Annotated in this window: 61 protein-coding genes, 2 tRNA genes and 1 other RNA gene (1 of these 64 cut by a window edge); 41 read left to right on the top strand and 23 right to left on the bottom strand. The window is 61.8% G+C overall.

The window, feature by feature from the left end; all coding sequences use genetic code 11:
- Positions 1-726: 726 nt before the first annotated feature.
- The 8 genes from ACFEMD_RS20140 (at position 727) to ACFEMD_RS20105 (ending at position 9,506) form a co-directional block, all read left to right on the top strand.
- On the top strand, positions 727-1,410 hold the full coding sequence (locus ACFEMD_RS20140) for a hypothetical protein (protein WP_394743070.1): 684 nt from the start codon (positions 727-729) through the stop codon (positions 1,408-1,410).
- A 114-nt stretch (positions 1,411-1,524) separates the two neighbouring features.
- Positions 1,525-1,773, top strand: coding sequence for a hypothetical protein (locus ACFEMD_RS20135; RefSeq protein WP_394743069.1), 249 nt, complete (start codon positions 1,525-1,527; stop codon positions 1,771-1,773).
- Positions 1,773-2,255: a hypothetical protein gene (locus tag ACFEMD_RS20130; RefSeq protein WP_394743068.1), complete on the top strand. Its 483-nt coding sequence runs from the start codon at positions 1,773-1,775 to the stop codon at positions 2,253-2,255. The genes ACFEMD_RS20135 and ACFEMD_RS20130 overlap by 1 nt, the downstream gene beginning before the upstream one ends.
- A 300-nt stretch (positions 2,256-2,555) precedes the next feature.
- Positions 2,556-3,491 (top strand): HamA C-terminal domain-containing protein, encoded by a 936-nt coding sequence (locus tag ACFEMD_RS20125; protein ID WP_394743067.1) that lies wholly within the window; start codon positions 2,556-2,558, stop codon positions 3,489-3,491.
- Position 3,492: 1 nt separating this feature from the next.
- Positions 3,493-6,021 (top strand): DEAD/DEAH box helicase, encoded by a 2,529-nt coding sequence (locus ACFEMD_RS20120; RefSeq protein ID WP_394743066.1) that lies wholly within the window; start codon positions 3,493-3,495, stop codon positions 6,019-6,021.
- 514 nt (positions 6,022-6,535) lie between these two features.
- A complete protein-coding gene (locus tag ACFEMD_RS20115; protein ID WP_394743065.1) occupies positions 6,536-7,303 on the top strand; it encodes a recombinase family protein in 768 nt (255 codons plus the stop codon).
- Positions 7,304-7,353: 50 nt separating this feature from the next.
- A complete protein-coding gene (locus ACFEMD_RS20110; RefSeq protein WP_394743064.1) occupies positions 7,354-7,653 on the top strand; it encodes a hypothetical protein in 300 nt (99 codons plus the stop codon).
- 881 nt (positions 7,654-8,534) lie between these two features.
- Positions 8,535-9,506, top strand: coding sequence for a DUF6735 family protein (locus tag ACFEMD_RS20105; RefSeq protein WP_394743063.1), 972 nt, complete (start codon positions 8,535-8,537; stop codon positions 9,504-9,506).
- A gap of 34 nt (positions 9,507-9,540) precedes the next feature.
- On the opposite strand, the gene ACFEMD_RS20100 is transcribed toward ACFEMD_RS20105, so the two are convergent.
- Complete coding sequence (locus tag ACFEMD_RS20100) at positions 9,541-9,774, bottom strand: winged helix-turn-helix domain-containing protein (protein WP_394743062.1); 234 nt, start codon at positions 9,772-9,774, stop codon at positions 9,541-9,543.
- Positions 9,775-10,300: 526 nt separating this feature from the next.
- Between ACFEMD_RS20100 and ACFEMD_RS20095 the strand changes: the two genes are divergently transcribed.
- Positions 10,301-10,648 (top strand): hypothetical protein, encoded by a 348-nt coding sequence (locus tag ACFEMD_RS20095; RefSeq protein WP_394743061.1) that lies wholly within the window; start codon positions 10,301-10,303, stop codon positions 10,646-10,648.
- The gene (locus tag ACFEMD_RS20090; protein ID WP_394743060.1) at positions 10,630-10,899 is read left to right on the top strand and encodes a hypothetical protein; all 270 of its coding nucleotides are present in this window, start codon (positions 10,630-10,632) and stop codon (positions 10,897-10,899) included. The genes ACFEMD_RS20095 and ACFEMD_RS20090 overlap by 19 nt, the downstream gene beginning before the upstream one ends.
- A 12-nt stretch (positions 10,900-10,911) precedes the next feature.
- Here ACFEMD_RS20090 and ACFEMD_RS20085 read toward each other — a convergent pair whose 3' ends face one another.
- The 4 genes from ACFEMD_RS20085 to ACFEMD_RS20070 form a co-directional block, all read right to left on the bottom strand.
- On the bottom strand, positions 10,912-12,135 hold the full coding sequence (locus tag ACFEMD_RS20085; RefSeq protein ID WP_394743059.1) for a PGF-CTERM sorting domain-containing protein: 1,224 nt from the start codon (positions 12,133-12,135) through the stop codon (positions 10,912-10,914).
- 131 nt (positions 12,136-12,266) lie between these two features.
- The gene (locus ACFEMD_RS20080) at positions 12,267-12,575 is read right to left on the bottom strand and encodes a hypothetical protein (RefSeq protein WP_394743058.1); all 309 of its coding nucleotides are present in this window, start codon (positions 12,573-12,575) and stop codon (positions 12,267-12,269) included.
- Positions 12,576-12,691: 116 nt separating this feature from the next.
- Positions 12,692-13,744 (bottom strand): tyrosine-type recombinase/integrase, encoded by a 1,053-nt coding sequence (locus ACFEMD_RS20075; RefSeq protein WP_394743057.1) that lies wholly within the window; start codon positions 13,742-13,744, stop codon positions 12,692-12,694.
- Positions 13,745-14,222: 478 nt separating this feature from the next.
- Positions 14,223-14,297, bottom strand: a tRNA-Arg gene (locus ACFEMD_RS20070).
- A 140-nt stretch (positions 14,298-14,437) separates the two neighbouring features.
- Between ACFEMD_RS20070 and ACFEMD_RS20065 the strand changes: the two genes are divergently transcribed.
- The 5 genes from ACFEMD_RS20065 (at position 14,438) to ACFEMD_RS20045 (ending at position 16,987) form a co-directional block, all read left to right on the top strand.
- Positions 14,438-14,629 (top strand): hypothetical protein, encoded by a 192-nt coding sequence (locus tag ACFEMD_RS20065; RefSeq protein WP_394743056.1) that lies wholly within the window; start codon positions 14,438-14,440, stop codon positions 14,627-14,629.
- Positions 14,630-14,670: 41 nt separating this feature from the next.
- Complete coding sequence (locus ACFEMD_RS20060) at positions 14,671-15,522, top strand: geranylgeranylglycerol-phosphate geranylgeranyltransferase (protein ID WP_394743055.1); 852 nt, start codon at positions 14,671-14,673, stop codon at positions 15,520-15,522.
- 120 nt (positions 15,523-15,642) lie between these two features.
- On the top strand, positions 15,643-16,254 hold the full coding sequence (locus ACFEMD_RS20055; RefSeq protein ID WP_394743096.1) for an RAD55 family ATPase: 612 nt from the start codon (positions 15,643-15,645) through the stop codon (positions 16,252-16,254).
- A gap of 42 nt (positions 16,255-16,296) precedes the next feature.
- Positions 16,297-16,707: a CoA-binding protein gene (locus ACFEMD_RS20050; protein WP_394743054.1), complete on the top strand. Its 411-nt coding sequence runs from the start codon at positions 16,297-16,299 to the stop codon at positions 16,705-16,707.
- A 100-nt stretch (positions 16,708-16,807) separates the two neighbouring features.
- Complete coding sequence (locus ACFEMD_RS20045; protein ID WP_008426423.1) at positions 16,808-16,987, top strand: hypothetical protein; 180 nt, start codon at positions 16,808-16,810, stop codon at positions 16,985-16,987.
- Between the two features lie 33 nt (positions 16,988-17,020).
- Here ACFEMD_RS20045 and ACFEMD_RS20040 read toward each other — a convergent pair whose 3' ends face one another.
- Positions 17,021-18,001, bottom strand: a complete 981-nt coding sequence (locus ACFEMD_RS20040) for a PLP-dependent cysteine synthase family protein (RefSeq protein ID WP_394743053.1) — start codon at positions 17,999-18,001, stop codon at positions 17,021-17,023.
- A gap of 103 nt (positions 18,002-18,104) precedes the next feature.
- Positions 18,105-18,425: a DUF5798 family protein gene (locus ACFEMD_RS20035; RefSeq protein ID WP_394743052.1), complete on the bottom strand. Its 321-nt coding sequence runs from the start codon at positions 18,423-18,425 to the stop codon at positions 18,105-18,107.
- Between the two features lie 113 nt (positions 18,426-18,538).
- Here ACFEMD_RS20035 and ACFEMD_RS20030 point away from each other — a divergent pair, with 113 nt between their 5' ends.
- From ACFEMD_RS20030 to ffs, 6 genes are all read left to right on the top strand, one after another.
- Positions 18,539-18,910, top strand: coding sequence for an Hsp20/alpha crystallin family protein (locus tag ACFEMD_RS20030; RefSeq protein WP_394743051.1), 372 nt, complete (start codon positions 18,539-18,541; stop codon positions 18,908-18,910).
- A gap of 146 nt (positions 18,911-19,056) precedes the next feature.
- Positions 19,057-21,309: a CDC48 family AAA ATPase gene (locus ACFEMD_RS20025; RefSeq protein ID WP_394743050.1), complete on the top strand. Its 2,253-nt coding sequence runs from the start codon at positions 19,057-19,059 to the stop codon at positions 21,307-21,309.
- A gap of 121 nt (positions 21,310-21,430) precedes the next feature.
- Positions 21,431-21,943 (top strand): hydrolase, encoded by a 513-nt coding sequence (locus ACFEMD_RS20020; RefSeq protein ID WP_394743049.1) that lies wholly within the window; start codon positions 21,431-21,433, stop codon positions 21,941-21,943.
- Positions 21,944-22,068: 125 nt separating this feature from the next.
- Positions 22,069-23,706 (top strand): potassium channel family protein, encoded by a 1,638-nt coding sequence (locus tag ACFEMD_RS20015; RefSeq protein WP_394743048.1) that lies wholly within the window; start codon positions 22,069-22,071, stop codon positions 23,704-23,706.
- A gap of 98 nt (positions 23,707-23,804) precedes the next feature.
- Positions 23,805-24,497: a DUF2270 domain-containing protein gene (locus ACFEMD_RS20010; RefSeq protein WP_394743047.1), complete on the top strand. Its 693-nt coding sequence runs from the start codon at positions 23,805-23,807 to the stop codon at positions 24,495-24,497.
- Between the two features lie 89 nt (positions 24,498-24,586).
- Positions 24,587-24,899, top strand: an RNA gene (ffs, locus tag ACFEMD_RS20005) — signal recognition particle sRNA.
- Positions 24,900-25,080: 181 nt separating this feature from the next.
- Here the strand turns inward: ffs and ACFEMD_RS20000 are convergent.
- From ACFEMD_RS20000 to ACFEMD_RS19990, 3 genes are read right to left on the bottom strand one after another with little or no spacing between them, the layout of a single operon-like run.
- A complete protein-coding gene (locus ACFEMD_RS20000) occupies positions 25,081-25,974 on the bottom strand; it encodes a mechanosensitive ion channel family protein (protein WP_394743046.1) in 894 nt (297 codons plus the stop codon).
- Entirely contained in the window at positions 25,971-26,219 is a 249-nt protein-coding gene (locus ACFEMD_RS19995) for a YhbY family RNA-binding protein (protein ID WP_394743045.1), read from the bottom strand. The genes ACFEMD_RS20000 and ACFEMD_RS19995 overlap by 4 nt, the downstream gene beginning before the upstream one ends.
- A 53-nt stretch (positions 26,220-26,272) precedes the next feature.
- Positions 26,273-26,551: a ribonuclease P protein component 4 gene (locus ACFEMD_RS19990; RefSeq protein ID WP_394743044.1), complete on the bottom strand. Its 279-nt coding sequence runs from the start codon at positions 26,549-26,551 to the stop codon at positions 26,273-26,275.
- A gap of 159 nt (positions 26,552-26,710) precedes the next feature.
- On the opposite strand from ACFEMD_RS19990, the gene ACFEMD_RS19985 reads away from it, so the two are divergent.
- The 4 genes from ACFEMD_RS19985 to ACFEMD_RS19970 are packed head-to-tail and all read left to right on the top strand — an operon-like array spanning position 26,711 to position 31,996.
- On the top strand, positions 26,711-28,489 hold the full coding sequence (locus ACFEMD_RS19985) for an ABC transporter substrate-binding protein (protein WP_394743043.1): 1,779 nt from the start codon (positions 26,711-26,713) through the stop codon (positions 28,487-28,489).
- Positions 28,490-28,493: 4 nt separating this feature from the next.
- The gene (locus ACFEMD_RS19980) at positions 28,494-29,357 is read left to right on the top strand and encodes a phosphatase PAP2 family protein (protein ID WP_394743042.1); all 864 of its coding nucleotides are present in this window, start codon (positions 28,494-28,496) and stop codon (positions 29,355-29,357) included.
- Positions 29,358-29,411: 54 nt separating this feature from the next.
- Positions 29,412-31,160 (top strand): ABC transporter substrate-binding protein, encoded by a 1,749-nt coding sequence (locus ACFEMD_RS19975; RefSeq protein ID WP_394743041.1) that lies wholly within the window; start codon positions 29,412-29,414, stop codon positions 31,158-31,160.
- Positions 31,160-31,996 (top strand): phosphatase PAP2 family protein, encoded by an 837-nt coding sequence (locus ACFEMD_RS19970; RefSeq protein WP_394743040.1) that lies wholly within the window; start codon positions 31,160-31,162, stop codon positions 31,994-31,996. The genes ACFEMD_RS19975 and ACFEMD_RS19970 overlap by 1 nt, the downstream gene beginning before the upstream one ends.
- An 82-nt stretch (positions 31,997-32,078) precedes the next feature.
- Here ACFEMD_RS19970 and ACFEMD_RS19965 read toward each other — a convergent pair whose 3' ends face one another.
- On the bottom strand, positions 32,079-32,441 hold the full coding sequence (locus ACFEMD_RS19965) for a hypothetical protein (protein WP_394743039.1): 363 nt from the start codon (positions 32,439-32,441) through the stop codon (positions 32,079-32,081).
- A gap of 139 nt (positions 32,442-32,580) precedes the next feature.
- On the opposite strand from ACFEMD_RS19965, the gene ACFEMD_RS19960 reads away from it, so the two are divergent.
- Together ACFEMD_RS19960 and ACFEMD_RS19955 are read left to right on the top strand one after the other, a co-directional pair.
- The gene (locus tag ACFEMD_RS19960) at positions 32,581-32,919 is read left to right on the top strand and encodes a hypothetical protein (protein WP_394743038.1); all 339 of its coding nucleotides are present in this window, start codon (positions 32,581-32,583) and stop codon (positions 32,917-32,919) included.
- A gap of 140 nt (positions 32,920-33,059) precedes the next feature.
- The gene (locus tag ACFEMD_RS19955; RefSeq protein WP_394743037.1) at positions 33,060-33,692 is read left to right on the top strand and encodes a hypothetical protein; all 633 of its coding nucleotides are present in this window, start codon (positions 33,060-33,062) and stop codon (positions 33,690-33,692) included.
- A 54-nt stretch (positions 33,693-33,746) separates the two neighbouring features.
- Here ACFEMD_RS19955 and ACFEMD_RS19950 read toward each other — a convergent pair whose 3' ends face one another.
- Positions 33,747-34,499 carry a DUF2797 domain-containing protein gene (locus tag ACFEMD_RS19950; protein ID WP_394743036.1) on the bottom strand — a complete coding sequence of 251 codons (753 nt, stop codon included), beginning with the start codon at positions 34,497-34,499 and terminating at the stop codon, positions 33,747-33,749.
- A 50-nt stretch (positions 34,500-34,549) separates the two neighbouring features.
- Positions 34,550-35,149 carry a class I SAM-dependent methyltransferase gene (locus ACFEMD_RS19945; protein ID WP_394743035.1) on the bottom strand — a complete coding sequence of 200 codons (600 nt, stop codon included), beginning with the start codon at positions 35,147-35,149 and terminating at the stop codon, positions 34,550-34,552.
- Positions 35,150-35,249: 100 nt separating this feature from the next.
- On the opposite strand from ACFEMD_RS19945, the gene ACFEMD_RS19940 reads away from it, so the two are divergent.
- The 3 genes from ACFEMD_RS19940 (at position 35,250) to ACFEMD_RS19930 (ending at position 37,752) form a co-directional block, all read left to right on the top strand.
- Complete coding sequence (locus ACFEMD_RS19940) at positions 35,250-35,597, top strand: BsuPI-related putative proteinase inhibitor (protein ID WP_394743034.1); 348 nt, start codon at positions 35,250-35,252, stop codon at positions 35,595-35,597.
- Positions 35,598-35,707: 110 nt separating this feature from the next.
- Entirely contained in the window at positions 35,708-36,610 is a 903-nt protein-coding gene (locus ACFEMD_RS19935) for a CbiX/SirB N-terminal domain-containing protein (protein ID WP_394743033.1), read from the top strand.
- A 2-nt stretch (positions 36,611-36,612) separates the two neighbouring features.
- Complete coding sequence (locus tag ACFEMD_RS19930) at positions 36,613-37,752, top strand: DR2241 family protein (protein ID WP_394743032.1); 1,140 nt, start codon at positions 36,613-36,615, stop codon at positions 37,750-37,752.
- 28 nt (positions 37,753-37,780) lie between these two features.
- On the opposite strand, the gene ACFEMD_RS19925 is transcribed toward ACFEMD_RS19930, so the two are convergent.
- The 3 genes from ACFEMD_RS19925 to ACFEMD_RS19915 all read right to left on the bottom strand — a co-directional run bounded on the left by ACFEMD_RS19925 (position 37,781) and on the right by ACFEMD_RS19915 (position 40,091).
- Entirely contained in the window at positions 37,781-38,398 is a 618-nt protein-coding gene (locus ACFEMD_RS19925; protein ID WP_394743031.1) for a DUF7524 family protein, read from the bottom strand.
- 15 nt (positions 38,399-38,413) lie between these two features.
- Positions 38,414-38,608: a methytransferase partner Trm112 gene (locus ACFEMD_RS19920; RefSeq protein WP_005556217.1), complete on the bottom strand. Its 195-nt coding sequence runs from the start codon at positions 38,606-38,608 to the stop codon at positions 38,414-38,416.
- A 103-nt stretch (positions 38,609-38,711) separates the two neighbouring features.
- Positions 38,712-40,091 (bottom strand): adenylosuccinate synthase, encoded by a 1,380-nt coding sequence (locus tag ACFEMD_RS19915; RefSeq protein ID WP_394743030.1) that lies wholly within the window; start codon positions 40,089-40,091, stop codon positions 38,712-38,714.
- 329 nt (positions 40,092-40,420) lie between these two features.
- On the opposite strand from ACFEMD_RS19915, the gene ACFEMD_RS19910 reads away from it, so the two are divergent.
- Positions 40,421-40,726, top strand: coding sequence for a hypothetical protein (locus ACFEMD_RS19910; protein ID WP_005556221.1), 306 nt, complete (start codon positions 40,421-40,423; stop codon positions 40,724-40,726).
- Positions 40,727-40,804: 78 nt separating this feature from the next.
- Here the strand turns inward: ACFEMD_RS19910 and ACFEMD_RS19905 are convergent, their stop codons facing one another.
- From ACFEMD_RS19905 to ACFEMD_RS19890, 4 genes are all read right to left on the bottom strand, one after another.
- On the bottom strand, positions 40,805-42,640 hold the full coding sequence (locus ACFEMD_RS19905) for a DUF7527 domain-containing protein (RefSeq protein WP_394743029.1): 1,836 nt from the start codon (positions 42,638-42,640) through the stop codon (positions 40,805-40,807).
- Between the two features lie 37 nt (positions 42,641-42,677).
- Entirely contained in the window at positions 42,678-42,956 is a 279-nt protein-coding gene (locus ACFEMD_RS19900) for a UPF0058 family protein (RefSeq protein ID WP_394743028.1), read from the bottom strand.
- A 101-nt stretch (positions 42,957-43,057) separates the two neighbouring features.
- Positions 43,058-44,230: an ABC transporter ATP-binding protein gene (locus ACFEMD_RS19895; protein WP_394743027.1), complete on the bottom strand. Its 1,173-nt coding sequence runs from the start codon at positions 44,228-44,230 to the stop codon at positions 43,058-43,060.
- 86 nt (positions 44,231-44,316) lie between these two features.
- Positions 44,317-44,784 carry a DUF5793 family protein gene (locus ACFEMD_RS19890; protein WP_394743026.1) on the bottom strand — a complete coding sequence of 156 codons (468 nt, stop codon included), beginning with the start codon at positions 44,782-44,784 and terminating at the stop codon, positions 44,317-44,319.
- Between the two features lie 167 nt (positions 44,785-44,951).
- On the opposite strand from ACFEMD_RS19890, the gene ACFEMD_RS19885 reads away from it, so the two are divergent.
- The 4 genes from ACFEMD_RS19885 (at position 44,952) to ACFEMD_RS19870 (ending at position 47,502) form a co-directional block, all read left to right on the top strand.
- A complete protein-coding gene (locus ACFEMD_RS19885; protein ID WP_394743025.1) occupies positions 44,952-45,611 on the top strand; it encodes a class I SAM-dependent methyltransferase in 660 nt (219 codons plus the stop codon).
- Positions 45,612-45,704: 93 nt separating this feature from the next.
- Entirely contained in the window at positions 45,705-46,646 is a 942-nt protein-coding gene (locus ACFEMD_RS19880) for a WD40/YVTN/BNR-like repeat-containing protein (protein WP_394743024.1), read from the top strand.
- 87 nt (positions 46,647-46,733) lie between these two features.
- Positions 46,734-46,804 (top strand) — tRNA-Gly (locus tag ACFEMD_RS19875).
- A 227-nt stretch (positions 46,805-47,031) separates the two neighbouring features.
- Complete coding sequence (locus ACFEMD_RS19870) at positions 47,032-47,502, top strand: hypothetical protein (protein ID WP_394743023.1); 471 nt, start codon at positions 47,032-47,034, stop codon at positions 47,500-47,502.
- A gap of 270 nt (positions 47,503-47,772) precedes the next feature.
- On the opposite strand, the gene ACFEMD_RS19865 is transcribed toward ACFEMD_RS19870, so the two are convergent.
- The gene (locus ACFEMD_RS19865; RefSeq protein WP_394743022.1) at positions 47,773-48,057 is read right to left on the bottom strand and encodes an amphi-Trp domain-containing protein; all 285 of its coding nucleotides are present in this window, start codon (positions 48,055-48,057) and stop codon (positions 47,773-47,775) included.
- 121 nt (positions 48,058-48,178) lie between these two features.
- On the opposite strand from ACFEMD_RS19865, the gene ACFEMD_RS19860 reads away from it, so the two are divergent.
- From ACFEMD_RS19860 to ACFEMD_RS19850, 3 genes are all read left to right on the top strand, one after another.
- Positions 48,179-48,745, top strand: coding sequence for a GNAT family N-acetyltransferase (locus tag ACFEMD_RS19860; RefSeq protein ID WP_394743021.1), 567 nt, complete (start codon positions 48,179-48,181; stop codon positions 48,743-48,745).
- 314 nt (positions 48,746-49,059) lie between these two features.
- Positions 49,060-50,037: a flap endonuclease-1 gene (gene fen, locus ACFEMD_RS19855; protein ID WP_394743020.1), complete on the top strand. Its 978-nt coding sequence runs from the start codon at positions 49,060-49,062 to the stop codon at positions 50,035-50,037.
- 250 nt (positions 50,038-50,287) lie between these two features.
- Complete coding sequence (locus tag ACFEMD_RS19850) at positions 50,288-50,590, top strand: hypothetical protein (RefSeq protein WP_394743019.1); 303 nt, start codon at positions 50,288-50,290, stop codon at positions 50,588-50,590.
- Positions 50,591-50,747: 157 nt separating this feature from the next.
- Here ACFEMD_RS19850 and mvaD read toward each other — a convergent pair whose 3' ends face one another.
- A complete protein-coding gene (mvaD, locus tag ACFEMD_RS19845; protein WP_394743018.1) occupies positions 50,748-51,725 on the bottom strand; it encodes a phosphomevalonate decarboxylase MvaD in 978 nt (325 codons plus the stop codon).
- A gap of 118 nt (positions 51,726-51,843) precedes the next feature.
- On the opposite strand from mvaD, the gene nth reads away from it, so the two are divergent.
- From nth to ACFEMD_RS19830, 3 genes are all read left to right on the top strand, one after another.
- Complete coding sequence (gene nth / locus ACFEMD_RS19840) at positions 51,844-52,527, top strand: endonuclease III (protein ID WP_394743017.1); 684 nt, start codon at positions 51,844-51,846, stop codon at positions 52,525-52,527.
- A gap of 88 nt (positions 52,528-52,615) precedes the next feature.
- Complete coding sequence (locus ACFEMD_RS19835) at positions 52,616-52,867, top strand: hypothetical protein (protein WP_394743016.1); 252 nt, start codon at positions 52,616-52,618, stop codon at positions 52,865-52,867.
- A 105-nt stretch (positions 52,868-52,972) separates the two neighbouring features.
- Complete coding sequence (locus ACFEMD_RS19830; RefSeq protein ID WP_394743015.1) at positions 52,973-53,131, top strand: hypothetical protein; 159 nt, start codon at positions 52,973-52,975, stop codon at positions 53,129-53,131.
- 83 nt (positions 53,132-53,214) lie between these two features.
- On the opposite strand, the gene ACFEMD_RS19825 is transcribed toward ACFEMD_RS19830, so the two are convergent.
- Positions 53,215-53,904, bottom strand: the 3' portion of a protein-coding gene (locus ACFEMD_RS19825; RefSeq protein ID WP_394743014.1) for an RNA-guided endonuclease TnpB family protein. The gene runs 546 nt beyond the window's last position; only the last 690 of its 1,236 coding nucleotides appear in the window; its start codon lies off the right edge, out of view — the gene reads right to left on this strand; the stop codon is at positions 53,215-53,217.

Genomic DNA, 53,904 nt, shown 5'->3' with positions numbered 1-53,904 from the left:
TATGTAACGGGGAGTATCGGTCACGAGTCTCGGTGGTGGCACGATTCGAAGCCGCAGCAGAAGCGAGTGCGTGTGTATGCTGATGAGGAACGGGGATGTGTGGTTGTTGAGCGTTGCTGGAGGGGCCCTCCGGAAGCAGATTATGAGCTGGTGGAGGATCTATCTTGGCGGTGGGCTGCACAGTGGCAGGTGGACGAAGTGGGTGTGGAATGACTTCTGGTGGATTGAATAATGGCGGGCGGTACAGTGTGGATGAGTACACGCTGTATGATTGTTTACCGACTGGTGGGTTATTGTTGTGTGATTAGGGAGCCATTCTTATTTCTCACTCACTCTTCCATTAATTTCTCAAATAATAGGGGCGAATCAATAGCCCACTTAGAACGCGTGCGTGGAAGATAGTGAATCAGAACCAGTTGAGTTGAGTCTTCACGGTGAGCGAGCTGAGTTGCCGAGTGATGTGGATCCTGTTGCTGCTGTATTGATTGCTGCTGATGAGTGCGAATAGCGGTCTGATGAAGATGGTGTTGATCGGGATGACAATGAACGTGGTGGTGTGGGTTAGAGTGCAGGCTGCCTGTAGAGCAGTCATATCGATAATAAGATGAGAATTTCATTTTAGCGCGCGGTGTGTGCTTTTCTGCAGTCTGTCTGGAGAGAGACTTAAGTGGAGTTAGTGTCTTGCAGATGACAATGATTGTATCTTTATCCAGTTTGCAGGAACTGGTGACTCATCTGGGTGTTCTTCTTTCGAACAACCTGGTACCGGTTGCAATCGTTACTACGGGGGCTGTTACGTTCTACTCTTTTATTTATAAACGGCCAGAGTTAATTATTGAAGCTAAACCATCCTTTGCTTTTCAGAGATTGAAGGACGATGATGGTGATGTTCAGGCAGGAATTATGCTTCTATTGGCGAACGTCGGTAACAGTTCCGCAGAGGAAGTTCATCTATCCCTCACTTCGGATGTCTTCTACTTTGATAATGAGATCGAGGTTAATGACACTGTCAATAGTTCTTATGAACCACCACAAGCAGGTATGGAGATACGAGCAGGGAGGAAAACAGTGTTCGTCGGAGGTGGAAGTCGTCACGATATCTATCTTGATAACGTGGTGTATGAGGGGGATGTCCAAGAACTCTGGTTGGGGGTTTCGGTATTCACAGAGGGACGGCACGATTTGAAGTATCAAGTTGCTTGTAAAGAGCACGGCCCCCGAAATGGGAAGATCTCTTTTGACGTCACTGTTGATGGTGATGGTGATGTTGATGTTGAGATTATAGAGAGAGACTATCCAACACGCCGGCGTCAGTTGAAGACGCGGTGGTTTGGAACGGTTGAGCGGACGAGAACGCAACGGTTAGAGAATCTTGATGATGACGTGGAATTCGAATCGGATGTTCACTAGCCGTTCTCTCATTTGCAGGGTGGGATACGGAAACCGGCCAGTTGGGTGGCGTGTCCGTTTAGCAGGTTTCTGTCTAGGGAAAAGTCTTTCTTAGATCAGTGAGATAGGGTTTCTATGGCTAAGATAACGAAAAGTATTGACATAGCAGACGTGCCACAAGACAGAGTTGAGTATGCTGACTTCTCTAAGCAGGGGAGTTTGTACGTGAGTCTGTCTGAGGAATCAGAACTGTATCTAGTGAAAGTGAACGGGGAGAAAGTGAAGGAGGAGATCGATGTAGATCAGAAGGCGTTGGATTCTTCGGGAGCGAATGACAAGTTGGATCAGCTCTTGTCAGATGCTTCGGGTGGTTCTGAGGATTGATGATAGTTGATTCGTTGGTATCGCTCGCTCAGTATTGGGAGGCGATTATTGCTGCGTCAGCATTACTCGTTTCAGTGATTTCGTTATTGAGGGATAAGCGATCACGTCAAATGGATATGCTGCACGATGTTTTTCGTAATATTGGTGATTTGAATTCGCAGATTGCGAACTATAATCCTAATGATAGGGAAGGGGAGCAAGTGAGGCAAGATGCGAAGATTTGGCAGCAGGAGAAGTTCAAGGAGTATGATTACCTGTGTTTCTTGATTAATCGTAAGAAGGTGAAGGAACGCGATGTGTATGAGTTAGGTGGTGAGGATATGATTGAGTTTTTTGATCGGTATGGAGATGAGATGGATGAGAATCAGTATGATGATATCGAGGTGGTTGTTGAGCGGTGGAAGAGTCGTCCACCGACTTCGGTAGTTAATCGGTTGGTGTTGTGGTTTGCGAAGACGCGTAGGGGTTATTTTGGTAGTTGAGTCATAGATGGAGGGTTGATGTTTATGAATGATGGCGCAGCCAACGCGCTGTGTGATGGTTGGAATTCACGCTCAAGACGACTTACTCGTCGTGGTTGGACTGTGCTTGTACGCTCGAGATTTCGAGGAAGCTGAACCGAGGAACGCTGAAAGGGCGTGGCAACTTGCTGAACAACTCGCAGGTCAACACGGGTTGTCGCCTGCGGAGGCTGTGCTTCAGTTAGAGTAGATGGAAATATCTTGTGGGCAAAAGCTATAATCCTATGATATCAATTTCAGGGATACTTAACATCCAGTAATATGTCGGAGTCAATCCTGAAGCACGATTGGAGTTCGTCTACCGTTATAGACGAAGATGAACTGCTGGATTACGTATTTCCCACCCACCAAGATTCGGACGCCAAAATCGAAGTTAGGAATTACTGCATAGAGATAGGAGGAGATACGATCGACACAGAGGCTTTCATCCAGTTTCTGAAAAAGAAGTTCTTGTACTTCGTGTTTCCCGAAGACGAACTCGAAGAGCACGGGATAATGGCATACAATGAGGCTCTTCAACGGGTTGGTTACGATGAGGACTATGACTCTGACGGCCTCTATGGCGAGTTGTTACTCTTCGTATTTATTGATGCAGTGTTGGATATGCCGATGATAACGCACAAATTGCTAATGAAATCAAACCCGAACGACGAAGAAAAAGGGTCTGATGGGGTGTTCTTTGGGGAGTACGATGGGGAAGTCAGTTTGGCGTTGGGAGAAGCGAAATTCTACACTGATAAGAAAGGCGGCATCAGGAGTTCGTTGGAAAGTACGTCGCGGTTCCACGGGGCTGGCGGTGATGAGAGACGAAGGCACTCACTCAGTGTTGCTTCACGGGGTTTGTTCGGCGGGACTAATTTGGACGGTGAACTGGATCAAGCCGAAATTGCGGAATTGGCAGAGCAGTTAACAACACCGTCGAGAGACTATCGATTAATTCATCCTATTTTCATTGGATACGAGAACACGGATCTAGTCGATGTGCAGACAGAGTCGGTGGACGAAGATCAACTCAGGGATCGAATTGTAGAGGTTGTGAAGGAGGATGATGTACTGGACTATATTGATGGTAGGATTTCAGAAGAACACGCCAACCTGAAAAAGCACTATATTGTACTCATATTCTTGCCTGTTGAGGATACCAGCGAATTCAAGAAACGTGTGAAGAACGCAATTTACCCTCATAATCAAGACTAAGATGTCTACATACGAAGAAGCCGCCAAAATAGAGTTTTTCAACGATTGTATAGATGAATTAGCAAAGGACTTGTTCTACGAAGATAACGAGATTTCGAAAGGACTCGCTACGTTTATCGACGAAGATCAGATTCGTAAAAGCGCGTGGGTGGCTTCGGGTTTAGCTTCAAGTCCTAATGATGATCATCGTAGGAAGGCGCTCTCGTTCGCTATTTTGGCGTACTTGAAATATAGCGGTGAGGAAGAAGCGGAAATTTATGAAAGGTACCTGTACATCATCCTATCTCGAATAGGTGATCTTCCGGCCGTTGGTAGCTTTGTTGACGATAATAATCGGACTGAGTTCGAAGAGTCGTTAATTTCAACGTTTGATTCGGTGTTGTCTCTCGAGATCGAGTCATACCGTGAGAAGTATGGATTCGGTGATGGGGATTACCTCTCCAAGTTCCAAAATGATATTCTTGAAGCTCTTACTGATGGAGAAGACGTAGCGATTTCAGGGCCAACTTCGTCAGGGAAGTCGTTCATCCTCCAAGAATACATCGAAGAGAAAGTTCAGAAAGAAGAAGACTTCGAAGTGGTTTATGTCGTACCGACTCGGGCATTAATTTCGGAGGTGAGTACAAAACTCAAGGAACGGCACGAGGAAGTGACCGTGAAGACTGGAGCCTATTTCAACGAGGATGATGAGGATCACGTTTTTCTCGTGGTTACCCCGGAGCGGTGTCTGAAACTGCTTCGAGAAGAAATGAAGGATGAAATCGATCCTTCGCTATTGTTCTTCGATGAGTTTCAAAACGTGGAAGATGGGGAGAGAGGTGTTCTGTACGAGAACATCATTCAGTCATTGAAAGAGATGTGGCCAGAGACACAGATCGTTGTTGCTGGCCCTTACCTTGATAGACCGGGTGAGAAGTTGGAGACGATTACTGGAGGGTACGTTGAGGAGATCACGACGGTATTCACGCCTATACTACAACTCAAAGTTGTTCTGCGTTTCCGGAACCTTGGAAATACATCTCACAGAAGAATTGATGCTACGATATTGAGCCCGACAGGGAGGGAAGTCTCGTTCCAAATTGACGAACCGGATGGAATGATGTATTCCGACTTTGGAAGTAGTAAGAAGGCTTTCTTGAGAAGAGCCGTCAATGAATTCGGGAAAGGGGATTTGAACCTAATTTATGCGAGTCAAAAGGGGTGGGCCGAAGATTGTGCTGAAGAAATTAGAGATGGTTCAGATCGTATCGTTACGTCAGAACAGGCACGTGATTTGATTGACTTCTTAGGCCGTACTATTCACGAAGACTATTCGTTGATATCTTGTCTCAGGCACGGTGTGGCGTTCCATCACGGAATGGTTCCGAAAATAGCCAGAACGGAAATCGAGGATCTCTATGGGAAAGACCTTCATACGATTATTAGCACTCCAACTCTTCTTCAGGGAGTTAATCTTCCAGCCGAGAACATATTCATCCATAACCCGTATAAAGGCCAGGAGCAGTTGACAGAGTTTGATTTCAGTAATCTCATTGGGCGTGTGGGGAGATTGAATAAGAAGCTCTACGGTACGGTCTACTGTATTGAACGTGAGGATGAAGAGTGGTCAAAGGATAAGTTGGAGGAAACCAGTAACAAGGAGATTGAGCCAGCTACCGAGAAGGCATTGCAAAGGGATGTTGACGACTTCGTTGATGTTGTTGATGAGGAAAATATCTATGAAGTGGAAGAGGATCATCTTCGGTACACAGGGATTTTACTCCGAAACAAGTTTCTGAAAGATCAGGATTCTGGGTTCGAGGAGTACTTGCTTAACAAAGAGGTCTCTGATGAGGATATTAGCGAGATCAGTTCGAAGCTTTCTGATAGGTTGGATGAAGTAACTGTGCCTGAGGAGATTCTAAGGAGGAATCCTACTGTTGATCCGCTTCAGCAGGATAAATTGTACAAATCAGTGAAGCAGAACCCGGGGAAGTGGATTATCAGTAGTCATAGAAGAGACTACTCTTATGATCAGCTCGAAAGGATTACAGAACAATTAGACGATATTTTCCTGATCTTTGATGATGATGGTGAGCAAGGGTACTCGCCGTCAGAAGGAGAGATTATCTACACTGCGCATCGGTGGCTGAGCGGGGATTCTTACAAGGATATGATTGATGGTAGGCAGGAGAGTGATAAGATTCCAGAAGGCGAAGATGATGTGGATATTTCAATTCGACGGGTTATGGAGATTATTAACAAGTATGTTCGGTTCACGCTTGTGAAGTATTATCGTATTTTGACAGATATTCTCGAGGAGATTGATTTTGAGACAAATGAGTGGATGGTAGGGTTTGATCAGATGTTGGAGATGGGTTCGGTTGACTTTCGGAAATTAGAATTGATGTCTATGGGTGCTGATAGAACTGTCGTGGTGGAGTTGCCGATTCCGGATCAGGTGGATGATGTGATTTCTTATTTGGAGCAGGAACAAGGGCGTCTTCGGTCTTTCCATCGTAATCATCTGCAAGAGCAAGATATCCTCTAACTTGATTGGTGATAATGAGAGGGTTGAGTTGGAGCTTGAAGTGAGGAACTGATTTCACTCGTTGAAGTTGGTTAGCGTGGATTGATCTTCGTGCTCTGAAGCTGGCTGGTTCGATTTCGATTCCGTGCGCATTAGACCGGGGTTCTCACGGAAGAATTTTCGGACATCTTCATAGGCGTCGTATTTGCCTTGATATCTCCTGTAGGTGTTCTTGTGCTTCTTTGCGTGTTGTTGCATCGCGATCGAATTGCCAGTTCCGAAGTCGCAGACTGAGCAATTGTATTTCGACATATTTGTGTGTGTTCGTTGATAAGTTTTAATTGACTTGCTCAGTGCCCTCGATGCTCCTTCGAGACAGATGTTTGCCGGCGTTTAAGTTGGGTGGGCGAGTAATTCGTAATGAGTGGTAAAACGGACGGGTGATTGTTTGCAGGTATGTAAGCGAGAGCAGCTCTTTAAGTATGATTTCGGTGGTAAAATGGTAACCCACTCAAACGAGATTCGGAACAAAATTATGACAACCGATAACACATCAGTAGAAGTTTACGAGAAGTACATCAGAGGGAGCACAGACACACAGGAAACCAGTCACCAGAAAGACGACTTGGACGAGTGGTTCATCGAGAACACAGACATTGATCCATCAACTGTCACTGAACACGTTGACTTGGACGTGAGTGGCTCTGAGCGAGATCGTGAAGGATATCTCAATCTGTTAGAAGGGATCAAAAGCGGTGAGGTAGATCACGTGGTTGTCTGGGAGATTAGCCGAATAGGACGTCGTGGAAGCATCATCCAAGAGTTCTTTGACGCGTGCGAAGATAACGACACAACCGTTCACATTACGAATGGGAAAGTTGAACGGATCAAGCCAGACGGTACCAACCGATTTGTCGCGGATATTGTTGGAATGGTGTACACTGAAGAACGTCGTCAGTTGATACGGAGGACTGAGTCTGGACTGAGGAGAGCTCGAAAGGATGGGAAGTGGCTTGGTCAAGTTCCTAAGGGTTTCACTAGGAGTGATGAGGGGTATCTTCACCCTCTCGTTTCTCCTGATTACGAGTCTGGCGAGACAGGTTTCTTCGATGTTGCTGAGGCTTTGGAGAAGTTAGAAGCAGGAGAGTCTTATCGTGCTGTTGCTCGAGAGTTGCCAAATTGTACTCGTCAGACGCTGATGAATATTGATAAGGACGAGGAGCGCCGGGAGTGGTATTTGAACGGTGAGGCTGATGATGAGAAGGTTCAGGAAGCGTTGGAAGATATCGAACCTTCGAGTTGACTGTCTGGTTTTTGACCGGGTTTAAAAAGTCAGAACGAATATATTAATTTGTGAGCGAAGAAACAGAAAGTGAACTAACTCACACAACGATATTGATCAGTGAAGAGCAGCAGGAATGGCTTCGGGAATCAGAGATCAATCTTTCAGCGTTGGTTCGTGATATCATTGATGATGCGCGTGTACGCGAGGAAGTCGATTCGGCGTCGATCTTGGAGGGCGTGTTTGTGGATCGTGAGCGGTACCGTGAGCGTGCTGAGAAGATTGAGGAAGTGAACAAGGAACTTCGGGAAGATCTCGTTGAAGCACTTCGAGATTCCTCAGAGAACAGGGGTGATGGGGATGCCGATTAATGGTGAACGGTGTCCTGAATGCGGGGAATTCTCACTGTCTCATCCAATGCCGCGTGAGGAACCACGTCCGTACGATTTCAGTCCAGGTGAGTATGAGGGTTTGATTGTCGAGTACCGTCGTTGCCTTGGCTGCGGAAACGAGTACAGGAAGGTTGAACGCATCCTTGAGCAGCTCGAGCAACTCGAGGGTGATGAACGGTGAGTTACGTTGTTCGTTGCAACGAGTGCCAGGGGAAGGTGTATCCCGTTCCAGTTGACTTCCAAGGTGACGAACGACTTTTCGCGTATCGTTACGCTCTCGAGCACGCTCGGGAAACTGGGCATAGTGACGTGGAAGTGTTTAGTGGTCATCATTGGGTTGGTGATGGAGACCCACCGCGAGACTTCGAAGAAATCTTCTAACGCTGGATCTCTTCTTCAGCGGCGTCCAAAGTGTGGTATTCGCCCTCAATCATATCGTGTATCGATACTACCCAATCTGATTCTGCGCCGTGTGTCATACGTGGTGTTGCGTTCTCCGACGAGAAAACACTGTTTAGACCACATAACGGGACTAAACGCTTAACCTGGTGTGGATAGCAGCGCGCCCGTGCCGGCATTCAAGTAACATCTCGCGCTATCATACAAGTACGAGGTGACAAGGCACGCACTGGAAACACCATATCACGACTGGTTCATCTGGTTCACGCGGTGCAGTGCAGTTGCGGTTGCGGCCCCAACTTCCCTTACAATACGCGACTGACGGTTGCGAAGAACGAAGTCAATTTCCTAGCTGAGCTAGTGTTTATAAGTCACCCATGTAAACGAATAAATGCAAAAATGACAGCAAAACGGCGAATAATCTCGACAAAATCAGGAAGTGTAGGACGAGGTGGTGTAGAATGAGTCACGGAGCGAACGTAGCCTTTCAGGTTGACGATGGGGAATATGACATCTACTATAGTCATAATGGCGCGCAAGACCTTCAGCTCCGTGATGTTTTGATAGAAGAAGTCGACGATAGCAATGGCTACGTAGACCCACACAGCCTCGGTTCGATCGAGCCACTACCGCAGCTCAGCAAATGCCCATCTGAATATACAAAAGCAGACGGGAGTGCAATCGACTCTAATCCATTAGCACAGCGTGTGCCACTACAAGCCCTTGGATACAGTGTTGATTTTGCGGATGCGGAAGCAGTGTACGTAGTTAGATCTGGCCGCGTTGAGACGTACTATCCTGTTTGGCTGTTCCCGAACGTGGTTCGTCCGTGGCGGGATCACCTCACTGTTGAGGTGTATAAGTCTGGGAATATTGTGGATGGGCCTATGGATTTGTTTGATAAAATCGAGTCAATGGAGCCGCTGCGAACAATTGATGGAGAGACACTATCTGGTGATATCTTCGATGACACGATCGTTGAGAGAGTGGTACGCGATGAGCACGCGAATGTCTACGCATTGTGGTCTAAAATGGTGTCTGAGTCAGACGATGACGAACCAGATCTTAGAGCAGTGCTGCAAACTTCTGCGTACACTGTGCATATTACTGTTGACGGAGACGTCAACTCCTTCCCTGAGAAAAATGGGGGGATGTTCGTTGAGATAGGGCAGATGAGTCAACGTGAGATTGAGTTGGAGGCAGCTGCCCTTCGATTTAATATTGGTATGCGTCTGAACGCGCTTCGCCACGAGCCCACTGATGAAGAACTCGCAGAGGCAGCCGCAGAAGCATCCATCGAAGCGTATCAGTCGTTCGGTGATGATATCGCGTCGTTTTCTCCGGCGCCGTATGGGCAGATGTATCGTGCAGTTGAGAAGGTAGGTGGTGTGTCAACTGATTCTGCGCCGGAGCTGTCGAAGTTCTTTCAGTAGTTCTTTGATGATAATGGCGTGTGGTTTGAAATTCCTATTCGGGAAGGTACGTTTCTGCTTGCTGCGGTGTGTCGTACAGCCCGCTGGCAACTTCTACGAGGACTTTGTGTTCGCAGAGGCGTGTGACGCGCTTGGAAATGTAGGGATGGGATTTCCCGATGATATCTGCGAGGAGTCCTGTTGTTGCTCGGCCGTTCGTTTGGATTTCTTGCAGGATTGCTTCGTCTGCGTCGTTGATGTAGATGTTGTGTTGTTCTCGTGCTTCCATTGTGTGTTTGTATACGCTTTAGAGGTATTTAAAACAATATACTCTTTATCAAAAGAATATGTACTAAGAGGATTAGTTAATTCTGTTACTCTAAGGGTATTAACACTTATTAACCACTACCACCAATGAAATAATAAGAAGAAAAGAAGAAGACTGACGAACCAAAATAATTACCGGCAAACGCCAACGAGCAGGGTAGTACCCTACCGCTGAAGGGCAACGCGGACGAATTCGCACTTGAGCCCGGATGTATGGAGGCGAAAAGCCCTCGTCTCTCCCGTTTTGGGGTGTTTCGAGGGTTCTAATGGGACTACAAGGCCCCTGAAACCTTGATGGATGGCGGATGTCGCCCTACGCCTCACAATCTGTGTGAGGAAGCGAGTCCCTTCAAATTTGAGAGAATTTAGCATACCACGCAAGTAGATGGATCCTCACCCACGATGGGTGGGACGGGGTTCGACTCCCCGTTGCGACTTCAGATGCCTAAGTGTTGACCATTGTTGCCATACAAGTTTTAATTAGACTTATGACACGAAATACAGGATCTGACGAAGACAGTTACGACAACAAAGACATTCCGTTCGACAAGGCGGCAGGAGTTGCAGAACAAACCATCAGCGAGATGGATGACGAGTTCGAAGAAGGGAGTGGATGGGCACGGGTTACAGACGTAACACGCGTCTGGACGGCCATCGAGGACGGCTTTGATGCCTACCACGCTGAGAAACATGAAGTGAAGAGTAGTCGAGCAGAGGCGAGTCTTGACTGGAGCAGGTCAGCTGATATCACCTTACCGAACAAGCGACTGGCAGTGATTTGGTACGCGGAAATATGTGGGCAGATCAGCGATGGTGCGTGGGAGAACCACTCCTGAAAGTGAAACGCGAGAAGTTCGAGAAACACCGAAGTCAGATTGATATGTACTTCCTTACGGAAGTCACCACTTCCGGGCGCGTACGCATTATCGGTTACATCACACCAGAATACCTCGCAGAAGCAGGAACCGAAGTCAATGAAGGAGAAACCTACAAACCCGATGACGAACGACGACGATTCCGCAGCCACGCAGACAACATCGTCGCAGAACCAGACGACTTACGCATCGTCTGGCGCCGAGAAGAATAACTACTACAATTCCTATTCTGTCTTACCCCCTCGAAGACGAGCCACCGCGAATGTTGTCAGCAACGCAATGACCGCAACAGCAGCACCGAACCCAGGCATTCCTTCCTCCTGCTCTTCGGATCCATCATCCTCACCACCATCATCACTTGAAATAGAATCATCACCATTACCACCAACATCATCACCCTCACCTCCTTCACCACCAACGTCCGCGCTCTCAACCTCTATCGTCGTTACTTCTTCCGCAGAATTCGACTGCAACGCCAAATCATACGTACCAGGCTCATCCGGCAAACCCAGTTCCTGAGTCCCCGTCTCGTCAAACGACACTGATTCACGAGTCTCCGGGAAACCAGCAAACAAAGTATTACTCTCCGAAAGCGTTCCCTCAACTGAAATTGTCGCCGTCTCACCAGCCTCAAACGACGCAGATCCATCAGCCGGAGTCACTTCAACATCAAGCTCATCAGCCGGACTATCCGATTCCTCAATCTCCTCTTGCAAATTCTCGTTCCGCTCCTCCAGCGTCTCGATCTGTTCCTCTAACGCCGCGATTTCCTCATCAGCCCCATCTAACTCCTCCTCGAGACCGTCGATTTCGTCCTCCAACTCCTCGATTTCACTTTCTAATTCCTCGTTCTCTTCCTCTAAGCTCTCCGCCAACTCTGACTCCTGATTGCCTTCCCGCAGGTCAGCAATCTCTTCCTCCAGCTGCTCAACCTCGTAATGCGTCACATCTGGATACGCTCGATCAATACTCATCGTGAACGAATACTGTGTTTCCCAGTCAGGATCATTCACCTCAATACAAAATGGACTCTCGTCTTGCTTTGCCCAGATATCAACTGTCGCTGTTTCTCCTGGTTCTGGATGAATGAGAGTATCCATACCATATTGGCCGGTTTCTTCAACACCCGCGTTGTCAATACCACGCACCCCAATTTCCTCGTCTTGCTCCGCCGAAATTGTCACTTCCGGGCTTTGCGCCTCATTCGGAGTTGTGAATTCTAATGTGACATAATTTCCCCGTTGGAGTTGGAGATTGGCATATTGCCGATCATATGATTGAGTCATTGACCCTTCACGTAAATCTGAGTCTCCTGTTATTAGTGGAGCCCCATCACATTGGTCTCCCCAGTCATCGTCTACTGCCGAGGCGGTTGTCGAAACAGGTTGAGCCATCGCAACGAGGCTCAAAACCATAATCGACACGAGTACGAAGTGTTTCACACCCATAGAGTGTGGTGTGTTCACACATAACTTATAGTTTTAGAAGGGTTTCATCCATCAGTTTGAAAAATTTGCCACGGAAACGAAGAAACAGACCCACACACCGTTCGGCAGAAAGACCAACAACAAACAACCAGCTAACGGCTGACTCTCACGTCTTCTAATTCTTCAATCTCATCTACCTTCCTGAGATCAACCCAAATATCCCGATACTCGTAATATAACTTGGCCAAAACATCGTCATCACCCCACTCCTTCACCTTGATCCGACTACCATAATTCTCAGTCCAGAAGCCAGGCAAATCACTCCCCGCAAACTCAACTACCAACACGTCACCGTCAACGTCTTCGACTTTCCCAGTCAGCTCAAGATCGCCCGCGCCAGTTTTACCGTTGAATTCCAAAACGACGTTATCCCCTTCCTCTGCAGTGCCAATGCCTGTCATACAAGTCACAAACTCTCAACTAACCAATTTCACATTTATGGTTAATTGCTAACACTATCTGAGTGAGTCACAAACACCCACACAATCAAACGCCAGACGACTACAGGCTAAACCAGTTACGCAGAACCCCTATCATACTCCTCATCAAACCAATCACGACGGAGCTCCATCTGCTCCTCCTCACTCAACTCCGCATAGTGATCATCCAGCACATCCTCACTCACGTCTGCCCTGTCGCTGATGAGCGACTTCGGCACCTCGTTCTTAATCTGACGCGTCAACGCACCCGAACGAAGAGCGTGAGGCGCCTTACTACTCGGACACTTGCACGCATCGTTGTTGTTCCGAGCCGCTTGACACGACTCCGCATCATAATCCTCGTGCGGACACCCGTCCTCTGTCACACACGGCCGCGTAACCGCATAAACGAAGTTACGAAGAGTGTTTTTATGATAACGTCCACCATTCGGAGACGCGAAGAGCGGCTTACGGCCGTACTCATCCACAGGATCATCCGGCCGTTCTGGGTTTTCAAGGTAGTCACTAATAGCGTCACACACCACGTCAGCGATGCCCACAGTGCGCTCACCAGGCTCCCCGTTCTTCAACGTGGTGCCGCTTTCGGGACGGTGACGCAGACGCATCGCCTTCTCCTCCTCACAGAAATCATCCTCATCAAGACTGTGCGCAGTGCCAATACGCATTCCTGTGTTCCACAGGAGTTCGAATAGGACGTGTTCGACGCTTGCCCAGTGGTACTTCCGCAGGTTCTCCTGAATCTGTTCGCCGCGCTCGAAGGGAAGGTGATCACTACGCTGCCCCTCATCACCCTCCAAAGACGGGCTACGTACGTACTCGTGCAACCCAGGATGAATGGCCTCGTAGTCCTCCATATTACGCACGAAAACACGGATGGTGTCCATATCAGACTTGAGCGTGACCTTGTTCACCGACTTTTTCCGGTGGATGCGGTAGTCCTGCAAGTGACGGCGGTTAAGATCAGCCGTTTCTGCCACACTTGTGTTTTCATCGAGCCAGCCAAGGAACATTCCCAACCGGGAACGGTGGGCGTAGATAGTCTCCTCAGCATAATCCTCGGATTCGCAGATTTCGATGTGTTTGTCGAACGCTTCGTCCATCGTCAACGGGATAGGTTCATTGTCTCGCATTGATCCGCTTCGATTTGTGTCATGTGTGTCTGATAAACGTTCATAGAGGCCGCTGCAAATTGGTTTTACGGAACCCTCACCTGCCTGAACCCTCGAATTCCGGAATAGGAATGCCCGTACTCCTTTGCCGGTAAACTAGCTTTGTTACCACATTTGGAGTGATATCTTCTCTATGTCGTTCTGGGTGGAACTCGAAGTTCGGTGCCGTCCGAGTGGGTGTAGTGCGCCGGAGCGTATTGTCTGTTGATTGATGTCTGCTCAACGGGGTTAGATAGTGTGTCGGGAGAGTGATGGTTCGGGTGTTTCGAAGCCGTCGAACGAGACGGTTTGTGTTGCTCCGGTTATGGATTTGTATCCCAAAAACCGCAGGACGGCAGGGTGGTCACATACCTCGGGTTGAAATCACCCCTCAGAGACCTGATACCATTTATAAACACCCCTACACCGTCCGCTGGTTTCTAAGTGAACCGCAAAAGGATGGGCGCTGCAGGATTTGAACCCGCGGCAGCTTGGTCCGAAGCCAAGTACTCTGTCCAGACTGAGCTAAGCGCCCTCACCACTTGGTTTCCGTCGGCTCCGTATAAGTCACTCGATTTCACCCAACCTCGAGACCCCCCGCCACACCTGCGGTCGTTCTCACTGTGTGGCAATCGCCTCGAGCCCTCTTTATGCCTCGAGACCTAACCCTCGCGTATGACGGTACGCGAGCGGCCCGAATCCAGTGCCGACGAGGAATCGTCCGAGAGGCGTCCCCTCGAGCTGTGCGGCGACGACGAGGCGGACGTCTGGATGGCGGTCCCGCTCGACACCGACGAGGGCGAGCGGGCCGGAGCCTGGCTCTCGGTCGCCGACGCCGACCTCTGTGATCTCGAGCAGTGGCGGTAGAGATCGGACCGTTTAACCCCGCCGCCTGAGCAGAGTCGGGCATGACTGCGGGGGAGACCGTTCGCGGGTTGCTCGAGCTAACGCGGCCGGTGAACGTGATCGCCGCCAGCGTGCTGACGTTCATCGGCGCGTTCGTCGCCGGCGGGGTGACGAGCCACCCGCTCGAGGTGACGGCCGCCGTCGCGGCGACGGGGCTGGCGGTCGGTGCGGGGAACGCGATCAACGACTACTTCGATCGGGAGATCGACCGGATCAATCAGCCCGAGCGGGCAATCCCGCGGGGCGCGGTGAGTCCCCGCGGAGCGCTCGCGTTCAGCGTCGTGCTGTTCGCGGGTGCGATCGGGTTGGCGCTGGTGCTCCCCTGGTTGGCGATCGCGATCGCCGTAATCAACCTCCTCGCGCTGGTGGCGTACACGGAGCTGTTCAAGGGCCTCCCGGGACTGGGCAACGCCCTGGTAGCGTACCTCGTCGGGAGCACGTTTCTGTTCGGGGCCGCGGCCGTCGGCGAGGTCGGCCCCGCCGCCGTGTTGTTCGTCCTCGCGGGCGTCGCCACGCTGACCCGCGAGATCATCAAGGACGTCGAGGACCTCGAGGGCGACCGCGAGGAGGGGCTGAACACGCTGCCGATCGCGATCGGCGAACGGCCTGCGCTGGCGGTCGCAACAGCGCTGCTGATCGTGGCCGTGCTCGCGAGCCCAGTGCCGTACGCCCTCGGCGAGTTCGGAGTCGCCTACCTGGCGGTCGTGCTGCCGGCGAACGCGATCATGCTGTACGCGGCCTACGAGAGCTTCGACGATCCGACGGCCGGCCAGTCCCGTCTCAAGTACGGGATGTTCCTCGCGGCCGTCGCCTTCATCGTCGGCCGCGCGCTCGAGAGCGGCGCGATCGCTTGAGTCGGCCGGACCGAACACACCGAACACAAGACCTATACGCACGTTAGCGCATCGTTCTATTAGATGCTTCAGTCCCGGAGTGCCGTCGGGACGGAGCGCTTCGACGAGGAAACGTCAGGTATGTACGATCTCCCTGCCGTCGGTCCGGACGTCCAGGTCGCTCCCGGAACGAACGTGCTCGTGTCGGGACCGCCGCTGACCGGAAAGCGCGGGCTCGCGCTCGGGCTGCTCGAGGACGGCGCGGCCCGCGGCGAGGGGTCGATCGTGGTGACAACGAAGGATAGCGCCGAGGCGATCCTCCCGAACTTTCCCGACGACGCCGACGTCGGCGTCGTCGACTGCGTGACCGAACAGCGCGGCGTCGGGGCCGTCGAGGACGACCCCCGCATCAAGTACGCCGCCTCCCCGGTGGACATGACCGGGATCGGAATCAAGCTCTCCGAGTTCCTCCAGGAGTTCTACGGCGAGCGCGGGCTCGAGCGGAACCGCGTGCTCATCTCCTCGGTCTCGACGCTGTTGATGTACGCGGATCTCCAGACCGTGTTCCGGTTTCTCCACGTCTTCACCGGTCGCATCCAGAGCGCCGACGCCCTGGGTATCACCGTCATCGACTCGACGGCCCACGACGAACAGACGATGAACACGCTCAAACAGCTGTTCGACGGCCTCATCAAAGTCCGAGAGGGGGACGACGGCGAGCCGGAGGTCAGCACGACCGGGCTCGGAACCTGAACGCGCCACGCAACGTTTAGGGCCGGCGACGCTAGGTCGGGTATGCCAGTATCCGAATCCGACCGAATCCGCGAGGCCCTTGAGAGCGAGACGGTCGCCATCGTCGGCTGTTCGAGCACGCCCGGCAAGGCCGCCCACGACGTTCCTCGATACCTCCTCGAGCAAGGGTACGACGTGATACCGGTCAACCCGAACGCCGAGGAGATCTTCGATCGGTCTGCAGCCGACGCGCTGTCGGACGTCGACCAGGAGATCGAGGTCGTCTGTGTCTTCCGGCCCAGCGAGGAGGTCACCGGCATCGTCGACGAGGTCCTCGAGCGCGAGGACGTCGAGACGGTCTGGACCCAGCTGGGGATCCGCGACGACGAGGCGGCCGATCGCCTCGAGGAAAGCGGTCGATCCGTCGTCCAGGATCAGTGTATGAAGGTACAACACCAGCGGCTCCTCGCCTGACCGGGACCGGTTTCGTCGGATCGCAGGCGACGGTATCGCTGCCTGCAGAAACCCCCAATCACCGACAAAGACTTACCGACCAGAGGAATACGGGAACACAATGTGTGACCGGTCAGGGGACTGTTCGAACGAAGGGACCTGCCAGCTCGTACTCAGAAACGAGCGGACGGGGATGGAGATGGTGGAGTACCACTGCAAGGCGCACCTCGTCGTTCGGGTGTGGGAGGCCGAACAGGACGAGACCTTAGACGTCGTCGACGCGAAGAAGCTCTACCAGTGAGCCAGTCACGTGGCGACTGGACGGTCGGTCCCGTCAGGACGTCCACTCCTCGAACGAGCGGTAGATCCCCTTCGAGAGGTAGCGCTCGCTCGAGTCCGGAAACACCGTGACGACGGTGTCGTGGGGGGTCTCGAGGTCGCCGTCGGCGATCGCCCGGGCGACTCGTTTCGCCGCGACGCTGGCCGCGCCGGCGCTCGAGGCCACCAGGTGGCCCTCCTCGCGGGCGAGGCGGGCGAGCTCCTCGTGGGACGCCCGGTCGGGGATCGCGTGGACCGCGTCGACCAGCTCCGGATCGAACAGCTCGTTGGTCGAGGGGTCGTGAGTACCGATCCCCTCGGTCTTGTACTCGCCTTCTTCGCGGTTGTCCTCGAGGAGTTCGCCGTACACCGACCCCTCGGGTTCGACGGCGGCGACGTGGGTCGACTCGTCGCGCTCGAGGGCGTAGCGGGCCAGTCCCATCAGCGTCCCGGCCGTGCCACAGCCCGCGACGACGGCGCCGACCTCGTCGTCGAGGGCCTCGTAGATCTCGGGGGCGGTCGTCTCGTAGTGGGCCTCGGTGTTCAGCGGGTTCGAGAACTGCTGGGGGACGACGGCGTCGTCTAACTCCGCGGCGAGTTCGTGAGCCCGGTCGATCGCCCCGCCCATCCCGTCGTCGGACGGCGTGTTGATCACTTCCGCCCCCAGGGCGGCCATCAGCTGCTGTTTCTCGACGCTGAAGCGCTCGGGGACGACGAACATCGCGTCGAGGCCGAGCTGCTGGGCGGCGATCGCCAGGCCGATCCCCGTGTTGCCGGCGGTGGGCTCGATCACCGTCCCGCCGGCGGGAACGTCACCCCGCTCGAGCATCCGTTCGAGCATGTAGCGGCCGATTCGGTCCTTGACGCTCGCGCCGGGGTTGAACGACTCGAGTTTGGCGTAGATTCGAACGTCGTCCGGACTCTCCTGGAGGCGAACGAGCGGCGTCCGACCGATCGTCTCGAGCACCGAGTCCACCGGTCGCTCGTGGGTCGTCATCGTGCTGGCAAATGTTGCCCCTGTTGTTAGGTTTTGCTATCGCGAGGGCGCCCGCCGCGGCGCTGTAGAGGAGAATTCACCCCGACAGAAGAGTGGTTCGGCGCTACTCCGCGGTCCGTTCCTCTCGTCGGCGCTTTCGGTCGGCTTCCTGCTCGGCGCCGTCCTCGGCCTCGAGTTCGGCCTGATCGATCGCCGCGTTGGCCAGGATCTCCTCGCCGTCGATCCCCTGCTTTTCGGCCATCGCGAGCAGAAGCTCGCGCTGCTCGGTCAGCTGGTGGTCCATCCGGTTGACGGTGTCGTGGGTGTCGTCGACTTCTTCCTCCAGGTTCGTGATCCGCTGCTGAAGTTCCTGTACCTGCTTGTACATCGCTTCCGCATGCTCGGACAGACCCTGGATCTTCTTTGCGGTGCTTCCAAGTCCCATAGCTGACCCTTGGGGGCGCTCCCAGTTGGTCCTTTTCACTAGCCGGTCCGACAGTGCCGAAAGAGTTATTACGAACCGCGAACAATCAACTAATGCACACGAGGTGACCACCCATGGTGCGTCGACCGACGACGAGCACCTGGACGCAGAACCTCGAGATGCCGTCTCGGCTGTTCGGACAGCAGGGAGGCAGCGACTACGAACTGTACGAGGAGGAGGGCGAGTTCGTCCTCACAATCGACCTTCCGGGGTTCGAAACCGACGAGATCGATCTGGCGTGGGACGACGGCGTGCTGAACGTCGCCGCCGAACGCGTCGACGACGATCGCGGACGGAAGAAGACCTACCACCGTCGGTTCCGCTTCCCCAAGAGCGTCGCCGACGACGAGATCACGGCCGCGTACACGAACGGCGTCCTCGAGGTGACGCTCCCGACCGCGGGTCCCGAGACCCGTGGCAGGGAGATCCCCCTCGAGGGTGAGTAACCCGAACGGCCTCGGATCGTTCGCAGCCGATTCGGCATCCCGAACGAACCCGTATCGACACCCGGCTCCGCGCCGGCGAACCGACCACTCCGGCCTACGCGGATCGCGCTCGCGTCGGCCGACAGCGGCAGCTATCACTGATACGTATGCAACTTCGAGTAAAACCACTCAAACGGAAAGACGCGGGCAGCGGTCTAGCATCGATCGACAGAGAAGCGATGGACGAACTCGGCGTCTCCAGCGGCGAGTTCGTCGCCATCGAGGGCGGCGAGGGCCGCGTCATCGCGCGGGTCTGGCCCGGCAGTTCCCAGGATACGGGGAGGGGTATCGTTCGTATCGACGGCCAGCTTCGACAGGCCGCGGGCGCCCGAATCGACGACGCCGTCTCCGTCGAGGCAGCCGACGTCAACCCTGCCGAGCGCGTGCGAGTCGCCCTCCCCGAGAACGTTCGCATCCAGGGCGATCTCGGCTCCTACCTGCGGGGGAAGCTCTCGGATCGGGCCGTTAGCCCCGGCGACACCCTCACGGTATCGCTCGGCTTCGGCCTGCTGACGAGCCGATCGGGCCGTCAGCTCCCGATCACGGTCGTCGACACCGAGCCCGGCGGAACGGTCGTCGTCGGCAACCGAACCGACGTCGAACTTGTCGACCGGACCCCGGACCAGCTCGAGATCGAGGCCCGAGGCCCGATCGACGGCGGCGACGGCGAGGACGGTGAGACGCCGACGGTCACCTACGAGGACGTCGGCGGCCTGGACGACGAGCTCGAGCAGGTCCGCGAGATGATCGAGCTGCCGATGCGCCACCCCGAGCTGTTCCGGACGCTGGGCATCGAGCCGCCCAAGGGCGTCCTGCTACACGGCCCGCCGGGCACCGGGAAGACCCTCATCGCGCGAGCGGTCGCCAACGAGGTCGACGCCCACTTCCTGACGATCTCCGGTCCGGAGATCATGTCGAAGTACTACGGCGAGAGCGAGGAGAAGCTCCGGGAGGTGTTCGAGGAGGCCGCCGAGAACGAGCCCGCGATCGTCTTCATCGACGAACTGGACTCGATCGCACCCAAGCGCGAGGACGTCCAGGGCGACGTCGAGCGCCGCGTCGTCGCCCAGCTCCTCAGCCTGATGGACGGGCTCGAGGACCGCGGCGAGATCACCGTTATCGGCACGACGAACCGCGTCGACGCGATCGACCCCGCCTTGCGCCGCGGCGGCCGATTCGACCGCGAGATCGAGATCGGCGCGCCGGACGCGGGCGGCCGCGAGGAGATCCTCCAGATCCACACGCGCGGCATGCCCCTCGGCGAGGACGTCGACTTAGCGCGCTTCGCCGAGAACACTCACGGCTTCGTCGGCGCCGACCTCGAGAACCTCACCAAGGAGGCGGCGATGACAGCCATGCGGCGACTCCGGCCCGAACTCGACCTCGAGGCCGACGAGATCGACGCCGAGGTCCTCGAGAAGATCGAGGTCACCGGGAAAGACTTCCGGAGCGCGCTCCGGGGTGTCGAGCCCTCGGCGATGCGGGAGGTGTTCGTCGAGGTCCCCGACGTCACCTGGGAGGACGTCGGCGGACTCGAGGAGGCGAAGGGACGGCTCCGCGAGGCGATCCAGTGGCCGATGGAACACGCCGACGCCTACGAGCAGGTCGACCTCAGCCCCGCGAAGGGGGTCCTGTTGCACGGGCCGCCGGGCACCGGGAAGACGCTGCTCGCGAAGGCCGTCGCGAACGAGTCCCAGTCGAACTTCATCTCGGTCAAGGGGCCGGAGCTGTTCGACAAGTACGTCGGCGAGTCGGAGAAGGGGGTCCGCGAGGTCTTCGAGAAGGCCCGCGCGAACGCCCCGACGATCATCTTCTTCGATGAGATCGACGCCATCGCGTCCAAACGGGGCAGCGGGGGCGGCGACTCGAACGTCGGCGAACGCGTCGTCTCCCAGCTGCTGACCGAACTCGACGGGCTCGAGGAGCTCGAGGACGTCGTCGTGGTCGCGGCCTCGAACCGACCGGAGCTGATCGACGACGCCCTGTTGCGACCCGGCCGGCTGGATCGCCATGTCGAGGTCGCCGAGCCCGACCGGGACGCTCGCCGGGAGATCTTCCGGATCCACACCCAGAACCGGCCGCTGGCCGCGGACGTCGATCTCGACACGCTGGCCGAAGAGACCGAGGGCTACACCGGCGCCGACGTCGAGGCCGTCTGCCGGGAGGCCGCGACGATCGCCGTCCGGGAGCACGTCGAACGCGAGGCCGCCGGCGAGGAGTCCGACGTCGAGGCGATCGAACTCACCGCCGACCACTTCGAGCGCGCGCTCGAGGAGATTTCGCCCGACGCGGTCGCCGACCTCGAGTCCGGGCTCGAGACGGGCGGGTTCGACGAGTTCGATTCGGCCGACGTGGCCTGATCGACGCGACCGAGGCGGTCTGATCGACGCGGTCCGAACCGGTTCGATTTCTCTCGCAATCCGTTCGTGTACCGACGGTTGAAGTCTCGCGAGCGCCTGCCATCTCGTAGCCGTCATCCCGATGCTCCACCTCACCTTTCCGACCCACCTGGCGATGGGGTATCTGCTCGGCGTCTACAGCCGGTTTCCGGTCGCGTATCTCGTCGTCGGCTCGGCGCTACCCGACCTCGTGGATCGGCCGCTGTATTGGCTCGGCCTGACGCCGTTTACCCACACCGTCGCACACTCGGTCGCGGTCGCCGTTCCCGCGAGTCTCGTGCTCACGCGGCTGTTCGGCCGGCGAGGTGCGGCGCTGTCGTTGGGGTGGCTGCTCCACATCGCGACTGACGTCCTGAACGTGGCGACGACACAGGGGCTCTCCGCGACGCCGTACTACGTGCTCTTTCTCGGACCGCCGCCGGACGAGCGGGAGGCGTTCGAGGCGGTGACGATCGTCCTCCCCGTGACCGACGTTACGCACACGCTCCACCCGGTCGTGCTGGCCCTCGAGGTCGCGGTTCTCGGCTGGGCCGCCGTCACGATACTCCGGGAGCGAAATATCCTGAGCAGGGTTCGCGGCGTCAAGGCCGACTGATCGACGTCGCCGCGAGTTCGTCCCGGCGGGCAAGAGCGATACTCCCGGGGGTTGATCGATCTCGGTATGCTTCGCGCGTGCCGCTTAGATCGCACCCCCTCGAGACGCGTCGCTGGTGAACGGCCGTGGTGAAACTCACCCGTCGGCTGGCGGTGTACGTCGGCTCCCTCCTCGTCCTGATCTCGCTGTACACGCTCACCTACCGGTGGGGGATGGCCGTCTACGAGGGCGAGTCCAGGACCTGGTACCAGTCGCTCGAGCTCGTCGTTCAGTCGATGACGACGACCGGGTACGGCCAGGACGCCCCCTGGGAAACGCTCGAGATGACGGCGCTGGTGCTGTTGGTCCAGGTGACGGGGATCGTCTACGTCGCCGTTGCGATCCCCCAGTTCGTCGTCCCCTGGCTCGAGACCCTGGTGCAGCCGACACCCCCCGAGGAGATCGACCGCATCGAAGACCACATCGTCGTCGTCGGCTACACCGCGCTCTGTGACACCCTCGTCGAAGAACTCGAGGCCGAGGAGACGCTGTACGTCATCCTCGAGGACGACGAGGACCGCGCACGGCAGCTGTACGAGGACGACCGCGTCGTCCTCTACGGCGACCCGACGAGCGACGACACGCTCGAGGCGGCGAGTCTGGAGGCGGCCACCGCCGTCGTCGTCGACGCCACCGAACGCGAGTTCGTCAGTACGGTGCTCGCGATCGAGGGGCGGGACCCCGCCGCCCAGGTCTTCGTTCTCGTCACCGATCCCGAGCGCGCGCGGTACTTCAGGTACGCCGGCGTCGACGAGGTGCTCTCGCCCAAACACCGCCTCGGCAAGGCCCTCGGCGATCGGGTTCGAACGATCATCGCGCCGGCACCCGAGGGAGAGGTCACGCTCGGCGAGGAGGTCGACCTCACCGAGTTCTACGTCGATCCCGACGCCGAGCTGTTCGGCGAGGCGATGGCGGCGACGCGGGAGCTCGAAGAAACCGGCGCGACCGTCGTCGGTGCGTGGCTCCGGGGTGACTTCGTCACCGAGCTGTCGGAGCACGCCCACGTCGACGAGAACACGTCGCTGCTCGTCGCCGGCACCGAATCGGTGCTCGAGGCGGTCGCCGATCGGGCCGGCTCGTCCGGGAGTCCGTATCGTCCGACCGAAGAACCCGTCGTCGTCGTCGGCGCCGGACTCGTCGGTCGGACGGCCGCCGGCACGCTCGAGCGAGCCGGGCTCGAGACCACTGTCGTCGACCGCGAGAGCGACGAGATCGTCGACGTCGTCGGCGACGCGACCGAGGAGGAGACGCTGCTCGACGCCGAAATCGAGGACGCCGGAACGATCGTCCTCGCCCTCGAGGACGACGACGAGGCGATTCTGGTCGCCCTGACGGCGAGCGCGCTCAACCCCGCCCTCGAGGTCCTCGTGGGCGCCACCACCGCCGGCAGCGTGCGAACGCTGCGGGCGGCGGGCGCCGACCACGTGCTCGCCCTCCCCAACGTCGCGGGACGGATGATCGCGCTTCGGGCGTTCGACCGCGAGACGATGCCCCTCAGCGAGCAGCTCCAGCTCCGGCAGGTCGCGGCGGCGGGCCTCGCCGGTTCGGAAGTCGAACCCGCGACGATCCGCGAGGAGACGGACTGTATCGTCATCGGGCTCGTACGTGGCGAGGAGTATCGGTCCGACGTTCACCGAACACGTCTCGACGAGGGTGACTCGCTCGTGATCGCCGGAACCGACGACCAGATCGACCGGTTCCGGGAAACGTACGCCGACGAGTAGTCGGGCTCGCCCGGCCATCGGAAGCGGCGATCGAGGGTCGACACTCACGGTTTGCGAGCAGTGCAAACAGCGATTCTACTCGGCAGCGAACGGACGGTATGGGCGATTCGGAGTTCGATCCCGAGGATCCGGAACAGGCGGAGATCGGCCGCGAGATGGTCGACGAAAGCACCGGGCTCGGCTCCGTCGCGGCCCACCTCTATCGGGGGGAGATGGAGCGCATGGTCGAGTGGCGCAACCGTCTCGATACGACCACCAACTGGGCGGTGACGGTGATGTCGGCGATCGTCGCCTACGCCTTCTCCGGGGAGGTCTCTCACGCGGTGATCCTCGCCGGGCTCCTCATGGGAACCGTGTTCCTGTTCATCGAGGCCAGGCGCTTTCGCGACTACGACATCTGGCGCTCGCGGGTCCGGGTGATTCAGGAGAACCTGTTCGCGAACGCGCTCGATCCCTCCCAGGGGGTCGAACACGACGCCTGGCGGGCGGAGCTGAGTCGGGACTACCGCGAGCCAGAACGGAAGATCAGCTACCGCGGCGCCTTCAGTCACCGGCTTCGGCGGGTGTACCTCCCGCTTATCACCGCGATGCTCGTCGGCTGGGTGTTTCACGTCTGGGCGTTCAATCCCGACGAGACGTTCCTCGAGGGGGCGAGCCTCCCCGGAGTCAACGGCGTCGTCGTCGTCGCCGCCGTCGGGCTCTACTACGTGATCCTACTCGTTCTCGCCGTTCCGCTCTCGGAAAAAGAGCGCGGCGAGTCCGGCGAGGCGGATCACGGCGACATCGACTGATCGCGACAGTTCTCCCGCAGGCGTCGATCCCTCGAGCGATTCGGATGGTGCTCGAGACGAAAGGCCCTTAAGTTCCAGCCCCCTACGTATGATTGGATAGGTCGGGCAGTTTGGCCCTGCTCGTTACCCGCGCTATGGTCATTAGCGGGGACCGAACGCCGCGGGCGTCCGGTCAGACCGGCCGGGGCCCCGGGAGCCAACAGAGAAGCCTCGTCCGTCGGGGACAGCGGTCCACGGTGGCCGTCCGCAGGGACGCCCCATCGTGGTTAGTCGGCGACAGCCCATCAGGCGCGGAAGCGAGCAGTGGACCGCCGGACACCTGTCGCTCGACGGGTCGCGGGGTGGAGAAGGCAACCGGGATTCCCCCGGCCGGAACGCCGGGCAACCGCGGCCCTCCACATTCATAACCACCGACTTTCCTTCGCGAGCAATAGCGCTACGCACCTCACTCGGCAGCATCCTTGGAAGTGCTCTTCGGTCGAGCCCGGCGGCTCTCGCAATGCTCGAGCCCCGCACCCAGCCACCGAATCGGCCGCTCTCGAGAAACAAATAAGAGCGCGAACGGAAACCGTTCAGTACCGCGCTACTCGGCGGCTTCGGCGACCTTCTGTCGGTCCTCGAGTTCGAGCCCGCCCTCGAGCGTCCGAACCGGGTAGGGGATGTCGATCCCCTCCTCGTCGAAGCGCTCCTTGACGGCGGTGATGAACTCGCCTTTGGTGCGGACGAAGTCGGCTCTCGAGGGATCCGAAATCCAGATCCGGGACTGGAGGCCGACGTCGGAGTCGTTGAGTTCGGTCAGGCGGACGGCCGGCTCGGGGTCGTCCATGATTCCGGGGTGGCGCTTTGCCTCCTCGACGATGATGTCGGTCGCCTGCTGAATGTCGTCGCCGTAGCCGATGCCGAAGACGAACTTCAGCCGGAGCTTGTCCCCGTCGACGGGGTTCTTGACGACCCCGCCGGTGAGCGCGGAGTTGGGAACGGTCAGCAACTCGTTGTCGAACGTGCGGACCCGCGTCACGCGGAAGCTGATGTCCTCGACGACGCCGGCGTAGTCGCCGCCGTCCCACTCGATCCAGTCGCCGATCCGGAACGGCTTGTCGGCGTAGATGAAGATCCCCGCGACGAAGTTCGAGATGACGTTCTGCATCGCCAGCCCGACCGCGAGCGCCCCGGCCGCGGCGATACCGGCCAGAGAGACGAGGAAGTTCTCGAAGCCGGCGAAGCCAAACGCGGCCGCGACGGCGACGAAGAAGATCCCGAACCGCGTCAGCATCAACAGCGGGTTCCTGACGTGTTCGTCCAGTTCGCGCCGATCGAACGCGCGGTTGACCAGCGGCACGAGGACGAGCCGCCCGATCAGCACCACGACGACGAACGCGGCGAGGAATCGGAGTCCCGTGATCGCGATGTCGACGAGCGTCGCCGTGTCGAGCGCGTCGATATCTTCGACCTGGACGAGCGTTCCTGCGGCGTTCATCGGTACAGAACCGCCGTGTGACCGCGGACGTCGACGAGTTCGGCGTTAACTCGCTCGGCGAGATCGGTCGCCTTCTCGTCGGTGGAGTCCCCAGCTCGAGCGGCTCGCAGGAACTTTACCTTCACCAGATTCTCGTTCGAGAGCTGATCGTCGAGTTCGTCGACGACCGCCTCGAGCCCGCTCTTGCCGACCCAGACGGTGACGTCCAAGTCGTGGGCCTTTCGCTTTCGCTCTTCGATATCCATACCCCCGCATAGCAACGCAAACCGTTTGAATCTTAGCAATATCGGACGGAACCCTACTCTTCGTAGGGGTATCTCGCCTGGGCGCCGCAGTCACAGGTAATGACAACGTGGCCGTCTCGAGTCCGGACGCGAGCGTTCTTCCCGGGTCTGAGGTACGCGTCGCAGGCGTCGCAGGTGAACCGACGGAACTCGCGAGGGAGCGTGAGCCGGTTTCGCTCCGCGACCCGGCGCGCGAGCCGCACGTAGTACCGGGCTCGTTCCTGGTCGCCGTCCGCGGCCGCCGCTCGAGCCAGTCCGTGAAGGCGGTCGATTCGCTCGGCGGCGACGGTCATGGCTGCGTGTTTCGCGCAGTTTCACATTGATGTTACGGAACGTCAGAGACGGATGAAACGGCGTTTATCAGCCGCATATGTACCCAACGGTCCCGTTTAGGACACGCATAGAGCACAAAGTTGTTATGTAGCTACACCAAATCGAGATAGCGAGACGGAATGAATCGTCAGTCAACTACTCGACCGGACGGCATCGATCGACGCTCGGTGCTGGCCGCGGGTGCCACCGGACTCGCCCTCGCGACCAGCGGCTGTATCGATCGCGTCGAGAGCGCCGTCGGACAGGAGACGGACCGCCTTGCTCTCTCTATCACGACGGTCCCCGCGGACGGCGACAGGGAGGCCGTCCGAATCGCCCGCCAGCTCGAGGCGAATCTCGAGGCGATCGGGATCGACGCCTCGCTCGACATGCGCTCGCGCTCGAACTTTCTCGAGGCCGTCCTGATCGACCACGAGTTCGATCTCTACGTCGGACGCCACCCCGCCGACTACGACCCCGACTTCCTCTACGAGACCCTCCACTCGGCGTACGCGAACGAGTCGGGGTGGCAAAACCCCCTCGGCTTCTCGAGCATGCCCGTCGACGATCACCTCGAGGCCCAGCGACGCGTCGACGGGGAGCGCCGCCGGGAGCGGGTCGCGACGCTGCTCGAGGCGCTGGCCGAGGAGAAGCCGTTCGATCCGATCTGCTTTCCCGAGGAACACCGCGTGGTTCGAACCGATCGCTTCGACGGCTGGAGCGCCGACCACCCCGAGAGCCGCCACGGCTATCTCGGCCTCGAGCCGGACGAGGACGTCGATCGACTCCGCGTGCTGGTCACCGACGCCCGGATCTCGCGGAACCTGAACCCGCTGTCGGCGACGCTTCGCGAGCGAGGCTCGACCGTCGATCTACTGTACGACTCGCTCGCGACCGAGCACGACGGCGAACTCGTCCCCTGGCTGGCCGAGAACTGGGAAACGATGGCGATCGAGGAGACGGAAGACGACGACGCGATCACCGGCGCGACGGTAACGCTCCGCGAGGACTGTCGGTTCCACGACGGCGAGCCGGTTACCGCCGACGACGTCGCCTTCACGTATCGGTTCCTCGAGGACACGGCGCTCGGCCGGGCCGAGTTCGCGTCGCCGGCTCCCCGCTACCGGAGCCACGTCTCGACGCTCGAGGACGTTACCGTCGAGAGCGACCGCGAGCTCCGCCTCGAGTTCTCGGCCGGCTCCGAGGCCGCCGAACGCGCCCTCACCGTCCCGATCCTCCCCGAACATCGCTGGCGCGAACAGGTAGACGCCCGCGCCGAGAACACCGAGACGTTCACCGCGATGCAGGGGCAGTGGGGTCTCGTGACGATGGACAACGTTCCGGCGGTCGGCAGCGGCCCGTTTCGCTTCGAGAGCCGGAGCGAGCGCGAACACCTCACCCTCGAGCGCTACGACGATCACTTTACCCGCCGCGAGGACGTCGACCTCCCGTCGGTCGAAATCGAGCAGTTGCAGTTCGGAATCGACCCCGGGAGCGCCTCCTCGATCGAACGCGTCGCGAACGACGGCGCGGATCTCACGGCATCGATGCTCGAGGCCCACGCGCTCGATACGATCCCGGACGAGCCGGAGATCGACCACCTCGAGTCACCGTCGCAAACGTTCTACCACGTCGGATTCAACGCGCGAATCGAGCCGTTCAGCAATCCTCACGCTCGACGACTGGTCGCCGGGCTGCTCGACAAGGCGTGGCTCGTCGAGGAGGTGTTCGACGGACACGCCACACCGACTGCGACGCCGCTTCCAGAGGAGTGGGTTCCCGAGCGGTTGACGTGGGACGGCGACGATCCGATCGCACCGTTTTTCGGTTCCGACGGCAACCTCGACGTCGAGGCGGCCAGGGACGCCTTCGAGGACACCGGCTACCGCTACGACGACCACGGGCGGCTCCGCCTATAACACGATGTACGCCGACGTTCTCACCCGGGTCCTGACACAGGTCGCCGTCGTCGTCGGGATCTTGCTTCTGACCTCGATCGCGCTGTTCGTCGGTCGCGGCCGGCTCGTCGAGACCGCGAGGGAGTGGCGATCCAGGCTCCGAGCCACGGCGCCCGCGGTCGCGGTTCTGGCCGCCGTGTTGGGACTCAACCGCGTCGTTCGCTGGCGGGGCGACGAGATCGAGGGCGCGATCGGCTTCCACATGACCGAGACGTTCTACGACCTCGAGGGGGAGTTCGTCCTGCTCTTTCAGTCGATCGCGACCGAGGAGCTGACCGCCTACTTCTCGTTCGTCTACGTCTACGGCTACGCGTTCCTCCTGATCTTCCCGGGGATCGCGTACTTCGTGCTGTCGGACACGCGGACCTTCCGCCGGCTGCTGACGGCGTACTCGCTGAACTACGTGCTCGGACTGGCGTTTTACCTGCTGGTCATCGCCTACGGCCCGCGAAACGTGATGCCCGAGGAGCTGACGGTAACGATGCTGTACGACAACAGCCCCGAGTACCAACACCTTACCCGGGAAGTCAACCGTAACACCAACGTCTTCCCCTCGCTGCACACCTCGCTTGCCGCCACCGTCGGCGTCTTTGCCTACATCACGCGCTCGAGCTACCCCTACTGGTTCCCCGTCGCGGCCGTCCTCGCGGCCAGCGTCGCGATCTCGACGATGTACCTCGGGATCCACTGGGCGATCGACGTCGTCGCCGGGCTGATCCTGGCCGGCGTCTGTGTCCGGCTCTCGGGAGTCCTCGTCGGCCGACAGCCAGTCGCCTGGTTCCGTCGGTACCTCGATCGGCGACCGACCCCGCGGGACGACCGCGAGTGAGCCCGAACGCAATACTGTTATACCGACACTGGCTGAACTGAAGATATCCACCGAATGACCGACGAGAAGACGGCATCCCCCGGGCGTCCCCGTAGTCGACGCGCGGTTCTCGCCGGCACTGCGGGGCTCGCCGTCGCGACCAGCGGCTGCGTTCGCCAGGTTCGAACCGTCGTCAACCGCGACGCGGTCGATCAGCTCTCCGTGACGATCGTCACCCTACCGGCCGACGGCGACCGCGAGGGGATCCGCCTCGCCAGGGAGGTCGCCGCCAGCCTCGAGGCCGTCGGGGTCGACGTCTCGATCGACATGCGCTCGAACGAGGAGTTCCTGCGGGCGGTCCTGATCAACCACGAGTTCGACCTCTACGTCGGTCGCCACCCCGGCGGCACCGATCCGGACTTCCTCTACGAGGCGTTGCACTCGGTCTACGCCGAGGAGTCCGGCTGGCAGAACCCCTTCGGGTACGCGAACCTGCAACTGGACGACCTGCTCGAAGCTCAGCGTCTAGCCGACGGCGAGGAACGGGAGGCGAGCGTCGCGGAGCTGCTCGAGGAGCTGGCCCGTGAACAGCCGTTCGTCCCGATCTGCGTGCCCGAAGAACACCGCTTCGTCCGGACCGACCGCTTCGACGGCTGGGGCGAGGCCCACCCGGCGACTCGGCTTGGCTACCTCGAACTCGAGGCCGGCGACGACGTCGACCGGCTGCGGACGGCTCACACCGACGCACGCATCTCCGAGAACCTCAACCCGCTGACGGCCGAGTACCGCGATCACGAGCCGTTTCTCGAGCTGGTGTACGACTCGCTGGCGACCGAACGTGACGGCGAGATCGAGCCCTGGCTGGCCGAGGACTGGACGTACGACGACGGCACGCTACGGATGCGACTCCGCGAGGACTGCCGGTTCCACGACGACGAACCGCTCGATGCCGACGACGTCGAATTCAGCTACCGGTTGCTACAGGACACCGAGCTCGAGGGCGGCGAGTCGCCGTCGCCCCCGCCGCGGTACAGGGGGCTGGCGGCGGCCGTCGACGCGATCGACGTCGACGGCGCGTTCGAACTCGAGTTCGAACTCGACGCGGGTGAGGCGGTCGCCGAGCGGGTCCTCACCGTACCGATCCTCCCCGAACACGTCTGGACCGAGCGGGCCGCGCCCGCCACCGTTCGCGGCGTCAGCGTCGCCCAGGGTGCCACCGAGGCGGTCACGGTCGACAACGTCCCGCCGATCGGGAGCGGTCCGTTCCGCTTCGGGAGCCGGACTGAGCGCGAACACGTAACTCTCGAGCGGTTCGACGACCACTTCACCCGTCGCGAGGGCGTCGACCTCCCGGAGGCGAGCGTCGAGGAGCTTCGGATCCAGATCGATCCGCGGAGTACGTCGGCGATCGAGCTCGTCAACACGGACAGTGCCGACATTACGAGTGCGATCCTCGAGACATACGTCCTCGACGACCTCGAGCCGGCCCCGGAGACGGCACCGCTCGAGTCGCCGTCGTGGACGTTCTACCACCTCGGGTTCAACACCCGTCGGGCACCGTTCGCAAACGCCCGGTTTCGACGTGCCGTCGCGGGGCTGCTCGACAAGGACTGGCTCGTCGAGGACGTCTTCCACGGCTACGCCGCGCCGACCGCGACGCCGGTCACCGAGGAGTGGACGCCCGAGGAACTCGCCTGGAACGGCGAGGATCCGGCGACGCCGTTTTTCGGTTCCGACGGCGAGCTCGACGTCGACGCCGCCAGGGAAGCGTTCGAGGACGCCGGCTTCAGCTACGACGACGGCGCGCTCCGGGTGAGACGCTAATGTTGGTTCAGGTGTTGCTCCAGCTGGCCGTCGTCGTCACCCTGCTGACGCTCGCGGGGATCGCCGTTATCGTCGGTCGCTACCGGCTCCGGGACACGCGCCGCGAGTGGGCGTCTCGACTCCGAGCGGCCACGCCGATCACGGTCGTCCTCGCCGTCGTCCTTCTCGCCAACAGCGTCGCCAGGCAGGTCGTTCCCGATCTCTCCTGGATGTTCGGCTGGAACCTCACGTGGGCGATCTACGACATCGAGGGTCAGTTCATTCTCTGGCTGCAGTCCTTCGAGACGTCGGCGCTGACGGCGTTCTTCTCGTTCGTCTACATCTACGGCTACGTCTTCCTGCTGGTCTTCCCCGTGGTCGCCTACTTCGCGCTGTCGAACACGCGACCGCTGCGGGAGCTGCTGACCGCCTACACGCTCAACTACGTGCTCGGTCTGGTACTCTACACGCTCGTTATTGCCTACGGACCACGAAATATGATGCCCGAACTCGTCGAGGCACTGATGTACGACACCTATCCGCGCTACCAGCACCTCACCAGACAGGTCAACCGCAACACCAACGTCTTCCCCTCGCTGCACACCTCGCTTGCCGCCACCGTCGGCATCCTGGCCTACCAGACCCGGGAGGTCTACCCGCGGTGGGCTATCGTCGCGGTTCCGCTCGCGATCAGCGTCGCGATCTCGACGATGTATCTGGGGATCCACTGGGCGATCGACGTCGTCGCAGGAATCGTCCTCGCGTACGTCTGCGTGGAACTCGCGGGCCTCCTCGTCGGTCGGTGGTCGGTCACCGAGCGGTTCGACGTCGGAAACCCGCTCTCCCGACTGCGCTGAGGGTTCGAGCGGATTCGGTTTCGCTCGAGACGGGAGCCGGCCGCGTCGCTACGGGAACGAAAAACACCGAAAAGACGGGTCGTTACTGGTCCTCGAGCGCGTCGGCGATGCGCTTGAGCGCGCGGGTCTGGTCGCGCATCTCGTCGCGGAGCTGTCGGACCTCGCGGACGAGTTCCTCGTTACCCTCGTCCTGGCCGCCGGGGCCGCCCGGACCGCCGCCGGGGCCGCCGCCCATCATGCCGCCCATCATCTGGGCGAACGGATTGCCGCCGCCACCGCCCATGCCGCCGGGGCCGCCACCGCCGCCGCCGAACGGGCTCTCGGGAGGCTCGCCCTCGCCTTCGCCTTCCTCGGCGCGCTTCTCGCGGATCTCCTCGACTCGCTCTCGGAACGACTTCTCCTCGCCCTCGTCGCCAGCGTCGTTAGGTTCGTTTTCGTCAGCCATGCCTTCGGATTCCGTAGCGCAGCGGAAAAGGATTACCATGTTACCGATCGCCGACGCGTTTATCCGGCGCTACGCGAGCGCGCGCTCGGCTGGTGCATGCACAAGACCGAACCCGCGACCCGTGCTACGATCGCTACCTATGGACGACTCCAGCGCCGATCGGGATCCGATCGTCAGCGAGGGCCGGTACGCGATCGTCGACGCGGCGGACGACGAATCGGCCGACTACTGGTTCGTTCTCGAGGGCGACGATCGCCGTCTCCCGATCGCGGACGACGAGTTGGACGACGCCGCGACCGCCCTCTCGCGGTTTCGGAACGCGCGGTCCGACCCCGAAGGACGCCGTCCGGAGTCCCGCGACGGCGTCGAGCTGACCTGCCAGGACTGCGACACGACCTGGACCTACACCGGGAGCGATGAACACGCAGCCTGTCCCAACTGCGAAACCGAGGTTCCCCTCGGCGGAATCGGGCCCTGAACGGGACACGGCGTCCTCGAGGTGGGGACCACGAACACTCAAGCCAAACGCTTCCGCCGATCGTCGTCGAAGGGGTCGGCGTGCAACCGAACGTCGATCTCGAGACTGATACCCCCGATCCGAGGAGTCAGTGACCGCCCGTGGATCGAAACCCCACCAGACGACAGACGATCGCGGGGATCGGAAGCGCGGTCGCCGTCGGCACCGTCGCGAGTGCGAGCGCGAGCGCGCAGCCGACCGACGCCGTCGTCGACGCCGACCGCGACGGCGAGGACGACTACCCGCTGTGTCTGTACAAGCCGGACGACGACGGCGAGTGGCAGCCAGCACTCCCGATCAACGTTCACGCCCGCGCCGACGGCTCGAAGCCCGCGTTCGAGGCCGTCGAGGACGGCTTCACGGGACTCGACAACCTCGAGTGGACGCCCGCGCTCCCCGACGCGACCGCGAAGGCGTGGGACCCCGAGGCGGCGAAACTCGTTCCGCCGGACGCCTCCTACCGACGGCCGCGGCTGGGCGACGAGTGGGACCACGTCCACGTCTGGCGCGTCGACGACGACCGGGCCGCGATCCACGCCCACCTCGACGTGCTCGACCTCACCGTCTCGCATTTCCACCGGGGCGACCGCTACGGCGAGGCGGCCGCGGACGTCGTGACCCACCTAACTGGCGAGGGATGGAGCGAGCGAACGCCCTACGACATCGACTACGGCGTCGAGGACGCCCGCCTCGAGCGCTGGGGCGAGACCGGCGACGCGAAACTGGAGTACTGATCGACCTCGAGGTGCCGAAACAGTTTGCCGAAGAGGCGCGCCTATTGGACCCGATCAGCCGAACGAGCCGAGCGACGACTGGAGGTTCCGGCTGGTCGCTCCCTCTTCGATCTCGTAGCCCACGAGGTCGCGCATGTCGACGGCGTAGGTCGTCCCGCCGGTCTCGAGGACCAGCAGCCGCCCCTTCACCCCCCGGACCGTTCCCGAAGCGATCGTCTCCCGAACGGGCCGGTTCTCGAGTGCGAACCCGTACTCGAGGTCGAACCGGTCGATGACGTCGAACTCCGCGAGGACGGCTTCCCAGGCGGACTCGTCGACGGTATCGGCTAGCGAGGCGACCTTCGAGCCCGTTCTGACGCGATCGACCAGCCAGTCGGCGATCTCGGCCTCGAGCTCGCGGGCAATCCGGCCGTTCGAGACCGTGTGGACGTGGGCCGTCCGATCGGCGCCCTGCTCGCGGAGGCGGGTCTCGAGGCGCCGGGACTTGGTGACGCCGACCTTGAACGTGTCCGGGGCGAAGGCGGCAACGTAGACGGCGTGTTCCTGATAGCAGTCCATCTCCGGCTTGAGACAGCTCCCCGTACAGCGGGCACAGACCCACGTGCTCGAGTGGTACTCGCAGTAGGGCGCCCTCGAGCGGTCGCAGGAAACGTGTTCGCCGTCGTCGATCGTCCCGGCACAGCGCCGCGAGCCGAGGGCGTACGAGAGGGTCTCGCCGGGCTCGAGCGGGATGGACTCGACGCTTCCGCCGTCGCTCACCAGCAGCGCCGACCCGCGTCCGCTCGGTTCGTAGCCCACGAGTTGCACGCGGTGGCGTTCGTGGCGGGCGCGGATAGGCGTACTGCTCCAACCTGGAACTATCGTTCGCGCTCGAAGACCAGCCCGTAGTGATACGGCGGCAGCTCGAGCGCGCGGTCGACGGCGAACCCGCCGTGTTCGAGGACCACGTTACGAGTCTCGTCGGGGCCGACGCGGAGCTCGGTCGGCGGACCGCGGGGTTCGCCCCCGAGGGTCGTCTCCTCGCGCGGACGATCGGCCCAGTTGACCACGACGAACGAGCCGCCCGGCCGAAGCGAGTTCGCGACGGCCTCGAGCAGCCGGTCGTAGTCGCCGACGCCGTGGAAGGCGTTCGCCAAGAGCACCGTCTCGACCGGCTCGGGGAGGAGTTCGTCCAAGTCGCGAGCGTCACCGCGGATCGTGTGCACGTTCTCGATGTCCTGCGCGGAAGCGACCTCGTCGAGGGCCGCGAGCAGGTCGGCCTCGAGGTCGACGGCGTACACCGGCGCGGGCTCGACGATCCGGGCGGCCGGCAGCGCGAAGTAGCCGTCGCCCGAACCGACCTCGGCGAGGCTCGTCCCGCGGTCGATCCCGAGTTCACGAAGCGTCGCCGCCGGCGTCGGCCAGAGCTTCCCCCACCAGTCCCAGTCGGGCTGGCCCGTGTTCCGGAACGGATCCATACGGAAGGTCGTCCCTGACAGTTCGTATGCGTTCCGTTCGCCACCGCGGGCGATCGATGCCAGCTGAAGAACTATACGGCGGGCCGGCACAGGTCCGCGTATGGCACTCGAGGGACGACTCGAGGCGGACGTATCGTCGAACGGGGGAGCCGAGGCGGTTCGGTTCGAGTTCGCCGTGACGAACGCGGGCACCGACCCCGTCGAGCTTCGGTTCTCCGACGCCTGCAAGGCCGAGTTCGTCGTCGAGGACGAGGGACGGGAGGTGTGGCGGTACACCGACGGGCGGATGTTCGCCCAGATGATCAGCTCCGAGCGGATCGCTCCCGACGAGACCGCGACCTACGAGGCCGAGTGGGAGGAGCCACGCTCCGGCGAGTACACCGCCGTCGCGGAGCTGCGCGCCCAGGAGGGGAGCTGCGAGGCACGCACCGAGCTCTCGATCCAGTAGCCGACCGCTGGCGGCTCGCGGTCGACGGCCCGTCGCTCGCGTCGTCGGGAACGTCGGCGACACGCGCCCCCAGCGAAGTCCATAAACGGCACCCCTCCTAACGGCCGCGTATGCAAGCGCTGGTCGTCGCGGCACACGGGTCGCACCTGAATCCGGACGCTTCGGACCCGACCTACGCCCACGCCGACACCGTCCGCGAGACGGGGGCGTTCGACGAGGTCCGCGAGGCGTTCTGGAAGGAGGAACCGCACTTTCGGGACGTGATCCGCACCCTCGAGTCCGACGAGGTGTTCGTCGTCCCGCTGTTTATCAGCGAGGGCTACTTCACCGAGCAGGTGATCCCCCGCGAGCTTCGCCTCGAGGACTGGGACCCCGAGAAGTGGGACTCCGACGGGACCGAGGCCTCGCAGGTGACACTCGAGGCGACCGACGTCGGGAAGACGGTCCACTACTGCGGTCCCGTCGGTACCCACGACGCGATGACCGACGTGATCGTCCAGCGCGCCGAGAGCGTCACCGACGACCCCGACGTCGGCGACGGTGTCGGCCTGGCGGTCGTCGGCCACGGCACCGAGCGAAACGAGAACTCGGCGAAGGCCATCGAGTACCACACCGATCGAATCCGAGAGCGCGAGCGCTTCGACGAGGTGAAGGCGCTGTTCATGGACGAGGAGCCGGAGGTCGACGACGTCACCGACTTCTTCGAAAGCGACGATATCGTCGTCGTCCCGCTGTTCGTCGCCGACGGCTACCATACCCAGGAGGACATCCCCGAGGACATGGGGCTGACCGAGGACTACCGCCTGGGGTGGGACGTGCCGACGGAGGTCGACGGCCACCGGATCTGGTACGCCGGTGCCGTCGGCACCGAGGGGCTGATGGCCGACGTCCTCCTCGAGCGGGCGGCCGACGCCGGCGCGGAGCTGGGCGACGCCGTCAAGCGCGTTCGCGCGATGACGGCCGGAAGCAACGACGCGGCGACCGACGGGCCGGAGCCGAAGGCGGGGAACTGAGCGTGGCGGACCCGACAACCGACCTCGAGTCCCTGCTCGCCGCCGCCGACGACGACGAGGGAGTCGCCCTCGACGGCCTCGTTCTCGAGCAAGCCGACGACGAGACGTATACCCTCGAGACGCCCGATACTCGCGAAACCGGCCTCGAGAAAGGGGAACTCGAGGACGCCCTCGAGTCGGTTCCGGCGCTCGTCTCGAACTGGCGCTACTGGGACGCGATCGGCGGCGAGGGAACGGCCCGACGGGCCTTCCTCCAGTGGTGCGAGCGAGCCCCCCTGACCGACGCGACGACCGAGGACCGAACGCTCGAGGACGAGCCACTCGACGTATCGGCGCGCTACGACGCCCTCGAGGACGGAATCGTTCGAGAGTGGGGACAGCTCCGGATCGCCGTCGAGCTAGTCGACGGGAGTGGAGGCGAACGGCGATACGAACTCCGCCACGTCGATGATGCCGACCGCGCCCGCGAGGACCTCGAGCGCCGCGAGGACCCCCGCGACGCCCGCGAGCTCTCGACGTACGACGGAGAGGGGCGCTACCGCCCGCTGAAGACCGCGCCGACGCTGCGGTCGGGCTGGGTCTTCCCCGAGCTGTCGGGCCGAGCGCTCGTCGAAGCAGTCGACTTCTTCTATCCGGCGACGATCGCCAACTGGCACCGCGAGCGACGCGGCGAGCTCGACGTTGATCACTGGACCGAGACCGCCGAGCGCCAGACGGGAATCTACGACGTGATCGACGAGCTACCCCGCGAGGCCGTCGACTGGATGGCCGAGGCCTGCTGCGTCGACTCGCAGTGTCTCCGCCGCCGGGAGTGGGAGTACGAGGAGGGCGACGAGCTCGAACCCGAGGGCGGCGACGGTCCGTTCCCCTGTCGAGAACCCTGTTCGCTCGTCGTCGCGGCCGCACGAAAGTGGGCGATCCTCGAGTCGGAAGACGAGCGCACGTACGAACTCGAGCTGACGACGAGCGAACTCAACCAGCTCGCCGAGCTCATCGACGCGGTCGCGGACGGCCGGACCGACGAGATCCGGGAAGCGGACGTCAACGACGGGGCGAACCGCTACCGGGCGCGGTACCTCCGAGCAAAGCGCTTCGACGAGGACGGCGGGCTCGAGGCGACGAAGCGGGAACAAAAACGGTAGTAGTCGTTGAAGCTCAGTGTACTCCCGTTCAACGACTACCAGAGGGTCGGAATCGCAACCCGACCGCGGCGACGACGGTGACTGCGACGATGGCGAAGACGGCGACGGCGGCCGTCCCGCCGGCTATCGTGGCGACGGCGAGCCCAACGGCGAGCGCGACGACAACGGCGCCGAGCGCGAGTGCGGCCAGGGCTGCCGGCCCGACGTCGCCGGGCAGGCCGAGGTCGCCGAACAGCGGTTCTGCCGGATCGGACGACTGGGCGGTCGGGGACCGCTGTGGTTTCGCGAGGGACTCGTCGACCTCGACCCGATCGGGTCCGGGTTCGACGGTGACGGCGATCGCGGCCGATTCGGCGCCGTATCCCGTCGAGACCTCGAGGTATCCCTGAACCGGGTCCTCGAGTCCGCCCGCTTCCACCTCGATCGGAACCGGGGTTCGCGCGTCGGCCTCGACGTAGTAGTTCGACTGGGGGATCGAGGCGACGCGGGCGAGCTCGTCGTCGAGCCGGCAGTGGACGTGGGTCGGGGAGTCGTGGCCCTCGAGAAGCAGGGTGAACGACTCGGCGGTCTCGAACGTGGCGGTCGCTGCCTCGAGTCGCTCGGACGAGTCGCGGTTGACGTGGACGGTGACCGCTGGGGTGAACACGGTTCAGAGATGCGTTCAGGCGGGGGATTTGTCGCGCATGTCCGGCGGCAGCAGGTTCGGGATCCCGTCCTCGACGGGGTATCGCTCGCCGCACTCGGTACAGACGAGGGTTCCGTCGATGACCTCGTCGCCTTCGTATTCGGCGTCTTCGAGCTCCAGTTCGTGCTTGTCGAGCGGGCAGCAGAGGATCTCCAGCAGCGACTCCTTCATACTACGACAGGCGAACGCATACAGCAAAAGGCTTCGGGAACGCCTCGATGACGGCCGGATTCCCTCGAGCGCGACGCCCGTCGAACCGAGACGCCAAACTGCCCTACTCGTAGGGGTTCTCGACGACGACGGTCTCCTCGCGGCCGGGGCCGACGCCGACCGCGTAGATATCGGCTTCGAGCTCGTCGGCGACGTACTCGAGGTAGCTGCGGGCGTTCTCGGGGATCGCCTCGTACCCCTCGTCGGCGACCGCGCTCCAGTCGACGTCGTCCCAGCCGTCGAACGAGCGCAGGTTCGCCTCGCAGCGACCCCACTCCTCGGTCGTCGGCGGCATCGCGAGCAGCTCCTCGCCGTCGAGTTCGTAGCTGTGGCCGACCTTTACCTCCTCGAGGCCGGCGAGCACGTCGATGTGGTTGATCGCGAGGCCGGTGAAGCCGTTGACGCGCGCGGAGTGGCGCAACATGGGCATATCGAGCCAGCCGACGCGGCGCGGGCGACCGGTAACGGTCCCGTACTCGCCGCCCTCCTCGCGGATGTACGTTGCAAGCTCCTCGTTCTCGCCGTCGCCCTGTTCGTCGTAGTCGGGCGTGTCACCGACGACGCCGCCGAGTTCGGTCGGCAGCGGGCCGCTCCCGACGCGCGTGAGGTAGGCCTTGACGATGCCGATGATCTCACCGTCTGCGATGACGTTGGGGCTAAGGCCCGTGCCGACTGCTGCGCCGCCCGCGGTCGGATTCGAGGACGTGACGTAGGGGTAGTTCCCGTGGTCGATGTCGATGACGGTCCCCTGTGCGCCCTCGAACATGACGGTCTCGCCGTCGGCCATCGCGTCCGTGAGGAACGCGCTCGCGTTGACTGTCATGTTCCCCTCGGCGAGGCGCTGGCCGATCTCGCGGAACTCCTCGAAGAGCGCGTCGACGTCGAACGCGTCCGGGTTCTCGAGGGCCGAGACGTCGGCGCCGTAGACGTCCTCGACGAGCGCGCGCTTCTGTGGCACGACGTACTCGAGTCGGGCCCGGAGCACGTCGGGGTCGAGCAGGTCGCCGACGCGGACGCCGCGGCGGCCGGCTTTGTCCTCGTAGGTCGGGCCGATGCCGCGACCGGTCGTGCCGACTTCCTGATCGTCCTCGCTCTTGACGTCCTCCTCGATACCGTCGAGGACGCGGTGGAACGGCAGGATGACGTGGGCGCGTTCTGCGACCCGAACATCGGGATCGAGGCCTTTCTCCCGGAGCGTCTCGATTTCGTCGAACAGCGTCCGTGGGTTGACGACGCAGCCGTTGCCCAGCACGCCGACTTTCCCCCGGACAGCGCCGGAGGGAACGAGCGACAGCTTGTACTTCTCGCCGCCGTGAACGACGGTGTGGCCTGCGTTGTCGCCTCCCTGGTAGCGGGCGACGACGTCGGCGGCGTCGCCGTAGAGGTCGACGACCCCACCCTTGCCTTCGTCGCCGAGTTGAGACCCGACGATTGTGACGGTCATAACAGCGGCGGATTCTTGCCCGGCCGATAAACAGATTACGGTCTGTGCGGACGATCAACGGGGACGATGTCCACGAACGCGAATAGGTACCGCGACAGAGCGGCCCGCGCGCCGATCGTCCCTCCATCTCCGTGCAACGGGCGCGCACCCGTCGCCGCTTCCCCGCCGAACCGGTTCGGCGAGCCGAACGAATTCGTGACAGCGATCGCCTGCAGGCACGTGCGACCGGAAGCGTTAACTACTGACAGGAATTGACACACTGTTGAGAGTGGTCGTTTCACTCGCAGAGAGTAACTTTTAAAGGCCCCAAAGACAAGTTAACAAATGCCATGATAGACCGACTTGAGAAGGAAGTCGATATGTTGGAACGACATCTGCAGGTCCTGAAGATGGTTATCGAGAACGAGCCGATCGGGATCGTCAAGATGTCGAACGAGACGGGCTACCCCCACCACAAGGTGCGGTACTCGCTGCGGGTCCTCGAGGAGGAGAACCTCATCGAGCCCTCGAGTCAGGGTGCGATCAAGACCGAGCGCACTGCCGAGTTCGTCGACGACCTCGACGGCAAGATCGACGACATCGTCGACAAGCTCGACGGGATGAAGATCGAAGACGTCGCCGAGATCGAAGGGTAGTCTCTCTTTTGTCGTCGTTTTGCCCGCAGCGTCGGTAGCGGTGCGAACGTGCCCAGCGAGCGACGATTCGACTCGAGGCTACAGTTCGGGGACGGTAAGGTGGAACCCCTCCGACCGCGACTCGGCGAGACAGAGGTGATACCCCGCGTTGTTGACGTAGCTCAGCCGCGAGCCGCGGCTGAGAAAGCCGCTCTTGGTCGCCTCCTCGACGACCTCGAGCGCGCCGGGTTCGAAGTAGCTCCGGGTGACGACGAGCGCAGCCGCCAGCTCCGGGTGGCGATCGGCGACCGCCGCTGCGTCAGTTGCGACCGACTCGAGTCGGTCGCGCGAGACCGGCTCCCGAGAGTCGTTCAGTGCCGCCACGAGCAACGGGTGGCCCATCTTGTCGTAGGCGACGACGTCGAACGCGACCGTCTCGGCGCCGTCCTCGGCGTCGGCTCCGATCGAAAGCTCGCTTCGAAGCTCGACCCGGTCGATCCGCGTGATTCCCTCGTAGAGGTCGGCGAGCCCGTCCGCACGACCGGTATCTCGGATCTCGAAGAACAGCTCCGTCGTGAGCCACTCGAGGAACCGAAACTCCATCGAGTCGGTCAGCGCCTCGGCGAAGGGGACGCCGTCGACGGTGGCGCCGACGTCGTCGAACCGCGTGTGGTACTCGAGTCGCAGGTTCGCATCGACCTCGCTGCGGTCGACGCGGTCCTCGTGGGCCGTCCCGAGCGTGGGCTGGCTTCGCGAGTCGTACCGGACGAAGAGGTTCGTCTGCGAGAGCGCCTCGTCGATCCCGAGGTCAGGTCCGGACGAGGGTGACTGGCCCTCGAGTTCCGCCTCGAGAGAGTCGATCCGCGCTCGAAGCTCGGCGACGGTCGACGACAGTTCCTGATTTCGCGCGCGAAGCCGCTCCCGTTCGGCCTCGAGGCGTCCGACGGGGTCCTCGGTATCGCGTTCATCGCCGGGATCGGATCCCTCTGCGGGCGTCGTCGGCTCGGCTGCGCCGTCGGCTTCGGTCGGCTCCTCGGAGTCGGCCGAGGCGTCGGCGTCCGGTTCCGGCGCGTTCGATGGGGACGCCGGCGGCTCCTCGGCGGCGACAGCCCCGTCGCTCGGAGCGTTTGCGACGTCATCGTTCGGTTCCGAATCAACCGAGGGGACGCTCCGCGACTCCTGCCAGCGAGTCTCATCCTCCTCGAGGTCGTCCGTCTCGGCCGAGTCGTCGTCGTTCGCACTCGGAGTCCCCGCGGCGGCTGTCGCGGTCGCGTTCGATCCGGCCGGCTTCGGTCCGACGGTCGCTCGCTGCTGGCGATCGGATGCCGGATTCGGCTCGTCGGACCGCGAATGAGTCTTCGGGGCGCCAGCGTCTCCGGTGTCAGCTGCTGGCGGTGCGTCGACTGCGTCGGCGACGTCCGTAACCTCGACCTCGACGTCGATCACGTCGTAGATGCCGACCTCGTCGACCGCTCGCTCGAAGGCCTCCTCGCCGACGAGCAGTCGTTCGGCGTTACCGATGTACGCGACTGCCATCCGTCGGCCGCCGTAGTAAACCAGGTAGTAGTCCCCGCTGAGAACGTTCTCGCTCAGTTCGACGTAGCCGGTGAACGCTCCCTCCTGAAGGGTGTCGTCGACCTCCTCGAGAGGCGTCTCGTTCGTGTAGTACTGCCCCCGCGGCGCGCCGCGCTGGGCCTCCATCGAGCAGAGCAACGGGAGCGCCCGGTGGGGCGCTTCGTAGGCGATTCCGGATCCGTCTGCGACCGCCTCGAGGTCGCCGTCGATCACGCCGACGATACGTCCCCCGAGCAGGAACACCCAGGTGTCGTCGACGTCGACGGCACCGGAGAAGTCGGCGCCAGCAAGCGCGTGGAGATCCCCGTCGAACGGGCGGGAATCCCAGCGCTCGACGCGCTCTTGCGTGCGCGAGTCCATGCGACAACAACCAGGATCCGGGACAAATACGTTTCGTCTAGATCTTCGACTCGGCGTCCTCGGCGAGTTCCTTCATGCGTTTGCCGATCCGACCGGCGCTCGAGAACTCGTCCTCGCTCATCGCCTTCGCCAGCGCGTTGCCCAGCACGAAGACGGCGTGTTTGTGCTCGCTCTTCGATTTGTGGACGTGCGAGGGATCGACATCGAGCTGGCGGTACGGATCGAACAACTCCTCGTTGACCTCCTCGCGCTCCGAGAAGTACTCCATGATGACGACGAGTTCTTCGTGGAGTTCGAGGAGTTCGTCCTTGTGCATATCCACGTGTAAGGAGGGTTTTGGTTTAAGCATTGCGTGGCGACGCGTCGCAAAACAGCTACGTCGGGCGGAAAGGCCTGAAGACGGCCCGGTGACGGGACTCAGTCGGCCGCGACCGAGGACGTTCGGTCGCGCTGGCCGACGGGGAACCAGGCGAGTTCGTGGTCGGCGGTGACCCGCACCGCGACTCGCTCGTCCAGGTTGATCCGATCGGAGTGGTTGTGCATACACTCGATCGTCTCGCCGGTGTCGAGTTCAACTCGGTAGAGCACGGTCGGTCCAAGGTACCGGCGGTAAACCACGGTGCCGTCGGCGGGGGCGTCGGTGTCGGCGGCCGGGTAGGCCGTCACGTCGTCCGGGCGAACGAGGAGATCGACCGAGGTTCCGTTGTACTGCTCGGCGAGGCCGTTGACGTTGTCGCGTAACACCCGTCCGAGCGCGGTGTCGACGTGGTCACCTCGTACGTCCCCGGCGAGGAAGCTCGCGTGACCGAGAAAGCCCGCGACGAAGCGGGACTCGGGCTGCTGAAAGACCTGTTCGGGCGTGTCGATCTGTTCGATGTCGCCCTCGTTCATTACCGCGACCCGGTCGGAGATCGACAGCGCCTCCTCCTGGTCGTGGGTCACGGAGACGGCGGTGACGCCGGCGGCCTTGATGATTCGGCGAACCTCCTCGCGCATCTCGACGCGCAGGTCGACGTCGAGGTTCGAGAACGGCTCGTCCAGCAGTAACATCTCGGGTTCGGGTGCCAGCGACCGGGCGAGCGCGATTCGCTGCTGTTGTCCCCCCGAGAGTTCGTCCGGATAGTCCTCGCCGTGGTCCTCGAGGCCGACCAGCTCGAGCAGTTCATCGACCCGCGCTTCGCGGTCGGGTTCGTCCCACTCCTGTAGTCCGAACGCGACGTTCTCGCGGGACGTGAGGTGTGGAAACAGTGCGAACTCCTGAAAGACGACCCCCGTTCCGCGTTCCTCCGGCGGGACGAACCGGCCCTCGCCCGCGACCGAGGTCTCCTGGAGTCGGACGGTGCCCGCGTTCGGCCGCTCCAATCCTGCGATCAGTCGGAGCGTGGTCGTCTTCCCGCAGCCGGAGGGACCGAGGAGGGTGAGAATTTCGCCGTCGCGAACGGACAGCGAGAGGTCCGAGATCACGTCCTCGGTACCGTACCGTTTCGCGACGCTGTCGAGCTCGAGGACGACATCCTCGTCGGATTCCGGAGACGGGGTTCTCGACTGCCTTGCGTCGGTCGCCGACGTGAGTAGTTGTCCGTTCGCCATATCGATTTCCGGCGTCTGCCGGCGTACATTCGATTTAGGCGTGCCTAAAACACTTATAATTGCCGGTCGGTTCCCGCGGCCTGGGTTTAGAGTTCGACGCCGCTGGGGATGAGACTGTGCTGGCGGAGGAGGTTCCCGTCCTCGTCGTAGACCAGGAACGTGCCCTTGTCGTAGCTGACGAACTCCTCGCCGTCGAACAGGATCACGATCTCGTACCGACCGTCGCCGCTCCCGTTCTCGCCGTAGCCGCGTGCGGCCCGAATGAACCGCAGGACGTTGTCGGCGTCCTCGTTGAGTTCCAGCAGGAACTCGCCCGTGGTTCGGTTGGCGACGCTCACGACGCCGTCGGTTTCCTCCCCGAGCGGACCCTGGAGACGAAGGGCGGCGTCGGTCTCGCTCGCCTCGAGGACGTCCCCGTCGGGAGCGGTAAGGCGCTCACGGAGTGCCGTCGCTGGACCGGTGAAGTCGATCGATACCGACGGTTTCGCCGGCTCGCCGTCGGTCTCGACCCAGTCGACGTTGCTGACGTCCAGTGTGAAGTGCTCGCGCCTCATTCCGTACCCTCGCTTGGTACTCCCACCGTATGAACGTAACGCAAGACTACTCCGGTCTTCGACGGATCCGTCGATGGAGCCGGTTCGCGTGGGCAAACGTGGTCGTGACGACGACCGCTCGGGTCATCGAACGCTTTTTGCGCGCTCGCGCTCTCCGTGCGACCGAGATGGACCACCGGCGGGCCGTCCGCGACACGTACGATCGGATCGCGACCCACTTCGCCTCGACCCGCGAGTACGCCTGGCCCGAGGTCGAAGCCTTTCTCGAGGATCCCGTCCGGGAGGGGGCCGTCGGGCTCGACCTGGGGTGTGGCAACTGCCGCCACGCCCAGCTACTGGCCGACGCCGACGGGATCGACCGCGTGATCGGCCTCGACGTCAGCCGCGGGCTGCTCGAGACCGGGCGCGAACGGGCTCACGAGCGCGAGTTCGACGTCTCGCTGGTTCAGGGCGACGCCTCGAGCCTGCCGCTTACCGACGACAGCGTCGACATCGCCGTCTACGTCGCAACGCTGCATCACCTCCCGACACGAGCGAGCCGGCTGGCGAGCCTGGACGAACTCGCGCGCGTCCTCGCCCCCGACGGCCGCGCGCTGGTCAGCGCCTGGTCGACCGCCCACGACCGATTCGATGAGACGGAGGGGTTCGACACGACCGTCGAATGGACCCTGCCCGGCGGCGAGGCCGTCGATCGCTTCTACCACATCTACGACCCCACGGAGTTCGAACGCGACCTCGAGGCGAGCGACCTCGAGATCGTGGAATGGGAGCTCTCGAGCGGGAACTGCTACGCGACCGTCGCTGACACCGAACTGACGCGACGGTAATCGTCCTGCTACCGGTGCCGTTTCCCTCGGTTATTAGGTAGTAAAATAATGTCGTGCTTTTATGAAATCCACCTCTGAAGTTTCGAGTGCGATATGACGCGTCTCACTCGTCGTTCGGCGCTGCAGCTCGCAGGCGCATCGCTCGCCGCAGCTACCGTTCCCGCCGTTACCGCCGGCGAGGACGGCTGGACGTCCGTCGAGACGCCCGTCGACAGCACGCTCCACGACGTCTCCCATACGACGAGGAACGCACACGCGGTCGGTGACGGCGGCAGCGTCGTCGAACGCCGTACGGACGGCTGGGAGATCGTCCTGCAGGGCGGCCCCACCGGGAACGGCAACGACCTCTTCGGTGCGGCCGTAACCGACGACGGAGAACGGCTCTGGATCGTCGGCGCGAGCGGCGCGATCGGCGAGTACGACGTGACGACCGGGAACCTCGTCGATCGATCCGCACCCAACGATTTCACCGCGAACTTCAACGACGTCGCGGTCACCGGAGCCGCGGGCGACGCGGACGTGTACGTGGCCGACGACTCCGGATCGATCCACTACAGCTTCGAGAACGGCGAGGAGGGCACCTGGGAGTACACGGTCCCCGGTAGCGGCTCCGGTTTCCCCGCGATCGAGTTCCACAGCTCCCGCTCGGGCCACGCCGTCGATACCAACGGCCGCGTCTACGAGACCGACGACGGCACCACCTGGGAGCCGATCGGGATCGAGGACGCGGACGTGACGTTCTACGGCATCGACAGCGACGCCGCGGACGACGTCACGGTCAGCGGCGGCAACGCGACGATATTCGAGTACGATGGCAGCCAGTGGGTGCCCGAGAGCCTCGGCGACGCCGACCTCTTCGACGTCGACACCGACGGCGGCGACGGCTACGCGGTCGGCGGCGGCGGGACGATCTTCGAGTACGACGCCGGCGACTGGACGCGTAATCAGACTCCCTCCGGCGAGAACCTCCAGGCGGTCGCCCGCGGAGCGACCGACATCGTCGTCGGTGCCGGCGGCGAGATCCTCGAGCGATAGCGTCGGGTCGGCGCTCGAGACTCGACGGAATCGACCGTCGGGTTGAAACGGAATAGACTTAAACGAGGAGCGAAAACCGGAGAGTGCGCGCGGATGGTCTAGTGGTAGGACCTGAGCCTTCCAAGCTCATGGCCCGGGTTCAAATCCCGGTCCGCGCACTTTTCGACGAACGAACGTGAGGAGAAAATGCGCGAGAGGGATTTGAAGTAGAGAAACGCGAGCGACAGCGAGCGTTTCGCGTAGTTCAAATCCTGGTCCGCGCTCCCTCCAAAAGACGACACCTCGAGCGACCGACCTACCGCTTCCGACTCGAGCACTACCCCCGAATCGACCCCTTGCAGCTCCCGGCACCGCCACTACTGAAACTCGAGTCGGAGAACCGAGTATGGGCACCAGATACGAGGAAGGAGACGTCGTCGCGACGCCCGACGGCCGTGGCGTCGTCGCGGCCCTGCTGACCGAATCGTTCGAGTTCCCGCAGAACGGGGACGAGCTCGCCGAGGTCTCCGCGAACGACGACCAGCCCGCGTACGCCGTCGGCCTCGAGGCCGTCGGCTCGGCGGTCTACCGGGCGTCGGCCCTCGAGGCGAGCGACCTCGAGGACGAGGACGCGACCCAGGAGACCGACGAGGAGGCGCTGACCGAGATCGTTGACGAAGACGTCAACGGACTCGACAGCCTCCCGGAGGGGTGGGATCGGGACAGCGTCCTCGAGTACTGGTCGTCGATCGGCGGCTCCTGGGAGTCCTGCGTCAACGATATGACCGACGAGTTCGAGGAGGAGCGCGCGAAGGAACACTGTTCGGCGATGAAGGACGAAGTGATCCGAAGCGAGCGCTGGCGAAACCGGTTCTGAGCCGTCGATCGCCCCGTCGACCGAAATGGACCCAATCTGTTTTGGGGCCAGGGATATCCGGGAACGACCCCTCGTACCGAGTGTGGAGCAGCGAGCTCCCACTCTTCATAACCACCTTCAGTACCCGACAGCCGAGGCTGTCTCCACGGTTCGGTAACCGAATCCACGAGAGCGACGAACGGACGCAGGGCTCCCGTCGTCATGATCGCAGCGCCGCGAAAACGACCGCCGTCGCGAACGACACCGCCGCGATCTTGGCGGGTCGATCCGTTACTCCTCGTCGGCGTCCGAACTCGGAACGAGCCACTCGAGTTCGATCTCCAGTTCGATCTCGTCGTGGTCGTCGTCCTCGGGTTCGCGCTCGAGTTCGACCTCGAACTCGAGGCTGTCCTCGGGCAGCGCGACCGTCACCGACTCGTCGTCGGTCGACACCGTCAGCTCCTCGCCGTCCTCGAGTTCGTCGGCGAGGTTGCGCAGCCAGTCGGCGGCCTGTTCGGGCGACTGTTCGAGCTCCGCCTCGAGAAGTTCCTCCTCGTGATCTTCTTCGTCCGTCATCACCCACATAGAGGGAGCGTAAGCGGAAAAATCCGCCCGTTGAATTCGCCACTGCGGGAATCGGCAGGACGAACGAAAACGGGGCGTGACTCTTAGGCCCTGCGTCGACGAACGATCATCCGTGGAGTACGAACTACTGGGCTGGCCGCCGGACGGACCGAAACTTCGCCTCGACCACGAGCGGTTCAGCTACGCCGGGAAGTTCGTTATGACGAACACCGGAAAGGCCGTCGCGCGCGAGGACGGCGAACTCGTCGCGGCGATCGCGTTCAACGAGGACCGCACGGACGAGGCGACCCTCTGGCTGCGGTACGTAACGGTCGCCGGCGACCGCCGCGGGGAGGGGATCGGCCCAGAGCTCGTCCGACTCGTCCGAGATCGCGCGACTGAGCGCGGGTACGATCGCCTGCGGATCGCGGTCAACAATCCCTTCGCCTACGAGGCGCTGTACAGAGCGGGCTTTGGCTACACCGACGAGACGACCGGGATCGCGGAGCTGATCCTCGAGTACCCCGCTCCCGTCGACGGCTCGAGCGACGAGGACGCGACCGACGAGGGGACGAGCCGCGAGCGCTACCAGGCGGGGCTCTCGGCGTTTCGCGAGCGCGATCTCTCGACGGAGGAGGAGGCGTTCCTCGAGGCGCGGCGGGATCGTGGTCCACCCGACTCGAGCGCGCGCGGCGGGTGACCGATCCCGCGAAACGATCGCGAGCATCCTACTGGCGACGAACCACCCGTTCGCTGGCGCGCGGCGGCGCGGCGAGCGCAGCGAGACGCGCCGCGGACCGCGAGGGGCGAGCGAGCAGTCCGCGCGAGCGAGCCGGCTGGGGAGGGCGAGGCGTTCTCCCATCCTCGCGCGAGTGAGTGGGGTCTGTGCCCACACCACGCCCCTCTCCACGCTCGAGAGGGCATCACTCGAGGGACTCACTCGATAGCTTCTACCGTCGACGGCTACGAGCCGGAAGCCAACGATTCAAACCCCGACGCGTCCAACGACCAGTAATGGGTAACGCTGCACTGCGGGACATCGCGGTCATCGAGGACGTGCCGTTCGACGAGATCGAGGGCGTCATCGCCGTCGACGCCCACAACTGGCTCTATCGGTATCTGACGACGACGGTCAAGTGGACCTCGAGCGAGAAGTACACCACCTCCGACGGCACCGAGGTCGCGAACCTCATCGGTATCGTCCAGGGCATCTCTCGGTTCTTCGAGCACGACGTCACCCCCGTCATGGTGTTCGACGGCGGCCCCTCACAGCTCAAAGAAGACGAGATCGAATCTCGCCGGGAGCAGCGCCGAACGTACGAGGAACAGCTCGAGACCGCCCGCGAGGAGGGCGATCAGGTGGCCATCGCCCAGCTCGAGTCCCGCACCCAGCGGCTGACCCCGACGATCCAGGAGACGAGCCGCGAGCTACTCGAGCTGCTCGACGTGCCCGTCGTCGAGGCACCCGCGGAGGGGGAGGCCCAGGCGGCTCACGTGGTCAAACGCGGTGACGCCGACTACGTCGGCTCGGAGGACTACGACGCTCTGCTCTTCGGCGCGCCGCTGACGCTGCGCCAGCTGACGAGCAAGGGCGACCCCGAGCTGATGGATCTCGAGGCGACCCTCGAGCGCCACGACCTCACGCTGGAGCAGCTGATCGACGCCGCCATCCTCATCGGAACGGACTTCAACGAGGGCGTGTCGGGGATCGGGCCCAAGACGGCGATCAGCGCGATCACCGAACACGGCGACCTCTGGAGCGTCCTCGAGGCCCGCGGCGATACCGTCGAGTACGGCGACCGCGTTCGTCAGCTGTTCCGCGATCCGAACGTCACCGACGACTACGCCTTCGAGACGACGATCGAGCCGGACCTCGAGGCCGCGCGCGCGTACGTCACCGACGAGTGGGGCGTGGCGGCCGACGAGGTCGAGCGCAGCTTCGAGCGTATCGAAAAGCACACCTCCCAGACGGGACTCGACCGCTGGACCTGAAACGGGCCGTCAAGGCCCGTCGTTCACTGTTTTACCAGTCAAACGGTCCGCGGGCAGGCCTCGTGTCCTGCGCTTTGGGCTGACAGTCTGCCGAACCCGTTCGCCCGAACAGGTGATTTCCGCCGCGACGTCGGCGACGATCCACTCGTCGTTAGTAATCAGTTTAGCGCGCCGTCGTCGCTCGTCGCGACCCCTTATTTGACGCATAGTAATCCACCCGACTCCGGTACTCGAAATCGGGTGTACGCCTATGTCCCAACAGAACGAACGCGGCGCATCTCGTTCGGAGTCGACGGAGGATCGACCGCCGGAAGAGACGCGCGGATTCGCACCCGGCGCCTGGATGGCGTCGACCGCGGCTCAGACGATCGTCATGCTCGTCGGACTCGTGGTCGTGCTATTCGCTGTCGGACAGGCCGTGGGGGCCGATCTCCTCGGCATGGTCGGGGACGCGCTCGCGACCCAGACCGGACAGTGGTTCGCGGTAGCGGGTATCGCGATGATACTCGTCATCGCGGCCCTGCGCGCGATCAGCTACGGACGACCCCGGTAGTAGCGGACCGACGGACGGTCGCCCGGAGCTGACTGGTGCGACGTGGTGACGTAGCCCACCCCTTCTTTCCGAACCACACGACGGAGCGGCTGCCACGGTCGGGAGTGGCGGACGGGATCATTAGCTCAGTGCTGTCGAACCGACGACCCACCGTCGATCAGAACAGGTGGTCGTCGACGGTCCGCGCCGGGCCGCCGACGTCCCAGACCATCGTCTCGACGCCGCAGTCGCTCACTTCGTCCTCGACCCGGTCGACGTGGTCCTCGGTAGTGTTGACGTAGACGCTCGCGCCGGTGTCCGTCGAGAAGTAGACTGGCACGTCCTCCTCCTCGCGGAGCTGGCGCACCCGGTTGAAAATCTCGAGGGTCACCGGCTGCCAGTAGACCCACCCCGTTGGACCGGTCATGGTCGTCGCGGCCAGCGACAGCGAGTCGTGCTCGGCGAGTTCGAAGACCCGGTCGAAGTCGTCGCTCCGGAGCGCGTCGCGCATCTCCGCGATCTGGCCGTGGATGTGGGCGTTGCGGGCCTGGAACATGTGGCTGTCGGCGGCCTCGTCGTGGGCGTCCTCGGTCTCCTTGTGGTAGGGGACGAGTCCGACGACGATCTTGGCGTCCTCGTCGAGGTCGCTCGGAATCGCTCGAGAGCGACAGTCCTCGTCGTTCAATCCGGTGTGAAGCTGAGAGAACGAGCCGGTCACCGCGCGGGCGGCCGAGGCCGACCCGACGCGGGCGATCGTCGACACCGTCTCGAGATCTGCCTCGAGGCCCGCGGCCTCCGAGAGCGCCATCGCCGCTGCGGCGAAGCCCGAGGACGAGGACCCCAGCCCGACGTTCGTGGGAAAGCTGTTCTCGCTCTCGAGGCGAACGGGATCGGCGGCGTGGTCGGCGTCAGCCTGTTCTCGAACCTTCGCGACGACGCTATCGACCCGTTCGGCGGCCCGGCCCTCGAGGGTCTCGCCGTCGACGACGAACGTGTCGGCGTCGAGGTCGCTCGAGAACTCGACGGTCGTCTTCGTGTGGCTCGGCGCCGTACAGAGGCTGATGCTGTCGTGGTACGGCAGGCGCTTCTCGTCGTCGCGCATCCCGTGGTACTTGACGAGTCCCTGGATGGGGTGGGCGATCGCGGTCGCTTTCATACCGGATAGCCGGCTGAAGTGCGCTTAAAACCCACGACATCCGGGTGTGTGCCGTCTGCACTCCGTACGGAACCGCCGAACCGAACCCCTGAAATGGACGCCATCGAAAGAACGGGCCATGGGAACCCCGCTCGAGACCCCCGAGGAGCAGGCCGTCGAGGTCGTCGATCGGCTCGAGGCCGAGTACCCCGACTCGACGATCTCGCTGCGGTACTCGAACCGACTCGAACTGCTGATCGCCGTGATCCTCTCGGCGCAGTGTACCGACGAGCGCGTCAACAGCGAGACCGAACACCTCTTCGAGAAGTACGACGGCGCTGAGGACTACGTCGCCGTCTCCGAAGAGGAGCTCGCCGAGGACCTGAACTCGATCACCTACTACAACAGCAAGGCCGGCTACATCAAGAGCTCCTGCGAGACGATCCTCGAGGAACACGACGGCGAGGTGCCCGACACGATGGACGAGCTAACCGAGCTGTCGGGGGTCGGCCGAAAGACCGCGAACGTCGTGCTCCAGCACGGCCACGACGTCGTCGAGGGGATCGTCGTCGACACGCACGTCCAACGGCTCTCCCGTCGGCTCGGGCTCACGGAGGAGGAGCGTCCGGAGGCGATCGAGCAGGAGCTAATGGAGCTCGTTCCGGAGGGATACTGGCAGCAGTTTACCCATCTCTGTATCGACCACGGACGGGCGACCTGTACCGCCCGCAGTCCGGACTGCGACGACTGCGTGCTCGCCGACGTCTGTCCCTCGGAGAAGGGCGACAGCGAGGTCGACCTCGCATCGGGCGAGCCCTGGTAGTCGCGCCGAACTGGTTCGTCGGTTGCAGCCGTCCGTTGCAAGCCGAACGTCTTTTCGCCGCCCGTGTGAACCAACTCCCGAGATCACTATGTCCGACAACAACGAGACCGGCAAGGACGAGCACGGACGGGACGTCGAGCTAACCCACGAGGACGCGGACGCGGACGCCGAGGACGAAGACGAGGAGGGGCTGACCGAGGAAGAAAAGGAGGCCCGCGAACGACAGGACGAGGAGCAGCGCCGCCAGGATATCGAGCACAAGTCCGACGACCGCGAGGACGACGCCCTCGAGCACCAGAACCCGAACAACCACCGCGACGAGGAGCCCTTCGAGAGCTAACGTTCGTTCCCGCCGTCTCGCGCGTTGCCCCGTTTTCGTTCCGTCGTCCGAACTATACTGCGTGGATGATTTAATTAATACGGACTGGTACGTGTAGCTACACGAATGCTCCTGGCACTGACGACGGATCCGATCGCGACGTACCTCGCGGTGGTCGCAGTGCTCGTCGTCGTTCTCGGTCTGCTAGTCCTGATCAGCTACCTGCTCGTCCGCGGCGACGACCTCCAGCGGGCGGAACCCGAGGTCGACGCTCGAGGCGGTTGAGCCGAGTTATCGCCGGTGACATCCTCCTCGCCGTAAACGGCGAGGCTTCCCACAACAGTGGGATTCCGGCTGTGCCGTAGGTTTCAGTCCGAGTAGGCCGCGAGCGTCATCTGCGAGGATTTCTCGCTCGTCTCGCGGTGGACTGTGGCGCTGTCACTGGCGCTCCCGTTCCGAGGCGAGTCATCGCGTTCCGGTTCCCAAGGAACGCTCTCTCCCCACGGATTGACGCGACCGGCGATGTTCGCCGCCGCGTTGATATCTGCTTGGAGCTCTGTTACGTGGCAGTCGTCGTTCGTACACGTGAACTCGGCTTGCGAGCCACGAGAGCCGAGGTGTCCGCACGCGTGGCACGTCTGGGACGTGTAGCGCGGGTTCACGAACCGGACCGGGACTCCGTCCTCGGTGGCCTTGTCCTCGATCCGGCCTTGAAGCCGGGCGAACGCCCATGCGTGAAGGCGTCGGTTCATGTACTTGCCGTAGTCCAGATTCTCGCGGATATACGACAGATCCTCCATCACAATCACCGGGTTCTCGAAGGACCTGGCGTATTCGACGGCTTCCCGAGACGCCTTCTCGACAATATCCGTGAGCGCGTTCTGGTAGTGGTCGAAGCGTTCGTCCACTCGCCAGTCGGCGGCGTCACGTTCCTGAAGGCGCTTCAGGGTCGTGAACATCTCTTTGCGGAGGTGTCGCGCTCGACTGCCACTTTCGAGCATCGGTTTCGTCGGCGTGTTGCGCTTGAGGGCACAGCCCGTAATCAACGCAGATTCGCC

Source organism: Natronococcus roseus, assembly GCF_043677095.1.
Taxonomy (GTDB): Archaea; Halobacteriota; Halobacteria; order Halobacteriales; family Natrialbaceae; genus Natronococcus; species Natronococcus roseus.
Note: the sequence above shows the minus strand (reverse complement) of the source record. Positions and strands in the feature narration are given on the sequence as shown.

Excerpts from the sequence above, each read along its gene's own strand:
- mvaD (WP_394743018.1), bottom strand. The coding sequence starts at position 51,725 with ATGAAAGCGACCGCGATCGCCCACCCCATCCAGGGACTCGTCAAGTAC.
- ACFEMD_RS19900 (WP_394743028.1), bottom strand. The coding sequence starts at position 42,956 with ATGCACAAGGACGAACTCCTCGAACTCCACGAAGAACTCGTCGTCATC.
- ACFEMD_RS19835 (WP_394743016.1), top strand. The coding sequence starts at position 52,616 with ATGTCCGACAACAACGAGACCGGCAAGGACGAGCACGGACGGGACGTC.
- ACFEMD_RS20035 (WP_394743052.1), bottom strand. The coding sequence starts at position 18,425 with ATGGGACTTGGAAGCACCGCAAAGAAGATCCAGGGTCTGTCCGAGCAT.
- ACFEMD_RS20135 (WP_394743069.1), top strand. The coding sequence starts at position 1,525 with ATGGCTAAGATAACGAAAAGTATTGACATAGCAGACGTGCCACAAGAC.
- ACFEMD_RS20060 (WP_394743055.1), top strand. The coding sequence starts at position 14,671 with ATGACTGCGGGGGAGACCGTTCGCGGGTTGCTCGAGCTAACGCGGCCG.
- ACFEMD_RS20080 (WP_394743058.1), bottom strand. The coding sequence starts at position 12,575 with ATGACAGGCATTGGCACTGCAGAGGAAGGGGATAACGTCGTTTTGGAA.
- ACFEMD_RS20030 (WP_394743051.1), top strand. The coding sequence starts at position 18,539 with ATGGTGCGTCGACCGACGACGAGCACCTGGACGCAGAACCTCGAGATG.
- ACFEMD_RS19985 (WP_394743043.1), top strand. The coding sequence starts at position 26,711 with ATGAATCGTCAGTCAACTACTCGACCGGACGGCATCGATCGACGCTCG.
- ACFEMD_RS20010 (WP_394743047.1), top strand. The coding sequence starts at position 23,805 with ATGGGCGATTCGGAGTTCGATCCCGAGGATCCGGAACAGGCGGAGATC.
- ACFEMD_RS20085 (WP_394743059.1), bottom strand. The coding sequence starts at position 12,135 with ATGGGTGTGAAACACTTCGTACTCGTGTCGATTATGGTTTTGAGCCTC.
- ACFEMD_RS20000 (WP_394743046.1), bottom strand. The coding sequence starts at position 25,974 with ATGAACGCCGCAGGAACGCTCGTCCAGGTCGAAGATATCGACGCGCTC.
- ACFEMD_RS19895 (WP_394743027.1), bottom strand. The coding sequence starts at position 44,230 with ATGGCGAACGGACAACTACTCACGTCGGCGACCGACGCAAGGCAGTCG.
- ACFEMD_RS19885 (WP_394743025.1), top strand. The coding sequence starts at position 44,952 with ATGGACCACCGGCGGGCCGTCCGCGACACGTACGATCGGATCGCGACC.
- ACFEMD_RS19970 (WP_394743040.1), top strand. The coding sequence starts at position 31,160 with ATGTTGGTTCAGGTGTTGCTCCAGCTGGCCGTCGTCGTCACCCTGCTG.
- ACFEMD_RS20020 (WP_394743049.1), top strand. The coding sequence starts at position 21,431 with ATGCTCCACCTCACCTTTCCGACCCACCTGGCGATGGGGTATCTGCTC.
- ACFEMD_RS19935 (WP_394743033.1), top strand. The coding sequence starts at position 35,708 with ATGCAAGCGCTGGTCGTCGCGGCACACGGGTCGCACCTGAATCCGGAC.
- ACFEMD_RS20100 (WP_394743062.1), bottom strand. The coding sequence starts at position 9,774 with ATGGAAGCACGAGAACAACACAACATCTACATCAACGACGCAGACGAA.
- ACFEMD_RS19870 (WP_394743023.1), top strand. The coding sequence starts at position 47,032 with ATGGGCACCAGATACGAGGAAGGAGACGTCGTCGCGACGCCCGACGGC.
- ACFEMD_RS19960 (WP_394743038.1), top strand. The coding sequence starts at position 32,581 with ATGGACGACTCCAGCGCCGATCGGGATCCGATCGTCAGCGAGGGCCGG.
- nth (WP_394743017.1), top strand. The coding sequence starts at position 51,844 with ATGGGAACCCCGCTCGAGACCCCCGAGGAGCAGGCCGTCGAGGTCGTC.
- ACFEMD_RS19905 (WP_394743029.1), bottom strand. The coding sequence starts at position 42,640 with ATGGACTCGCGCACGCAAGAGCGCGTCGAGCGCTGGGATTCCCGCCCG.
- ACFEMD_RS20115 (WP_394743065.1), top strand. The coding sequence starts at position 6,536 with ATGACAACCGATAACACATCAGTAGAAGTTTACGAGAAGTACATCAGA.
- ACFEMD_RS19850 (WP_394743019.1), top strand. The coding sequence starts at position 50,288 with ATGTCCCAACAGAACGAACGCGGCGCATCTCGTTCGGAGTCGACGGAG.
- fen (WP_394743020.1), top strand. The coding sequence starts at position 49,060 with ATGGGTAACGCTGCACTGCGGGACATCGCGGTCATCGAGGACGTGCCG.
- ACFEMD_RS20040 (WP_394743053.1), bottom strand. The coding sequence starts at position 18,001 with ATGACGACCCACGAGCGACCGGTGGACTCGGTGCTCGAGACGATCGGT.
- ACFEMD_RS20050 (WP_394743054.1), top strand. The coding sequence starts at position 16,297 with ATGCCAGTATCCGAATCCGACCGAATCCGCGAGGCCCTTGAGAGCGAG.
- ACFEMD_RS19945 (WP_394743035.1), bottom strand. The coding sequence starts at position 35,149 with ATGGATCCGTTCCGGAACACGGGCCAGCCCGACTGGGACTGGTGGGGG.
- ACFEMD_RS20075 (WP_394743057.1), bottom strand. The coding sequence starts at position 13,744 with ATGCGAGACAATGAACCTATCCCGTTGACGATGGACGAAGCGTTCGAC.
- ACFEMD_RS19830 (WP_394743015.1), top strand. The coding sequence starts at position 52,973 with ATGCTCCTGGCACTGACGACGGATCCGATCGCGACGTACCTCGCGGTG.
- ACFEMD_RS20130 (WP_394743068.1), top strand. The coding sequence starts at position 1,773 with ATGATAGTTGATTCGTTGGTATCGCTCGCTCAGTATTGGGAGGCGATT.
- ACFEMD_RS20025 (WP_394743050.1), top strand. The coding sequence starts at position 19,057 with ATGCAACTTCGAGTAAAACCACTCAAACGGAAAGACGCGGGCAGCGGT.
- ACFEMD_RS20045 (WP_008426423.1), top strand. The coding sequence starts at position 16,808 with ATGTGTGACCGGTCAGGGGACTGTTCGAACGAAGGGACCTGCCAGCTC.
- ACFEMD_RS19920 (WP_005556217.1), bottom strand. The coding sequence starts at position 38,608 with ATGAAGGAGTCGCTGCTGGAGATCCTCTGCTGCCCGCTCGACAAGCAC.
- ACFEMD_RS19880 (WP_394743024.1), top strand. The coding sequence starts at position 45,705 with ATGACGCGTCTCACTCGTCGTTCGGCGCTGCAGCTCGCAGGCGCATCG.
- ACFEMD_RS20120 (WP_394743066.1), top strand. The coding sequence starts at position 3,493 with ATGTCTACATACGAAGAAGCCGCCAAAATAGAGTTTTTCAACGATTGT.
- ACFEMD_RS20065 (WP_394743056.1), top strand. The coding sequence starts at position 14,438 with ATGACGGTACGCGAGCGGCCCGAATCCAGTGCCGACGAGGAATCGTCC.
- ACFEMD_RS20055 (WP_394743096.1), top strand. The coding sequence starts at position 15,643 with ATGTACGATCTCCCTGCCGTCGGTCCGGACGTCCAGGTCGCTCCCGGA.
- ACFEMD_RS20095 (WP_394743061.1), top strand. The coding sequence starts at position 10,301 with ATGACACGAAATACAGGATCTGACGAAGACAGTTACGACAACAAAGAC.
- ACFEMD_RS20125 (WP_394743067.1), top strand. The coding sequence starts at position 2,556 with ATGTCGGAGTCAATCCTGAAGCACGATTGGAGTTCGTCTACCGTTATA.
- ACFEMD_RS19975 (WP_394743041.1), top strand. The coding sequence starts at position 29,412 with ATGACCGACGAGAAGACGGCATCCCCCGGGCGTCCCCGTAGTCGACGC.
- ACFEMD_RS19990 (WP_394743044.1), bottom strand. The coding sequence starts at position 26,551 with ATGACCGTCGCCGCCGAGCGAATCGACCGCCTTCACGGACTGGCTCGA.
- ACFEMD_RS19890 (WP_394743026.1), bottom strand. The coding sequence starts at position 44,784 with ATGAGGCGCGAGCACTTCACACTGGACGTCAGCAACGTCGACTGGGTC.
- ACFEMD_RS19965 (WP_394743039.1), bottom strand. The coding sequence starts at position 32,441 with ATGGCTGACGAAAACGAACCTAACGACGCTGGCGACGAGGGCGAGGAG.
- ACFEMD_RS19995 (WP_394743045.1), bottom strand. The coding sequence starts at position 26,219 with ATGGATATCGAAGAGCGAAAGCGAAAGGCCCACGACTTGGACGTCACC.
- ACFEMD_RS19940 (WP_394743034.1), top strand. The coding sequence starts at position 35,250 with ATGGCACTCGAGGGACGACTCGAGGCGGACGTATCGTCGAACGGGGGA.
- ACFEMD_RS20105 (WP_394743063.1), top strand. The coding sequence starts at position 8,535 with ATGAGTCACGGAGCGAACGTAGCCTTTCAGGTTGACGATGGGGAATAT.
- ACFEMD_RS19915 (WP_394743030.1), bottom strand. The coding sequence starts at position 40,091 with ATGACCGTCACAATCGTCGGGTCTCAACTCGGCGACGAAGGCAAGGGT.
- ACFEMD_RS19980 (WP_394743042.1), top strand. The coding sequence starts at position 28,494 with ATGTACGCCGACGTTCTCACCCGGGTCCTGACACAGGTCGCCGTCGTC.
- ACFEMD_RS19910 (WP_005556221.1), top strand. The coding sequence starts at position 40,421 with ATGATAGACCGACTTGAGAAGGAAGTCGATATGTTGGAACGACATCTG.
- ACFEMD_RS19865 (WP_394743022.1), bottom strand. The coding sequence starts at position 48,057 with ATGACGGACGAAGAAGATCACGAGGAGGAACTTCTCGAGGCGGAGCTC.